Below are 53,476 nucleotides of genomic sequence, written 5' to 3'. Positions count from 1 at the left end.
AGGTCCAGGGGCAGCGAACCACTGCCGATCTGGCTTCGGACCTCGGTGACATCCAGGTGCCAGTCCTGCCCGGCCCACCGGGACAGCGGCCCGATGAGGGTGTCAGCGGTCTGCCGGATGGCGGGTTCCGGGCGGGACAGCAGCCGCAGGGCGGGCACCCGTTGGGCCACGATGTCGGGATTGCCGTACAGGCGCAGCACCGCTTCCAGGGCCGCGAGGGTCTGTTTGTCGCAGCGCAGGGCCCGTTTCAGGGGGTTCTTCCTGATCTTCGCGATCAGGTCCCGACGGCCGGCGATGATGCCCGCCTGGGGACCGCCCAGCAGCTTGTCACCGCTGAAGGTGACCACGTCGACGCCCTGCTCCAGGGTACCCCGCACTGTGGGCTCGGCGGGCAGGCCCAGGGTGGTCATGTCCAGCAGACTGCCGCTGCCCAGGTCCACCGCCAGGGGGATCTGGTGGGTGTGGGCGATGGTGGCCAGGTCGGCTTCCGCTACCTCGGCGGTAAAACCTTCGATGCGGTAATTGCTGGTATGGGCTTTCATCAGCAGGCCCGTCCGGCTGCTGATGCCTTCCTCGAAATCCCGGGGATGGGTCCGGTTGGTGGTGCCTACTTCATGGAGCTTGCAGCCGGCCCGGGCCATGATGTCCGGCAGACGGAAGGCGCCGCCGATCTCGATCAGCTCGCCCCGGGACACAACCACTTCCTTGCGCCGGGCCAGGGTATTGAGTACCAGCAGCACGGCGGCGACGTTGTTGTTGACCACGGTGGCGGCCTCGGCGCCGGTCAGGCGGCAGACCCAGTCTTCCACATGGTCGTCCCGGTCACCGCGCTTGCCTTTCTCCAGATCGAATTCCAGGTTGGAGGCACCGGAGGCCACCGCCACCATGGCCTCGATGGCTTCCTGTGGCAGGGGCGCGCGGCCGAGGTTGGTGTGCAGCACGGTACCGGTGAGGTTGAACACCCGGCGCTGGGAGGGGGATACGGTGGACAGCACCGACTGTTCCACGTCGGCGGCGAAATCGGTGTCGTTAAAGGGCTCCGCCTGCTCGCGCCACTGCGCCAGCAAATTGCGCACGGCTTCCAGCACCAGCGGGCGGCCATGGATAGCACTGAGCCGGGCCATGACTGGCCAGGCAAGGAGTTGGTCTACAGAGGGTGGCCGTAGCCGAACATCCTCCGTCGAAATGGATTCAGAAGAAGTCATTGGTTCCGCCGTTCCTGGCGGAACCAGGAACGTTTACTCCGTGTGAGTCAGTAGCCGGACAATCTCCTCCAGGGCCTCATCCGCCAGCGCCCGCATCTCGTCATCGGTGCGGTCCTGTATCGGGTGACCCACGAACACCATGGCCGGCTCGAAGCCCAGGGTTTTCGACTGGGCCGCCGCGGCCTGGATGAATTCGCTGGAGGCAACGCCTACGCCCGGGATGTTGCGACCTTCCAGGTCTGCGATGTCATGTGTACAACACGACGTGCAGGAACCTCAGTCGGCAAGCCCTTCCACCACCAGGTCTATCTCACCGGCCATCTGTTGCTTCAGCTCGGTGGGCGCGACCCGGGTGAACGTGGGCTTGCGGTAGCGTTTGACGGTCACCTCCATGGCACCGAGACGTTCCTCGATGCGGTCCAGGAACACGTCACCCCGCGGCTTGGAGATATCCAGCAGTCCGACGGTCTTGCCCGCCAGGCTGTCGGGGCGGGCCAGCCTGGCCCTCACCGCGGGTGACAGCTCGCCCGTAGGGTCGAGCATCACGCTTGTGTGTGTCATACCTTCACCTCTCTGGTTACAGGACTGGAACCGACCGGACCGGACGCGGCCCAGCCGGCAATCACGGCAGAAAACAGGCCGGCGGTGCCGCCAGCCCGGACAATCAGCAAGCCGCCGGGGCGGAACTTGGGCACGGTCTTGTCCCGGAACTGCTCCGGGATGCCCTCGGCGATGCCGCCCGCGCCGGCGACCATTTCCTCGCCGGGGAACTGGAGCAGGCTTTCCAGTTCCTGGAGCAAACGGGCCTTGGTCCAGCCCGCCTCAATGAATACCCGGCTGTGTTCCGGCGAGACCACCAGCACCGCGTCGCCGGCCATGGCCATCTTGGGATGATCCACCGCCCTCAGGGCCAGGGCAAAGGACCTGGCCAGGGATTCCGGGTTGCGGGACTTCTGGTCGACGATGCCCTGCACGCCCTCCGCCGCAAACAGGGTGACGGCGGAGTTGCCGGAGGGCACGCCCCGCTCCTCCGCCAGCGGCAGCCATTCGCTGTCCTCCGCTTCGGCAAAACAGAAGGTGTACTTGCCCGGCGTGCCCAGGGTGGCCCGGTCGATCTCGCCGGGACGGCCACCCCCCACATTGCGGACGATCAGTTGCAGGGCGCGGCCAATGGTGGCGTTGGCGCGATTGCCCTGCCCCAGGGCGTTGCCACCGGAGTTCATACCGATGGATTTCGCCACCGGGCCATTAACAATGATCATTGGGCCGGCGAACATGGTGGTGCACAGCAGGCCATGGAGGCCGAACTCGTCGGTGAGCGCCGCTTCCAGGGCCGCCAGCACCACCGGCATGTACTCGGGTTTGCAGCCGGCCATGACGGCGTTAATGGCCACCTTCTCCACGGTGCAGGGCGCCAGGTCCGGTGGTACCAGGCCGATTTCCTCGGCCGGATCCCGGTCGGTGCCCTTGAGCATCCGCAGCACCCGTTCCGGTGTCGGCGGCACCACCGGCAGGCCATCGCTCCAGCCCCGCTCGTAGCAGGCTTCGATCAGGTCGTCGGCATCGGTGTCAATCTCGCGGGCACTCAGGCGGGTATCGCCGAACTGCAGCTCCAGTTTCTCGGCAATGCCCGGTTCCAGGGTTTTGGAGCCGCAGCCGGGGCGCATCAGGGGCAGGTCGTTGCCCAGCCCGGCGATGCCGGTCAGCTTCTGCCAGTCTTCCCGGTGCCAGCCGTAGGTGCGTTCCACTTCCTGGCCGTTCTCGACCCGGATCAGGGTGGGCACGAACTCGGTGTTCAGGCGAAAGGAGTGTTCAAGCGTGGCGTCATGCTGGGCACCTGCGACGCCTTCAGCAAACGTCGGATCATCCTGGGAGTAGACGGTCAGCGGCCCGGCCTCGCGGTCAATGTCCGCCAGCAGGGGTTCGATCAGTTGGCATGTCGGGCAGTCACGCTTGGCGACCACAATCAGGCCATCGGGTAATGGGGGCATAGTCAGGGTTCCGCCCGGTTTCCGGGTCTTGTTGTCCATTCGTATAGGACCACAGCATAGCAAGCGCCCGCCAAAAATCGAGCGCTTGTCCGAAAAATTAACCCAATTGAGATCGGGCCGGGCCTGTGAAACAGTATCTTCCAATGGAAACCGACAGGAAGGCCCATGAAGACCGTCTACTCTCCCCTGCACCATCGCCGTACCGCCACCTCAGAGCTGGACGGCGGCCTGCTGATCGAACCCCACGAGCGTCCGTCCCGCGCCGAGACCATCCTGCGGCGCGTAACGGATCAGGCGTTGGGGGAGATTGTCAAACCTGACGCCTTCGGACTGGAGCCGATTCTCCGCATTCACACCCCGAAGTACGTGTCCTTCCTGGAAACCTGCTGGCAGGAGTGGTCGTCTGCAGGCAAACCCGGCGAGGCCATCCCCCAGTTCTGGCCCGCCCGGGGCATGCGCCAGCGGCCAACGTCCGACATTGATGGCAGGCTGGGCTACTACGCGTTGGGAGCGGACACCTCCATTACCGACGGCACCTGGGAAGCCGCCCGGGCGTCGGTGGACGTCGCCCTCACCGCCCGGAAACTGGTCGCCAACGGCGAACGCGCCGCCTTCGCCCTGTGCCGCCCACCTGGCCACCACGCGGCGGCGGACCTGTTCGGCGGCTACTGCTTCTTCAACAATGCCGGCATCGTCGCCCAGGCGTTCCTGGACCAGGGTGCCAAACGGGTGGCCATCCTGGATGTGGACTTCCACCATGGCAACGGCACCCAGAGCATTTTCTATGATCGCAGCGATGTGCTGACCATCAGCCTCCACGGCGACCCGGATCGGGTGTTCCCCCACTTCCTGGGGTACGAAGATGAAACCGGCGAAGGGGATGGTGAAGGCTATAACCTGAACATCGTCTATCCACCCGGAACGCCGTTCAGCCAATGGCGGGAAGGGCTGGAAACCGCCTGCCGGCGTATTGCCGAGTTCCAGCCGGACGCGCTGGTGGTACCGCTGGGCGTGGATACCTTCGAGGGGGATCCGATTTCGTTCTTCAGGCTGAAATCAGAGGACTACCTGGAAGTGGGGGAACGACTGGGTCAGCTTGGGCTGCCGACCGTAATCACCATGGAGGGTGGATACGACGTGGATGCGATTGGGGTGAACGTGGCGAACGTGCTGGCAGGGTTCGATCGGTCGCCCTGACCAGCCTATCTTCGTAGCCCGTCAGGCGTGGTTATCGAGCTGACTCCGCCCGGGTCCAGGTCGACGTCCGCCCAAACAGCGGCACGCCTACATACCCCCGCAACTCCAGGGTATCGGGCTCTTCCAGGGACACCTTGGCGTTGTAGGTCTTGCCGCTTTCCGGGTCGTAGACCTGGCCGTCTTCCCAGGTTTCGCCATCGCCACTGGCCTTGAGGCCCCAGACGATCTTCAGGCCTTCGATGGGACGGTCACGGAGCTCGGGTTCCGGGTTTTCGGCGTCGACTTTGGGGTTACCCTCGTCATCCAGGGGTTCCTCCAGCCAGACGATGTGGCCGCACAGCTCATCACCACAGGATTCAAGCTGTACCTGGGCGCTGTCGTCTTCGGTATTCCAGAGGCCTTGTGGATCGGCCGCGTAGGCTTCGCGGACAGCAAGGAAGGACAGGACAACCGCCATGGCGGTCAGCACATTCAGTTTGGTCTTCATGGTGCGGATCTCATTGTTTTTGTTATTCCCGTCTTCAGCGGGAGTACGGCAAGAATATCGGGCACGCACGGGAATTTCCAGACCCTTTTCGCACAACCTGAATCCAGGGCAGACAACCCGCCTGCCCTGGCGTTGTTGGTGTTATTGCAGCGTTGCCCGCACCACCGTGTTGGTGTCGGTGCCGAACCAGAACGCCCTTTCCTCGGGGTCGAATACCATATGGCGAACGGTGCCTCCCCCGCTGGGAATAGTGGCCGGCTCGGAGAAGGTCTCCGTCTCCGGGTCAAACCCGATCAGGCGGTTGGGATTGTCGCCGGTTTCCACAAACCAGGGCCTCCCCTGGTCATCCAGTGCCATGGCGTAAGGGCGGGCGTCAGCACCACCGGGAATCGGCCATTCCTGGATGTCGCCGCTGCTGATCTCGTACCGGCCCAGGAAACCCTCCGCGTAGTCCACATACCAGAGCTGACCATCGTCGGTAATATCCAGCCGCCGCGGACGGGCGCCCTCCCTGGGCAGCTCAACCTCGTGGATCTCTCCTTTCGCGTCCACCGTGGCCAGCTTGTTGGTACCGAACAGCGCCACCCACGGCCGGTTCTCCTGGCTGACCACAATGCCGTAGGGTCGGGCCCATTCGGTTTCCACATCGAACATGCGGAAGTCGTGCTGGTCCACGTCCAGCCAGCCGATGCGGTTGCCGCCCTGCTCCGTAAAGAAAATATCGCCGTTGGAGTCGAAGGCCATGGTGTGCACATCCTTGGGTCCATCCCCGTGGGGTTTGAACTTGCGGATGTCGCCGGTTTCCGGGTCGATCAGGCCGATATGTTCCGCCTGGTTGCCGGCATAGAAGGCGCCGCGTTCATCGGCGATGACGTTGTGGGGGCCGGTGCCCGGGTCCAGGCGGTAGCGTTTCAGGTCACCGGTTTCCGGGTTCAGGGTGGCCACGTAGTCACCGGCCTGCCCCACGAACCAGATGGTGTTCTCCTGCGGGCCCACCCAGGGGTCCCGGGGGCGGGTGTTGTCCCAGGGAACCTTCCATTCCTTCAGCGCCGGGGTGGCGGGGGTTTCCGCCTGCGCCGGCAGCACCGACCAGGCCGCTGTCATTATGGCTAGAACACAGAGTGTACGTTTCATCGTCGTTCTCCCTGGAGCAGGTCCTTTGGTTCAATCCACTGTCTTTGGTTCACTCCACTGTCTTTGACTCACTATAGTACGAAAGGTCTGGCTGAAAGATGGCGGGCAAGTTCCCCCCTCCTGAGCGGATCAGGGCATGACCACGGCCACCATCACCGGGATAAACACCAGCGCAAACAGCGTGCTGAGCAATGCCGTGCCGGCCGCCTGCCGTGGCGCGGTGTCCAGCAGGGTGGCAATCACCACGGTATTGGCGGCAATGGGCGTAATGGAGATCAGGAAGATGGCCTGGTGGACGGCGGTATCGTAGATGCCCAGCACGCTGGCATCCAGCCACCACAGCCCCAGGGCCACCAGAGGCCAGACCAGGAACTTGCCGGAAAAGGCCAGCCCGGTGAAGCGGATATTGCCCGCCAGCCCCCGGAAACTGAGGATGCCCATGCCGATGATCATCATGCCCAGGATACTGTAGGCGCCCCGCAGGTTGTCGAACAGGGGCACCAGTACCTGGGGGATCCCGATGCCGGACAGGTTCAGCACCACCGCCAGCAGGAAGGCGTACACCGACGGCAACCGGGCTACCCTTACCAGGGCGTCGCGAATGCCATAACGCCCCCGGGCCGCCAGGTAGAAGCCCACGGAGTTCTCGAACAGGGTGGTGCCCAACATGCAGACGATATACAGCGCCAGCCCCTGCTCGCCGAACAGCAGCAGGGCCACCGGTATACCGAAATAGCCGGTATTGCCGGTGCCCACGGACAGGGGAATGATACTGGCACTGCCGTCGTGCAGCAGCCGCCGGGCCAGCCACAGGAGGGCAAGACCGATGGCCGAGCAGATCAGGAACACGATAAACGGCAGCAGGATGACGGACGGCGACAGGGGCGCCGCCATGACACCGGAGAACACCACGGACGGCGTCACGATATACAGCATGATGCCGGCGATATGGCGACCACTGGCCTCCAGGTAACGACCGGCCAGCCAGCCCAGGGCAACCGTGATATAAAGCGGGAGGAGTTTGTATAGGAGGGCCAGGGCTGCGGTCATGATGTCTCCGGTCTGGGAAGACGCCATTGTACCCCTGCCCGAGGTCGGGAAACACCGTTGCCACGCCGGCACGCCCCGTACCCCGTCGAAAAGTGGACATGATCTATGTCATTTCACGGAAGGCGGGCATAATGGAATAATCCTGTTGCATTCTTGACCAGGCTGATGCGAACCATGAGCGATCCCCACGAGCACGGCGCCCCGAATCCACCGGCATCCTCTCCCTGCCTGCTGGATTCCTGCCAGCCGGAATTTGCCCGGCAGGCCGGCCCCCAACCGTCCCTTGCGCTGCTGAACAGTCTGAGCCGGGTATTTGGTATCCGCCTGCACAGCCGGCAGACGGACTCACCGGAGCGTCGCTACCTGGAGGTTCTGGCCCGGCTGTTCCAGGTTCGCCGGGTGGACCCGGAGACCACCCTGGAACAGCATGACAGCCCCTGGTCCCACGTCTACCTGATCCAGCACGGTGTCATGCGCCTGTACCGCGAGGCGCCGAGCGGCCGAATCGCGGTGCATCATTTCTTCTCGGAAGGTGACCTGGTGTGGCCGGTGTTCGGTCGTACCCGGACCAGGCGCAATACCCTGTGCCTGACGTCGGTCACCCACTGCACCCTGTGGATGGCCAGCTTCCCGGCGTTCCGCTCCGCCGTCACCAGTCGTGGCGACGGCGCCTGGGCCCGCTTTGCCCTGTCGCTGACCGAAGAACTGGCGGAACTGACCAGCATGCGGGAGTTCCGCAAGCAGACCATGCCGGCAAAGGACCGCTACCGGTTGTTGCTGGAGGAATATCCGGAGCTGGTCCGGCGGGTGCCGGACAATCAACTGGCGGCCTGGCTGGGGGTGGTGCCGGCAACATTCTCACGGCTGAAGAACGCCAGGTAGCCCCATTCAAATGACCATCGGGTTAACCGCGAACCGGGTCACGCCACGGTGACTGACGATTTTTTAACCACCCTGAAACCATCAACAATCGCATCGCCGGCTGATATCTAGAGCGCTGTAAATAAACCGCATTATCGAGATCAAGGGATTTGCCGGGGAGGGTACCTGTCGCAACAGAAGGGACAACACGCCGCCGCCCAACCCGTGTTCGCTGCGCGAACTGTGATAACCTCACTCAACATATTTCGCACCCGTGCAGCCCGGTAAGACAACGTCATGACCATTATCGAATCCCGCCCCACAACCATCCATGATCGCATCGAGGAATGGCTTAACAGCGCCACCCATGGCATCGGTGCCATCCTCAGTGTCATCGGAACGGCGGCCCTGATCATCGCTGCCGGCCAGCTTGGCGATGTCTGGAAGGTGGTGAGTTTCAGTATCTTTGGTGCCACCCTGATCCTGCTGTACCTGGCGTCCGCCTTCTACCACGGCAGCCGCAGCCCGAAACTCAGGTCGACCTTCAAGACCCTGGACCACTGTGCCATTTTCCTGCTCATCGCGGGCACCTATACGCCCTTCCTGCTGGTTAACATGCGGGGGACTGTGGGGTGGACCTTCTTTTCCATTATCTGGTCACTGGCCGTTACCGGCGTGGTCCTGAAGATAATCTTCAAACACCGGTTCAGGCTGGTTCGGGTGGGTATCTACCTGGCCATGGGCTGGCTGATCGTGTTCGCTTCCGCCGACCTGATGAACAGTCTCAGTGAGACCGGACTGAGGCTGATCATTGCCGGCGGCCTGGTTTACACCATCGGGGTGATCTTCTACCTGATGGACCGCATCCCCTACATGCATGCGGTGTGGCACCTGTTCGTGATTGGCGGCAGCGCCTGTCATTTCAGCGCCATCTACCTCGGCGTCCTGCCCCATACCACCTGACCCCGGGGTGGTCCCATGCGGACCACCCGCGGGCTGTCGTGCCACGACTATGAGTGGCTACCTCTTATTATCCGATGCGCCTGACTGGCTACCACTACCGGGGTACACGCTGCAACCTACTGTTATTAAAGAACTAAAACGGCAGAAAAACCTCCCGCACCGGCATCCTCATTGCCAACACCAGGTGGCGACAGTCGTCCTTGTCATTTATCAATTTCCGTACTCCAGGGGCTGACTAGAGTCTCCACAGACCCTATCAAAACAGCCACCTGGAGTGCATGAATATGGTGACATCGGACGCACTGGATAAGCGGGGCCAGAACCGGGCCCTGGCCATATCCACCTTCGCCTTCACCCTGTGTTTTGCGGTGTGGACCATCTTTTCCATCATCGGCATCAAGCTCAAGCAGGATTTCGGACTGTCCGATACCCAGCTCGGCCTGCTGATGGCCACCCCCATCCTGACGGGCTCCATCAGCCGGCTATTCCTGGGCATCTGGACCGACCGGTTCGGCGGTCGCAAGGTATTCAGCCTGCTGATGCTGATCACCGCTGCCTGTGTCTACCTGCTCACCTTTGCCAACAGCTATTACCTGCTGCTGGTTGGCGCCCTGGGTGTCGGCCTGGCCGGTGGCGGCTTCATCGTGGGGGTAACCTATACCTCGGCCTGGTTCGAGCCCGGCAAGCAGGGCACGGCCCTGGGCATCTTCGGTGCCGGCAACGTGGGCGCGGCCATTACCAACTTCGGCGCGCCCTTCCTGCTGGTGGCGCTGGGTTGGCAGAACACCGCCCTGGTCTACGCCACTGTCATGGCGGTGATGGGGGTGGCCTTCCTGTTCCTGGCGAAGGAGGACCCGCTGGCGGAAGAACGGGCGGAGCGCCGTAAGCAGTCGTTCCTGGCCCAGCTCAGTCCACTGGCTGACCTACGGGTGTGGCGATTCTCCCTGTACTACTTCTTCGTGTTCGGAGCCTTCGTGGCCCTGGCCCTGTGGCTGCCCCATTACCTGATCCAGGTCTACGGCCTGGATATCAAGACCGCCGGTATCATTGCCGCCCTGTACACCATTCCCGCCTCCCTGTTCCGCATCCTGGGGGGATGGATGTCCGACAGGTACGGCGCCCGCCGGGTGATGTACTGGACCTTTATCGCATCGGCCATCTGCACCTTCCTGCTCAGCTACCCTCCCACCGAGTACGTGGTGCATGGTATTCACGGCGAGATCAGTTTCAGTCTGTCCATGAGCCTGGCTGGTTTCGTGGTGCTGACGTTCGTACTGGGCTTTTTCATGTCCCTGGGCAAGGCCGCGGTGTTCAAGCATATTCCGGTCTACTACCCGAAGAGCGTGGGCGCCGTCGGTGGCGTGGTTGGCATGATCGGCGGCCTGGGCGGCTTTTTCCTGCCCCTCACCTTCGGCATGCTCAATGACGTGATCGGCGTCTACCAGAGCACATTCATGCTGCTTTTCGTGATTGTTGCCGGTGCCCTGGCCTGGATGCACTACGCCATCCGCAGTGCCGAACGCATCGAATGGACCGCCCGGGAAGAGAAGACCGACCTGCCGGAACTGTCCACGCCCAACGCCTTCGTGCTTGAGGACTGGCGCCCGGAAGATCCCGAATTCTGGGAGGCCAGGGGCAGGCATATTGCCAAGCGCAATCTGTGGATTTCCATTCCCAACCTGTTCCTCGCCTTTGCGGTGTGGACCATCTGGAGCATCCTGGTGGTGAAGATGCCCCAGCTGGGCTTCGAATACAGCTCGAACCAGCTGTTCTGGCTGGCGGCACTGCCCGCCCTTTCCGGCGCCACCCTGCGGATCTTCTACAGTTTTATGGTGCCCATCTTCGGGGGGCGGCGCTGGACGGCCATTTCCACGGCCTCGCTGCTGCTGCCCTGCCTGTGGATCGGCTTTGCCATCCAGAATACCGATACGCCCTACCTGATCATGCTGATCCTGGCACTGCTATGCGGTTTCGGTGGCGGTAACTTTGCCTCCAGCATGGCGAATATCAGCTTCTTCTATCCGCAGGCCCGGAAAGGTGGCGCCATGGGCATGAATGCCGGGCTGGGTAACCTGGGGGTATCCGGCATGCAACTGCTGGGGCCGCTGGTGATTGCCATCAGCCTGTTCGGCCCCATTGGCGGCGAACCACTGATCATCCAGCAGGGGGCCAACGCCGGTGAGCCGCTTTGGCTGCAGAACGCCGCCTTCCTGTGGGTACCGCTGATCATCCTGGGCAGTGTGGCCGCCTGGTTCGGCATGAACGACATTGCCGACGCCAAGGCCAGCTTCAGGGAGCAGGCGGTGATTTTCAGACGCAAGGACAACTGGCTGATGTGCTGGCTCTACCTGGGCATGTTCGGCAGCTTTATCGGCTTTGCCGCCGGCTTCCCCCTGCTTTCGGGCATGCAGTTCCCGGACGTGGACCCGGTGAAGTACGCCTTCCTGGGGCCACTGGTGGGCGCCCTGGCCCGCCCCCTCGGCGGCGTCCTCGCCGACAGGCTGGGCGGTGCCACCGTTACCCTGTGGACCTTCGCGGTCATGATTGCTGGCGTGTTCGGCGTGTTGTTCTTCCTGCCCAACGAACTGACCCCGGGCAGCTTCTGGGGCTTCTTCGGCTGCTTCCTGGTACTTTTCGTGGCAACCGGCATTGGCAATGGATCCACCTTCCGCATGGTACCGGTGATCTTCCGCAACCTGCTGGGGCGCGAGATGCCCGGCAAGCCGGAGGAGGCCCAGAAGGCCGCCAATCGGGAGTCCGCGGCGGTGCTCGGCTTCATCTCCGCCTTTGCCGCGTATGGCGGATTCTTCATTCCCAAGGCCTATGGTTCCTCCATCGACCTGACGGGCGGCGTGGCGGCGGCACTCGTCGGTTTCATTGCTTTCTACGTCAGTTGTTTGCTGGTCACCTGGTGGTTCTACGCCAGGAAGAACGCACCCTCTCCCTGTTGATACACACCATCCCCTACAGCCCCCGGAAACGGGGGCTTTTGCGTTATACTGACCCATTGATCAACGGCAGGAGCGCGTCATGGCAAAGTGGCTGGTGAAAAGTGAGCCCGATGAGTGTGGCATCGACGACTTCGCCACAGCTCCGGATCGGGTGATTCCCTGGGACGGTGTCCGGAACTACCAGGCCCGTAATTTCCTCCGCCAGATGAATGAGGGTGACCAGGTGCTCCTCTACCACTCCAGTTGCCGGCATATCGGTGTCGCTGGCGTGGTGACCGTGGTGCGGGCGGCCTACCCGGATCCGACCCAGTTTGATCCATCATCCCCCTACCATGACCCCAAAGCCACCCGGGAGAAGCCCCGCTGGGACGCGGTGGACATGCAGTTTGTCCGCAAGCTGCCACGCATCATTCCGCTGGCCGAACTCAAGGCCATCCCGGCACTGGCAGACATGCCCCTGGTCCGCAAGGGCAACCGGCTGTCGGTGATGCCGGTTACCGACGATGAATGGGCTGCCATCCCCGACCCGGGATAGCATCGGCCCGCCCACTGTCATCACAGCACGATAGTCTGTACCACGCCCCAAACCGGCATTATCATTCCCCCGATTTGTCCTTCCGGAGCTGTAGTCATGTCTGCCGAATCATCCCCCCTATCGGGCTTCCAGCAATTGCGCCGAATTGAATCCAGCAAGATCTTCCAGGGTGTGGTCATCACCATCATCATCCTGTCCGCGCTGACCATCGGGGCAAAGACCTATGACCTGCCACCATTGGTGGAAGGTGCCCTGACCGCCATGGACAACGCCATTACCCTGTTCTTCCTGGTCGAGATCCTGTTCCGCTTTGCCGCCTGCCCCAACAGGAAGCGCTTCCTGCTGGATGGCTGGAACCTGTTCGACACCCTGGTGGTCATCGGTAGCCTGATCCCCCTGGACAATTCCGAAGCGGTACTGCTGGGGCGCCTGCTGCGGGTGTTCCGGGTGCTGCGGCTGGTGTCCGTGGTGCCTGAACTGAGGTTCCTGATCAACTCGCTGCTCAAGGCCATTCCCCGCATGGGTTACATCGCCCTGCTGATGTTCATCATTTTCTATATCTATGCCGCCATGGGATCCATGTTCTTTGCCGGAGTCGATGAAACCCTGTGGGGCGACGTGGCCATCTCCATGCTGACCCTGTTCCGGATCGCCACCTTCGAGGACTGGACCGACGTCATGTACGCCACCATGGAGGCCTACCCCCTGAGCTGGCTGTACTACCTGACGTTTATTTTCCTGACCGCCTTTGTGTTCCTGAACATGATGATCGGCGCGATCCTGGAAGTGATGGGCGAGGAGCAGAACCGGAAAGAGGCCCAGAAGGCCCATGACGAGCGGGATGAGATGGCCAGGAAACTGACCGCGATCCAGGATCAGCTGGAGGATCTATCCAGGCGGATCGGACCGGGCCAGCAGTCCTGAGGAAACCGGCACCCCGCAATGCGGGGTGCCCCGATCAGAATGGCAGCGTCTTGGTCATCGCCAGATGGAAGATGAACGACACCTGCAACAACGCCAGGATAGCGGCCACCACCCGTACCGGCTTACCGAAAGCCGGTTTCAGCGCGAACACCCCCGCCACGATATAACCCACCAGCAGCAGCACTTTCAGGGTCAGCCAGCCGTGCACGAATGGCATCCAGGGAGTGACCACGATCAGCCCGATGGCCGCCACCAACAGGATGGTGTCGTTGGCATGGGGTATCCAGCGCAACGGTGTCTGCCGCCAGCCGGGGCGCCCTACCATATCCAGCAACAGGCGCAGGGCAAACAGGGTGACCGTCAGGTAGGCCGTGGTCATGTGAAGGTGTTTCAGGATGGTATACGCCATTGGGCTACATTCCCTTATCGAATCAAAGTGATAGCCGCATTGTACGGTATCGCGGCGGCAAATACCTCCAAGCGGGTATGGTGATATTGCGCCGCACTCTATAAACTTCATTTAAAATGAATGTTTATTGGAGGTTTGCCATGCAGGCCCAGTCCACTCCCTACTCCGAACAGCATCGAGGCGCCCGCCCAGGCCAGCTCTTCAGCTACCCTTTCCGCATCTTCTTCCTGTCGCTGACGTTGCTGTCACTGGTGTCGATTCCCGCCTGGGTATTGCAGGTCACCGGCACCATCAGTCTGCCCCTGGCAATGCCGGGCATCCTCTGGCACCAGCATGAGATGCTTTTCGGCTTCCTGTCCGCTGCCATCGCCGGCTTCCTGCTGACCGCGGTCTGTGTCTGGACCGGAACGGAACGTACCCATGGCGTTCGCCTGTTCCTGCTGTGGAGTATCTGGGCCGTCGCACGCGTCCTGCTGGCCGTGGGTGAAGACCTGCCCATCTGGCTGGTGCAGGGTGTGAACCTGGCGTTCCTGCCCCTGGTCATGGTGGATGCCGGCTGGCGTATTGCCAAGGCACGCCAGAAACGCCAACTGATGATACTGGTGGTCCTGGGCCTGTTCTGGCTGATGCAACTCGGCTTCGTCATGCGTCTGGACATGGTTTTTGCCCAGGGGGCGCTGATCCTGGCCCTGGCGCTGATCGGCATTATCGGCGGTCGCATCACTCCCGCATTCTCCACAGGCTGGCTGCGGCAGAAGGGGCTGTCCGCTGACCGCATCCGGGTGGTTCCCGCCCTGGACCTGGCATCCGTTATTGCCATGATACTGCTGCTGGGCGCCCTGGTATCCGGCCTGGTCACCGTTACGGCGATACTGGCCATCGTGGCGGCCACGCTGATGCTGATCCGGCTCTACGGCTGGAAAGGCTGGCTGGTGTACCGTGAGCCCCTGCTCTGGATCCTGCACCTGTCCATCCTCTGGGTACCGGTGGCCCTGGTGCTGCTGGCCGGCAGCCTCTTGGCCGGATGGCCAACCTCGGCCTGGACCCACGCCGCCGGCACCGGCGCCATCGCCTGCCTGATCCTTGGCGTGATCTCCCGGGTGTCCCTGGGCCACACCGGTCGTGCCATGGAACTGCCCAGCGGCATGGTGCTGGCCTTCATCGCCATTCACCTGGCGGCACTGGTCCGCGTCGCCACTGCCTTCGGGGTGTTCCCCTGGCATGCCGGCGTCAGTGCCAGCGGCCTGCTCTGGACGTTCGCCTATGCCACTTTCCTGGCGCTGTACACGGGCATCCTCGCCAGCCCCCGGGCCGACGGCAAACCCGGCTAAGCCCCATGATCTGCCGCAATCGCAAAAACCCACGTCCGGGTCACCCCGAAGCCCGTCATAGCAGGCTTCGGGGTGACCCGAACAACCATCAGTCAAAAAACTACAACCATCGGTCAATAGATTTTCCCGCTGTAACGAGTAAAGTGTGGGTTACAGTCAGAAATGGAACTACCCGCACTCATGAACCCAGACCACTTTGATAAAGCCGCACTGATCGAATGCGGGCATGGCCGCCTTTTCGAAGGCGACATGCGCCTGCCCATCGATGAAATGCTGATGGTGGACCGCATCACCCACATCAATGACTCCGATGGCGCCTACGGCAAGGGAAGCCTTGTCGCCGAACTGGACATCGACCCGGACCTCTGGTTCTTCAAGGTCCACTTCGAGGGTGACCCGGTGATGCCGGGCTGTCTGGGCCTGGACGCCATGTGGCAACTGGTGGGATTCTTCCTGGCCTGGTCCGGCGGCCAGGGCAAGGGCCGTGCCCTGGGGGCCGGCGAGGTAAAATTCTTTGGTCAGGTGCTGCCAGAAAACAAGCTGGTTCGGTATCATCTGGATATTAAACGGATGGTCAAACGCAAACTGACCATGGCCATTGCCGATGCCCGCATGGAAGTTGACGGTCGCGAGATCTATACCGCCAAGGACCTGCGGGTTGGCCTGTTCACCTCAACAGACGATTTTTAGGAGCCCGGACCATGCGTCGAGTTGTCATTACCGGAATGGGCATTGTTTCCAGCCTTGGTAACAATACCCAAGAAGTCACCGACTCCCTGCGGGAGGTCAAATCCGGCATCCACTTCAGCCAGGAAGCCGCCGATAACGGCCTGCGCAGTCAGATCTGCGGCAATATCGACATCGACTACAAGTCACTGATCGACCGCAAACTGCTGCGCTTCATGTGCCCGGCTTCCGCCTACGCCTACCTGGCGATGAAAGAGGCCATTGAGCAGTCCGGCCTCAGCGAGGAGCAGATCCGTGACAACAACACCGGCATCATCATGGGCACCGGTGGCGCCTCCACGCTGGAACTGATGGATTCCATCGATACCCACCGTGAGAAGGGCATCCGCCGTGTAGGGCCCTATCGGGTACCCCGCACCATGGGCAGCGCCATCAACGCCTCGCTGTCCACCGCCTTTGGCATCACCGGTGTCAACTACAGCATCACCTCGGCCTGCGCCACCAGCGCCCACTGCATCGGCCACTCTGCCGACCTGATCGCCATGGGCCGCCAGGACATCATGTTCGCCGGCGGCGGTGACGATGTGCACTGGAGCCTGAGCCTGCTGTTCGACGCCATGGGCGCGCTGTCCACCAAGTACAATGACGCTCCGGAAAAGGCCTCCCGGACCTACGATGCCAACCGCGATGGCTTCGTGATCTCCGGCGGCGGCGGTGTGGTCGTTCTGGAAGAGCTGGAACACGCCAAGGCCCGCGGCGCCAACATCATCGCCGAGCTGGTCGGCTTCGGCGCCACGTCCGACGGCGCCGACATGGTGGCCCCGAGCGGCGAAGGCGCGGTGCGCTGCATGCAGCAGGCACTGAAGAACGTGGATGGCGAGATTTCCTACATCAACACCCACGGCACTTCCACCCCGGCCGGTGATATCACCGAGCTGAAGGCGGTGAAGCAGGTGTTCGGCGACAGGATCCCGGCCCTGGGGTCAACCAAGCCGCTGACCGGTCACTCCCTGGGCGCCGCAGGTGTGCACGAGACCATCTACAGCCTGCTGATGCAGAAGAATGGTTTCATCACCCCGTCCGCCAACATCGAGGATCTGGATGAGGGTGCCGAGGGTTACCCCATCGTGCGCGAACTTCAGGAGCGCGAAGCGCCGCTGGTCATGAGCAACAGCTTTGGCTTTGGTGGGACTAACGCTTCATTGGTGTTCAGGAAGTATCAGAACTGAACCCGAACTGGGAAGCTACCCAGCCTGCTGATCCGGTGCCTGGCGCGCCGGGTCGGTAAGGCTTTTCCGGACACGCCCACGAGTACATCCCTGTAGGGCTCGTCGAAAACCGTCCCTGGTTTTCGACGGTCCGGAAAAGCCTTCCCCACCCAGCGCTCCTAGACACTCGCGATATCGTAGCCTAAGGAAGTATTTGCAAAGCCGTGCCCACGTATGTCACGGCACGACCTAGCATTTGATAAGAGGTAAGAGCCGGGCTCGAGAATGAACGCTATCGGAATAGCTGGACGGTAGACGGGTCGGGGGAACATTTCTGGACCGTCGAATGCCAGGGATGGCATTCGTCGAGCCCTACATGGACGTACTTGCGGGGCGTGTCCAGAAATGTTTCACCGACCCGGCTGCCCTGCCCGAAACCATCAAGTCAAAACAAGCAAACGATAGACACACCAAACAAGGTTCAGCAGGCAGCCCGAAACTCCGCAGGCGATTTTCCCATCCACCGCTTGAACGCCCGGCTGAACGCACTGAGCTCAGAAAAGCCCAGCAACTCGGCCACCTCGGACAGCGTGCGGTTGCGGTCATGCAAATACTTCAAGGCCTGCTCGCGACGCACATCCTCCAGCAAACCGGCAAACGTCAGATTCTCCTCCTTGAGCTTCTTGTAGAGCGTGTGGCGGCTCATGTTCAACTCGGCGGCCACGGCTTCCACCTTCACCCTGCCACGTGCAAGATGACGGGCAATCAGCGGACGAACCTGCCGGCTGAAGGTAAGGGTGGGCAAAATCCGCGTCTGGATGAGTTGCCACAAACGCTGCATCTGGGAGGGAGACAGACGGGCCTCGGGCTCTGCCAGCTCTTCCGCCGACAACCCTGCGTAACGGGCCAGCTCACCCCTGGAAAACCCCGATGACTGAAGAAATTGCACCATGGCGACGACCAGCGTCCCCAATGCGTCCGACCTCATGGGCTGGAAACCTCTCTGTGTTCGATTGAGTTCCTGACTCTATTTGAGCGTACACATGTTAGCTCAAATTTTATGACATGAACATTGACGCCGAAAAATCAACGACCAGGAAGGCCCAATAGAGTCCCGTCATGTAGCGGGCACTCCTTCCCAGCAACCAGCTCACCCGCGAATGATCGGTGAATTCCGCTATAACAGCCCCTCGCTATTGCCCTGATTACCGTGCCTGGCGAGCCTAAAAACAGTGATTGGGGTATAATTCAGCCTGTCACGAAATAATACCTGACTAAAATACTCTGATATTGTACAATCGGTCATCAGAAACATCAGGATAGCCTCATCAAGGCACTGGTACGGCCAGTCATCCAACAAATGATCGCAGGGCGCACTCACCGGACGAGCGACCACTGCGACACCCCAGGTATGAATCTGCCTCCCGTGCCTTTATGGCGTCCGGTTGCAGGCAACACCAATGGGCCACGCGCCCGCGATGAGAGAATTACGGAGCGACGATCATGGCGACCACCGATAACGAGGTGAAAGAGCTGATCAAACGGGAATACGAACACGGTTTCGTGACTGAGATCGAAACCGACTCGTTCGAGCCCGGGCTGAACGAAGATGTCATCCGCCGCCTGTCGGAAATCAAGCAGGAGCCGGAGTTCATGCTCAACTGGCGCCTGAAAGCCTACCGTCGCTGGCTGGAGATGGATGACCCCACCTGGGCACACGTGGATTACCCGCGGATCGACTACAACTCGATCTCCTATTACTCCGCGCCCAAGAAAAAAGAGGACATGCCCCAGAGCCTGGATGATGTGGATCCGGAGCTGCTGCGCACCTATGAGAAGTTGGGTATTCCCCTGCATGAGCGGGAGAAACTGGCTGGCGTAGCGGTGGATGCGGTGTTCGATTCCGTGTCCATCGGCACCACCTTCAAGGATCAGCTGGCCGAGGCGGGCGTGATCTTCTGCCCCATCTCCGAGGCGGTGCAGAAGTACCCGGAACTGGTGGAGAAATACCTGGGTTCAGTGGTACCGGCCGGGGACAATTTCTTCGCGGCCCTGAACTCCGCCGTGTTCTCCGACGGTTCCTTTGTCTACATTCCCAAGGGTGTTCGCTGCCCACTGGAGCTGTCCACCTACTTCCGCATCAACGCGGCTAATACCGGTCAGTTCGAGCGCACGCTGATTGTGGCGGATGCCGGCAGTTACGTGAGCTACCTGGAAGGTTGTACCGCGCCAATGCGGGACGAGAACCAGTTGCACGCGGCGGTGGTTGAGCTGGTGGCGCTGGATGATGCCCAGATCAAGTACTCCACGGTACAGAACTGGTACCCGGGTGATGAGCACGGCAAGGGCGGCATCTACAATTTTGTGACCAAGCGGGGCGCCTGCCAGGGCCGGAACTCGAAGATTTCCTGGACCCAGGTGGAGACCGGTTCCGCCGTCACCTGGAAGTATCCGAGCTGCATCCTGAAGGGCGATAACAGCGTCGGCGAGTTCTACTCGGTGGCTTTGACCCACAACTATCAGCAGGCGGATACCGGTACCAAGATGATCCATCTGGGCAAGAACACGTCCAGCACGATCATTTCCAAGGGTATTTCCGCCGGTCGCAGCTCCAATGCCTACCGTGGTCTGGTGAAGTTCCAGCCCGGTGCCGAGGGTGCGCGGAACTTCACTCAGTGTGATTCGCTGCTGATTGGTGATCGTTGCGGGGCGCATACGTTCCCGTACATCGAGAGCAAGAACAAGTCGGCCATTGTGGAGCACGAGGCCACCACCTCGAAGGTGAGTGACGAGCAGATGTTCCTGTGCCGGCAGCGGGGTATCGACCCCGAGCAGGCGGTTTCCATGATTGTGAACGGCTTCTGTAAGGAAGTGTTCAAGGAGCTGCCGATGGAATTCGCGGTCGAAGCCGGGAAGCTGCTTGAGGTTAGTTTGGAAGGGTCTGTTGGCTGACCTGCTTTTTTGAACTTATTGCCTGCTGGCTTTGGTGCAAGGCCAGCAATCGGGAGGGACTTTCCGGGACACGCCGTGGATACGTCCCTGTAGGCTCTTCAAAAACGTCCGTGTTTTTGAAGGTCCCGGAAAGTCCCTCCCGATCACTGTCCCCGAGCTTTGGCATGGTCCGCTCGCAACAATGAGACCGGGACAGACGCGACTGAATTCTGAATGTTTTGACGAGAGAGAATCCGACAAATGCTGAGCATCAAGAACCTGCACGCATCCGTTGAGGGCAAAGAAATCCTCAAGGGCATCAACCTTGAGATCAAGGCCGGCGAGGTCCACGCCATCATGGGGCCGAACGGCTCGGGCAAGAGTACCCTGTCCCAGGTGCTGGCAGGTAACGAGGCATTTGAAGTGACCTCCGGGGAGATCACCCTGAACGGTGAGAACCTGCTGGACCTGGAGACCGAGGAGCGGGCGCGGGAAGGCATCTTCCTGGCGTTCCAGTATCCGGTGGAAATTCCCGGTGTCAGCAACCTGCAGTTCCTGCGCACGGCGGTGAATGCCCTGCGCACCCATCGTGGCGAGGAGGAAATGAACGCTGCGGAGTTCATGAAGCTGGCGAAGGAAGTCTCCAAGCAGGTGGACCTGGATCCGGCGTTCCTCAAGCGGGGCGTGAACGAGGGCTTCTCCGGTGGTGAGAAGAAGCGTAACGAGATCCTGCAGGCGCTGTTGCTGCAGCCGAAGCTGGCGATCCTCGATGAGACCGACTCCGGCCTTGATATCGATGCCCTGAAGGTGGTGTCTGATGGTGTCAACGCCCTGCGCGCCGAGGACCGGGCCATCCTGATGGTGACCCACTACCAGCGCCTGCTGAACCATATTGTTCCGGATCAGGTGCATGTGCTGGCCGGCGGCCAGATTGTCAAATCCGGTGGCCGTGAGCTGGCCCTGGAGCTGGAGGAGCGCGGTTACGGCTGGCTCGGCATCAAAGACGAAGAAGCGGCAGCAGCCAACTGATCAGGAGGTCGTGGAATGAAACCAGCACCAACGCTTTCCAGCGCCTTCCTGCAACCGGCGGGTGAAGCCCTGCCGCAACCGCTGCTGGCGCTGCGCAAACAGCGGGGTACGGCCCTCGTGGATATGCCACTGCCGACCCGCAAGACCGAGAACTGGAAGTACTCCAGCAAGCACCTGAAGCTGTCCGACGAGCTGGCCTCCGGCCTGCCCGCCGGCAGCGCGACCTCCCTTGCGGCGGTCGACGGCTACCGGGTGGTGTTTCGCAATGGCGTGATCGACAGTGCCGCCAGCAACCTGCCCCAGGTGGATGGCCTGGCCGTGCAGCGGTTTGCCGACCTGTCCGACGACGAGGCGGCGTCACTGGCCGAGCGCCTGGACAATACCCTGGACACCAATGCCACGCAGATGGCGCGACTGAACTCGGCCCGTTTCGAGGATGGCCTGCTGGTCTCCCTGAAACCGGACACGGTGCTGCGCGAGCCGCTGTTTGTGGTGCATGAAGTCACCGCCACCGCCAGTGGCTCCGCCTACCCACGAATCTATGTGGACGCGGGTCGCCACAGTCAGATGACGCTGGTGGAGGAATACGTCTCCAGTGGTGATGAATCCGCCATGGTGGATGCCGTGACCGAGTTCATGGTGGCCGACGGTGCGCAGATCACCAGCATCCGCCTGAATGTGGAAGGCCAGAACGTGCAGCACATCGGCGCAACCGGTGTCCGCCAGCAACGGGATTCCCGTTTCGAGAGCCACTGCGTCGGCTTTGGCGGCCCCCTGCGCCGGCATGACCTGCAGCTTCGTTTCGAAGGCGAAGGCGCCAATTGCAAGCTTAATGGCGTGGTGGTCACCCAGGGCAAGCAGCACTATGACAACCACACCTGCATCGATCACATGGTGCCCCACTGCAACAGCGAGGAGACTTACCGCAACATCGCTGCGGACGAGTCCCACGCCGTGTTCAATGGCCGCATCCATATCCATCAGGATGCCCAGCAGTCCAATGCGGACATGAACAACAAGAACCTGTTGCTGTCTACAGGGGCAGAGATAGACACCAAACCGGAACTGGAAATCTACGCCGATGACGTCAAGTGCGCCCACGGCGCCACCATCGGCCAGTTGGACGAAACATCGCTGTTCTACCTGGTGTCCCGGGGCATCAGCCGCCGTGACGCCAACGTCCTGCTGACCATGGCGTTCATCAACGAACTGGTGGCCCAGATTCCGGTGGAACAGGTTCGTGACAGCGCCAACGAGCGCCTGAACCAGTTCTTTGACGATACCTTCAAGGAGGCCTGATCCGGTATGACCGATCTCTCCGTGGCAAACAATGCCAGCAAGACCGGCTTTGATGTGGCCGCCGTTCGCCGGGACTTTCCGATCCTGTCCCAGCAGGTGAACGGCAAGCCGCTGGTGTACCTGGATAATGGCGCCTCGGCCCAGAAACCCCAGGCGGTGCTGGACGCCATGGACCGTTATTACCGTGAGATGCATTCCAATGTGCACCGGGGCGCCCACACCCTGGGCGACCGGGCGACGACGGCCTTCGAAGGCGCCCGTGAAACGGTGCGCAACTTCCTGAACGCGGAAAGCACGCGCCAGATCATCTGGACCCGGGGCACCACCGAAGCCATCAACCTGGTGGCCAACGGCCTGGCTCCGCGCCTGAAGGAAGGTGACGAAATCCTGGTCAGTCACATGGAACACCACGCCAACATCGTGCCCTGGCAGATGGTGGCGGAGCGCACCGGCGCGAAGCTGGTGCCGATCCAGGTGCAACCGAATGGTGAACTGGACCTGGAATCCTTCAACAGCCTGCTGGGCGAGCGCACCCGGGTGCTGGCCATCACCCATGTGTCCAACGTGCTGGGAACGGTCAACCCCATCGCGCCGCTGATCGAGCAGGCCAAGGCCCGTGGCGTGATCACGGTGGTGGATGGCGCCCAGGCGGTGCCCCACTTCAAGCCGGATGTACAGGCCCTGGGCTGTGACTTCTACGCCTTCTCGTCCCACAAGCTGTTCGGGCCCACCGGTATCGGCGTGCTCTACGGCAAGGAACAGCTGCTTGAGGAGATCCCGCCCTACCAGGGCGGCGGCGAGATGATTGAGCGGGTGTCCTTCGAGCGCACCACCTGGAACACCCTGCCCTACAAGTTCGAGGCGGGCACCCCGGCCGTTGCCGAGGCCGTGGGCCTGGGCGCCGCCATCGACTACCTGGACGGCCTCGACCGCCCGGCCATGGAAGCGGCGGAGAATGCCCTGCTGGCCCGGGCCAATGAGCTGGTGGACACCATTCCGGGCATGACCGTTATCGGCACCGCCGCCAACAAAGTACCGGTCCTGTCCTTTAAAATTGAGGGATTGCACCCCAGTGATATAGGAACCCTGCTGGACCAGCAGGGCATCGCCATCCGCACCGGCCACCATTGCGCCATGCCACTGATGGACTTCTACGGGGTTCCCGGGACTGCCCGGGCGTCCTTTGCGTTCTACAATACGTTGGAGGAAGTGGACCAGTTATTCGCCGGTCTGCGGAAAATCCAGCGCCTGTTTGCCTGATGGAGGTGGAACCATGACAGCCGAAACCTTCAACCCGACTGTTGGCGTAACCATGACCCCTAATGCGGTCAGGCACGTGCGCAAGCAGCTGGAGAAGAAACCGGAAGCCCTTGGCATCCGCCTGTGCATCAGGAAGAGCGGCTGCTCCGGCTTCAAGTACGAGACTCAGTGGGTGGAAGAAACCAGTGCCGATGACGAGGTGTACTCCGTGGATGGCGTGGATATCTACGTCAGGAAGGAGCACCTGCCCATGGTGAATGGCACCGAGATCGACTTTGTTACCCAAGGTGTCAATTCCATGTTCGAGTTCCGTAACCCCAACGCCACGGCGGAGTGTGGTTGCGGCGAAAGTTTCACCGTCGCCTGATCGACAGATAACAGCGAGGCCAGTGTACGCATGGCAGAACGGGAAGTGGTCCTGACCAAGCGCGAGGTGGAAGCCCGCCTCGTTCCGTCTGGAACCGAAATCATGATTCCGTCGGATACCTTCGTGACCATTACCCAGTCACTGGGGGGCAGTTTCACGGTGGCCGTTAATGGCAACCTGGCCCGTGTGGAGGGGCACGACGCCGATGCCCTCGGCAAGCAACCCCTGGAGAGCAGTTTCGAGACACCGGCGGACGGCACCATCAACGAAAACCAGGTGTGGGAAGCCCTGCGCAGCTGCTACGACCCGGAAATTCCGGTCAACGTGGTGGATCTGGGCCTGATCTACGATTGCACCATCGAAAACGGCGCCGCTGACGGCAACCAGGTTTATATTCTGATGACCCTTACCGCAGCGGGCTGTGGCATGGGCCCGGTGATTACCGACGATGTGCAGCGCAAGGTTGAGCATGTCCCCAATGTGGACAAGGTTGCCGTGGAACTGACCTTCGATCCCCCCTGGAACAGCGAAATGCTGACCGACGAAGCCAAGCTCGAACTGGGGATGCTATGACCGCCACTGAACAGCAGTTTTACGATAACCCCCTGGGCAGGGACACCACCCTGGATGACGTGGTGGACGCCTTTGAACTCCTGGACGACTGGGAAGATCGCTACGCCTACATCATTGACCTGGGCAAGCAGCTACCGGACTTTCCGGATGAAGAGCGGGTGGAAGACAACTACGTCCATGGCTGCCAGAGTCAGGTCTGGCTGATCCATCATTTCGACGAGGACAGCGGCAGGCTGTACCTGATGATCGATTCCGACGCCATGATCGTCCGCGGCCTGGCGGCCATCATCCTGGTGGCCCTGAATGGCAAGCCCCCCCGGGACCTGTTGACCACGGACGTGGACGAACTGTTCGAGCAACTGGACCTGTTCCGCCACATCTCCCCCACCCGGGGCAACGGCCTGCGGGCCATGGTGGGCAAGATCCGGGACATCGCGGCGAAAGAAGCCGCCTGAGTACAGGCCGTTCACTGAGGTCCGCCAGCCCTGGCGGACCTGACCTTCTAGCCCTTTCCTTCCTTACCTTTCCAGCCGTCTTCCCGCAGCACGGAGCCCACATCCAGCACCGGTGAGGCATCGATGTCATCCGCGTCCATCATGTTGGCCACCCGCTGCAGGGACGCCACGATCATACTCTGTTCCCACTGGTCCAGGTTCTGGAACTTGCGGATAAAATTATCCTGCAAAGGTAATGGCGCCCGGTCCAGGGCCTGGCCGCCCTCTTCCGTCAGATGGGCATGGACCTTGCGCTTGTCCTGGGTACTGCGCACCCGGTAGACCAGATTACGGTGTTCCAGACGATCCAGGATGGTGGTGACCGTCGCCTGACTCAGACTGACATGGTCGGCGATAGTGCCAATAGTCACCTCACCCAGATCGCGGATAGTGCGCATGATCAGCAGTTGGGGCCCGGTCAGCCCGGAATGCTTGCTCAGTCGTTTGGAATGCAGGTCCGTGGCCCGGATGACCCGGCGCAGGGCCACCAGCACCTGTTCATAACTCTTGCTGTCGGACGACGGGGAGCCCGCCGTATCCCGGCGTTCATTCAGATTGGACATGACTCGGCAACACCATTTATTTATACCACTAACTATTAGAGGTCTTTACGCCCTGAAAAGCAAGTAGGACTGACACGTATCCAGCCTCCCTCCCGACCATGCCACCCTCCTGGCCACCTTCCCGGGCGCTTTCCCGGGGTCGGCGGCCTGACCGTACGCCACCCCCGCGGTTATGCTATGGTCAGGATCAAAACACACGTCACAGGAATCACGATGTACCAGAGAGAGATTCTTCCCCGCCGCCTGCTTTCCAGAGTCCTTGCCTTCCTGCTGCTATCACCGGTCTTCGTGATGGCACAGACCACCGGCGATGAGCGGGGCGGCCCCACGGCTGAAGATGTGGAGCAGGAAATTCCGGAACTGGAAGACGCCATGTACACCCCGTTCGTGGAACTCTATCTGCTGGAGGAAACCAAGGCCCTGAGGACCGAGCTGCAGAACACCCGGGCCGAACTGATCGAGAAAGTGGTGGACAAGGAACTGTCCGTGGCGGACAAGACCATGTCCTACGCCACCGATACGGTGACCTATTTCTTCTACCTGATTGCCGGCGCCACCTCCATCCTGGTGGTCATCGGCTGGAACTCGATCCGCGACATGCGTAACCAGCTCACCAGCCTTGCCGAGAAGCGGGTCAATGAACTGGTGGTGGAGTACGAGACCCGGCTCAAGTCCATCGAGGAACAGCTCCAGCAGAAATCCGACATCATCCACAAGAACCAGGCCGAAATTGAACGCACCAACGAGGTGCACTCCCTGTGGCTGAAGGCCAGCCAGGAAACCTCGCAACAGAACAAGATTGCCGCCTACGACCGCATCCTGGACCTGCGCCCCGACGATGTGGAAGCGCTGAGCTTCAAGGCCGATGCGGTGCTGGAAATGCAGGAACCGTTGTGGGCCATCAGCCTGTGCCAGCGGGCCCTGAAACTGGACCCGGAAAACGGCCATGCCCATTACCAGCTCGCCTGCGCCTGCGCCGAAATTGGTCGCTGGGACGATGCGGTGACCGATCTCGCCAAGGCGGTGGAGATCTCCGATGCCTATCGCGACGATGCGTCCGTGGATCCCAGTTTCGCCCGCCTGCAGGAGCACCAGGCGTTCCGGGACCTGATCTATCCGGAGGAGATCGACCCGGAGCAGGACAACACCTGACAGACCTGTCCTGGCCCGAGTCTTGCTGCGGATCCTATGTGAGTCATCAATCACGTGATCGTCCCGGAAAAATCGCCCAAAGCCATCGAAAAACGGTTCTGAATGTCACATAATCCAGAATCATTCCGGTGCAAAGGACGCGAATAGCCGGGAGACTGTGAATGGCCGCCGATAATGATCAACGAACGGGTGCCCGAGGATCAGGCTTCCTTGACACGGACGCTCAGGTGGTATTTGTTTAATTCGTTGTCAATAAAGAAGAAATCTAAACAGGCAGGAGCTTCCCATGATCAAGAATTTCACGAAACTCGCCCTGGCTACCGGCGTGTCCGCCGCACTGGCCCTCCCCGCTTCCGCCCTGGCGGAAATCCAGATTGGCATTGCCGGCCCCATGACCGGCCCGGTTGCCCAGTATGGCGATATGCAGTTCGCCGGCGCCCGCATGGCCATTGAGCAGATCAACGCCAATGGCGGTGTCGATGGCGAAATGCTCGAGGCCGTGGAAATGGACGATGTGTGTGACCCCAAGCAGGCGGTTACCGTGGCCAACAGCATGGTCAATGACGGCGTCAGCTTTGTGGTGGGTCACCTGTGCTCCAGCTCGACCCAGCCGGCCTCCGACATCTACGAGGACGAAGGCATCCTGATGATCACACCGGCCTCCACCAGCCCTGCCATTACCGAGCGTGGCTACGAACTGGTGTTCCGCACCATCGGCCTGGACAGCATGCAGGGTCCCGTGGCGGCCAACCACCTGATCTCCCTGGACCCACAACGGGTCGCCGTGGTTCATGACAAGCAGCAGTACGGTGAAGGTATCGCCACCGCTGTCCGTGACACCCTGGAAGATGCCGGTGTCAACGTGGTGATGTTCGAAGGCATCACCGCCGGTGACAAGGACTTCTCCTCCCTGGTCACCAAGCTCAAGCAGGCGGACGTGGATTACGTCTACTACGGCGGTTACCACCCGGAACTGGGCCTGATCCTGCGTCAGGCGCAACAGGCAGACCTGGATGCCACCTTCATGGGGCCTGAGGGCGTCGGTAACAAGGATATCAACACCATTGCCGGCGACGCCGCCGAAGGCCTGCTGGTAACCCTACCGCCGAGCTTTGACGAAAAAGCGGAGAACCAGGAACTGGTCAAGGCGTTCCAGGACAAGGGCGAGGACCCGTCCGGCCCCTTCGTGCTGACCTCCTACACCGCTGTACAACTGATCGCCGAGGGCATCGAGCAGGCCGGCTCCACCGATCCGTTCGAGGTGGCCGACGCCCTGCGCGAAGGCAGCTTTGAAACCCCCATCGGCACCGTCAGCTACGACGACAAGGGGGATATGGAATCCTTCGAGTTCGTGGTCTACGAATGGCACGCGGACGGCAGCAAGACTCCCGTTAACCAGTAACCCCAAACCGAAGTGACCACGCCCCGGGCCTCTCTGGCCCCGGGGCGGCTTACCTGCGGTCAGGTTGGCGGAGAGTCCCACCCATGCAAGACCTGCTTTACTTCTGTCAGCAGCTGATCAACGGACTGACCATCGGCAGCACCTATGCCCTGATTGCCATCGGCTACACCATGGTTTATGGCATCATCGGCATGATCAACTTCGCCCACGGCGAGATTTACATGATTGGCGCCTACACCGCGCTGATCGCCATTACCGGCCTGGCCACGCTCGGCATTGCGTGGTTGCCGCTGGTACTCCTGATAGCGCTGATCTGCGCTGTCATCGTGTCCAGCTCCATGGGCTGGGCGGTGGAACGGGTGGCCTATCGCCCGGTACGTGGACGGCACCGGCTGATCCCCCTGATTTCCGCCATCGGCATGTCCATCTTCCTGCAGAACTACGTGCATCTGGCCCAGGGCTCCCGGAACATCGGGTTTCCCGCGCTGATCGAAGGTGGCTTCCAGTTCGGCGGCAATGAGGATGGCTTCCAGATGTCCCTCTCGTGGATACAGATCACCATCTTCGTCACCACCTTTATCTGCATGACCGCCCTGTCCCTGTTTATCTCCCGCTCCCGGATCGGCCGGGCCTGCCGTGCGGTCTCCCAGGACCTGGGCATGGCCAACCTGCTGGGCATCGATACCAACCGGATCATTTCCGCCACCTTCGTCATCGGCGCCGCCCTGGCCGCTGTCGCCGGCCTGCTGCTGGGCATGTACTACGGCTCGGTGGACCCGCTGTTTGGTTTCATTGCCGGTCTAAAGGCCTTTACTGCGGCGGTTCTCGGTGGCATCGGCAGCATTCCCGGCGCCATGCTGGGCGGCCTGATCCTGGGCATAGCCGAGGCCATGACCTCCGGCTACCTCAGCGGCGAATACAAGGATGTGATTTCCTTCGGGCTGCTGATACTGATTCTGCTGTTCAAGCCCACGGGGCTACTGGGCAAACCGGAAGTGGAGAAAATTTGATGGTGGCCCACAACTTCCGACACGCTTTCTTTTGTGCCGTAATCACGCTGATCATTGCGTGGCCCATTCTGGGTTTTAAACTGGTGGCCGAGGGAACGCAGATCACCGTTACCGGCGCCAGCGCCTTTACCTGGATTGCCGTGGCCATCGCAGCGACGGTCGTGTTCCTGTTCCAGCTCTTCCGGGACCCCATCATGGGGCGTTTCAGCCGGGTTGCGGCGCTGAACCCCATGGCCAACCGGGAACCCATGCCCCAGGAGAAACGGGTCCGCCTGGAAAACATCGGCCTTGGCATCCTGATCGCCATCGCGCTGATCTGGCCGTTCTTTGTCTCCCGGGGCTCGGTGGACCTGGCCACCCTGGTACTGATCTACATCATGCTGGCCCTGGGCCTGAACGTGGTGGTGGGCCTGGCGGGTCTGCTGGACCTGGGTTATGTCGCCTTCTACGCGGTCGGCGCCTATACCTTTGCCCTGCTCTCCAACTACTGGGGCTTCTCATTCTGGATGGCATTGCCTATCGGCGCGCTGCTGGCGGCTCTGTTTGGCATGGTACTGGGCTTCCCGGTGCTGCGGTTACGGGGCGACTACCTCGCCATTGTCACCCTGGGTTTTGGCGAGATCATCCGCATCCTGCTGAACAACTGGACCAATGTGACCGGCGGTCCCAACGGTATCGGCGGTATTCCCGACCCGACCCTGTTTGGCATGGAGTTTGGTCGCCGGGTCAAGGAGGAGGGCAATACCTCCTTCCACGAGACCTTCGGAATCGCCTACGCCGGTGAACACAAGGTGATCTTCCTGTACCTGATTGCGCTGGTACTGGCCATCCTCACTGCCTTTGTCATCCGTCGGCTGATGCGCATGCCCGTGGGCCGGTCCTGGGAGGCGCTGAGGGAAGACGAGATCGCCGCCCGCTCCCTGGGACTCAGCCGTACCGCGGTCAAGCTCTCGGCGTTCACCATCGGCGCCTTCTTCGCGGGCTTTGCCGGTACCGTCTTCGCCTCCAAGCAGGGTTTTATCAGCCCCGAATCGTTCGTGTTCCTGGAATCGGCCATCATCCTGGCCATCGTGGTCCTGGGTGGCATGGGCTCGCAGATGGGCGTGATCTTGGCGGCCATCGCGGTGACCATCCTGCCGGAACTGGCCCGGGAGTTCTCCGAGTACCGGATGCTGATCTTCGGGGCGGCCATGGTGCTGATGATGGTCTGGCGCCCCCAGGGCCTGCTGCCCATGCGACGCCGTCAAATCAAACTCCAGGCAGGAGCCTAGTCGATGCTTGAAGTACAGAACCTGTCGATGCGGTTTGGCGGCCTGCTGGCGGTGGACCAGGTGTCCCTGGATGTCCAGGAACGGGAAATCGTCTCCATTATCGGCCCCAACGGCGCCGGCAAGACCACAGTATTCAACTGCATGAGCGGCTTTTACCGGCCCACCGGGGGCAAGATACTGCTCGATGGCCGGGAGATCCAGGGCAAACCCGATTACCGGATTTCCCGGCTCGGGCTGGTACGGACCTTCCAGCATGTGCGCCTGTTCAGCCGCATGACGGTGGTGGAAAACCTGATGGTGGCGCAGCACCGCCACCTGAACACCAACCTGCTGGCCGGTCTGATTGCCACCCCCAATTACCGTACCCGGGAGCAGAAGGCCCTCGACCGAGCCGCCTACTGGCTGGAAAGGGTTGGCCTGACGGCCCAGGCCAACCTTGAGGCTGGCAACCTGGCCTACGGCCAGCAACGGCGGCTGGAGATCGCCCGCTGCATGGTGACCGAGCCACGCCTGCTGATGCTGGACGAACCGGCCGCCGGCCTCAACCCGGCGGAAACAAAACAGCTGGACCAGTTGATCATCAGCCTGAAGGAAGACTACAACGTATCCGTGGTGCTGATTGAACACGACATGAGCCTGGTCATGGGTATCTCCGACCGGATCAATGTCATCAGTCAGGGCCGCCCCCTGGCCAGCGGCACGCCGGACGAGATCCGCCACAACGACGATGTCATCAAAGCCTATCTGGGAGAAGCCTGACCCATGCTGTTACTGGAAGATGTTCATACCCACTACGGCAAGATCGAGGCGCTCCATGGCGTATCCGTCGAGGTGAAAAAGGGGGAGATCGTCTCGCTGATCGGCGCCAATGGGGCCGGCAAGACCACCCTGCTGATGACAGTCTGCGGCACGCCCCAGGCCACCTCGGGCCGGGTGCTGCTGGAAGGTCGGGACGTTACCCGGCTGCCCACGTCGGAGATCATGCGCTCCGGTATTTCCATTGTCCCGGAGGGTCGCCGGGTATTCCCCGGCCTGACCGTGGCGGAGAACCTCCACATGGGCGGATTCTTCAACACCCGTGCCGAGAACGAGGACAGCATCGAGCATGTCTACGACCTGTTCCCGCGACTGAAGGAACGGGAACACCAGCGGGCCGGTACCATGTCCGGGGGCGAGCAGCAGATGCTGGCCATTGGCCGGGCCCTGATGAGCAAGCCGCGCCTGATGATACTGGATGAGCCCTCCCTGGGCCTGGCACCACTGGTGATCAAGCAGATCTTCGAGATTATCGCCCGGCTGCGGGATGAAGGTATTACCGTGTTCCTGGTGGAGCAGAACGCCAACCAGGCGCTGCAGCTCGCGGACCGCGGCTACGTCCTGGAAACAGGCCGCATCCGGCTTCAGGACACCGGCGACAACCTGCTCGCCAACCCGGACGTGCAGGCCGCCTACCTCGGGGGCTGAGCAGGGATGTGATTTTAGTCGGGATATCAATGAACAAGCTTGGCCTTTGGCGACGCTTGGCTATACTGGAAGGCAACGGTCAGGTTCCCGGACTTCGGTCAGGTTCCACCGTCAATGGGGCGCGCCCTCTGTCGCCCCCTGCGGAAACGAGCGACGCAAAACGATAATCAAGGAGCTGAACATGAAAAAGCTGATTGCAGGTGCCATCCTCCTCGGCGCATCCAGCATGGCCTTCGCACAGCCGGGCTGTGGTGTGGGTGCCATGGTCTTCAAGGGACAGTCCGGTATTGCACCTCACGTGCTGGCAGCCACCACCAATGGCATTTTCGGTAACCAGACCTTCGGTATGACCACAGGCACCCTGGGCTGTAATACCAACGAGTCCATCCAGTCCATGGCGATGTACATGAACAGCAACGTGGACAAGGTGGCCCGCGACATGTCCCGCGGTTCCGGTGAAAACCTGGAAACCCTGGCCGTGCTGCTGAACGTCGATGAGGCGGACCGTGGCGAGTTCTACCGCCTGCTGCAGGATAACTTCGCAACCATCTTCCCGAGTTCCGACACCACCTCCGACCAGGCCGTGGACGCCATCGTGGCGCTGCTGGAGCAGAACGACCGCCTGAGCAAGTACGTGGCCTGATACGCCCGTACCGGCAGACAGCCCGCCCCCGTGGCGGGCTGTCATTATCCTGACCGACGGCTCGTGCCGTACCCCTTCAGCCACAAGACCTGACACTGCATGCCAATCCGGACCGTTCCAGGCCTCTCTCTGGGGCTGCTGTTAAGTGCCTCGATCAACGTCCTTGCCAACACCCCGACACCGGACAGCCTCGCCGATCTGGCAACAACCGATGCCTGGCTTACCCTGGGACACTACCATCCCGACACCCTGGGCTCCGGCCACACCAGCCAGGCGGACGACGACAGTTTTTTCTTTGCGGACAACGGCAAGACCGACCCGGAAGCCGAACTGCGGGCCACCATCGACGCCATTACCGCACCGGTCACCGGTGATGACAACAACCATGCCCGATGCCGGTTCCCGGCCCGGGACACCTGGATACGCTCACACCTGGAGCTGCCAGCACCGGAGGTCGACTGCGAGGAGTTCAACAACTGGAAGGCAAAGCTGAACACCCGGGCGGTCACCCTGGTTTTCGCCGCCTCCTACCTGAATAGCCCGTCCTCCATGTTCGGCCATACCTTCCTCCGGCTCGATCCGCCGAAAGAGGATGGCGAGACCAACCTGCTGCTGGCCAATACCATTTCCTACGCCGCCGACGCCGCGGAACACGACAGTGAAATCCTGTTCGCCTACCGGGGCATTTTCGGTGGCTACCCCGGCATCACCACGGTGCAGCCCTACTACGAGATGGTCCGGGTGTATTCCGACATCGAGAACCGGGACCTGTGGGAGTATCGGCTCAACCTCACCCCCGATGAAGTGGACCAGATGCTGGCCCACACCTGGGAGGTGCGGAACCGCAATTTCGACTACTACTTTTTCGACGAGAACTGCGCCTACCGGCTACTGGCCCTGATTGATGTGGCCCGCCCCGGCACCCGGCTACTGGACGAGGTGAGCACCCACGCCATTCCATCGGACACGATCCGCTGGGTGGTGGACCGGGACCTGGTGGCGGAGATCACCTACCGGCCATCCGCGGCCACCCGGGTCAACCATGCCCTGGGCAAGCTGGACGGCGACGAGAAGCAGCTGGCCGCTGCCATCGCCAATGGCTATGTCCAGGTCGATGACGCCGAAGTCCAGTCACGCCCCCCCGCCTCCAGGGCGAAGGTCCTCGACGCCACCTACGACTATGTCCGTCACCAGGTCCAGGAAGAAGGCTGGCCCCGGGATTTCGCCGCGCCCCTGTCCCATAACCTGCTGATGGCCCGTAGCGAACTGACAGAGCAGCCGCCCCTGGGCTCTCCCCGGGAACCGGAGGTCCGCGACGACCAGGGCCATGACACCATGAGACTGGGACTGGCCGGCGGCTATACCGGTGACCGCCACTACGCCGAACTGTCACTGCGTCCGGCCTACCATGACCTGCTGGATCCGCCGGCCGGTTATCGTCCCGGTGCGCAGCTGCAATTCCTGCGACTGGACAGCCGGCTCTACAGCGACAATCAGGAGTTCCAGGTTGAAAAGCTGGTGGGCGTGGAGATCCGCTCACTGACGCCCAGGAATGCCTTCTTCAGCCCGCTGTCATGGCAGGTGGGCTTCGGCGGCCGCCGTTCGGAACGTCCGGAGGGAAACCGGATATTCACGCCCTACCTGGAAGGCGGCGCCGGTGGCACCTGGCGCCTGGGCAGCAGTCAGTGGGAGGCCCTGGCAATCCTGACCGGCGACCTGGAGATCAGCAAGCATATCCGCCGCGGCTACGACATGGCCCCCGGGCTGGACCTGTCGCTGCTGCACCAGGGTGACCGTATCAGCCTGATGACCGGCCTCCGTAGCAAGGCCTGGATCGTCAGCGACCAGCACCGGGAGGACGACCTCTACCTTGAGGGAGCCTACCACCTGGGGCGGGATTACAGCATCAGGGCATCGCTGTCCCGTAAACACCATTACCACCGGTACCAGACCCTATGGAAGCTCGGATTCCACGCCTACTTCTGATCGCCCCCCTGGCCTGCCTTGGACTGCTTCTGGGCGGGTGCACCAGCCTGTTCTTTTTCCCGGACCAACAGGTATACATCACACCGGACCGGCTGGAGCTCGCCTATGAGGATGTCTGGATCGACACCCCGGATGGTGAAACCCTGCATGCCTGGTGGTTACCCGCCGAGGGTAAGCCACGGGGTCACGTCTATTTTCTTCACGGCAATGCCCAGAACATCAGCAGCCATATCCTTAACGTCGCCTGGCTGCCTGAGGCAGGCTACAACGTCCTGCTACTGGACTACCGGGGGTATGGCCAGTCGACCGGCGTACCGGACCTGGAGGGCGCCCTGCACGACGTGGAGACCGGTCTGCGCTGGCTGGGCCACCAGAAGGAGACCGAGGAACTGCCCCTATTTCTTTTGGGCCAGAGTCTGGGGGGCGCCCTCGCCATCACCCTGGCCAGCGAATGGGTCCCCCGGGGTGAACAGCCACCACTGACGGCGGTTATGGTGGATAGTACCTTTTCCGGCTTCCGGGCCATCGCACGGGAAAAGCTGGATGGCTTCTGGCTGACCTGGCCGTTCCAGATCCCCCTGAGCTGGACCGTGACCGACGGCTATGAAGGCGTGGACCTGATCGAACGGATAAGCCCAGTGCCCGTGCTGGTGATCCACAGCGTCCGGGACGGCATCATTCCCTTCCACCATGGCACGGAGCTCTATGACGCGGCGGAGAAGCCCAAGGACTTCCTGAGCACCGACATGCCCCACGCCGGTGCGTTCATGCTTCCGGAATACCAGGAGGCGGTTCTCCGTTTCATGGAAGAGGCCGCTGACCGCCAGGGGAAACGTTGATCAGGTAACCCGCCTTCAGACACGCCACGTTTGACTTCGGAACGCGCTCCAGTCCGTGAATTCCCATCCATAAAAAAAAGCCGGAGGCCTTTCGGCCCCCGGCTTTTCCGGACCTGACAACGAACACTTACTCGTCGTCGTCCATCTCTTCGGCTTCCAGATCCACAGGACGGCCCACCAGCTCTACAAATGCCATGGGGGCATTGTCGCCAGCGCGGAAACCGCACTTGAGGATCCGCAGGTAGCCACCCGGACGCTCGCTGTAACGCGGGCCCAGTTCGTCGAACAGCTTGGCCACGACTTCGTCGTTACGAAGACGGGAAAAGGCCAGACGACGGTTGGCAACCGAATCTTGCTTGGAAAGCGTGATCAACGGCTCCGCTACCCGGCGAAGTTCCTTCGCTTTCGGGAGCGTCGTCTTGATCAGCTCGTGTTCAACCAGTGACGCAGTCATGTTACGGAACATGGCCTTGCGATGCGCACTGGTCCTGTTGAACTTACGACCACTCTTACGATGACGCATTGCTCTGATTCCTTACCTTAAACTACCAATACGGCGATCAACCGCCCAGAACCCGGTCATCACCACGAAGGCTTGCCGGTGGCCAGTTGTCAAGACGCATACCCAGGGACAGGCCACGGGAGGCCAGTACGTCCTTGATTTCGGTAAGCGACTTTTTACCCAGGTTAGGCGTCTTCAGCAGTTCAACTTCTGTCCGCTGGATAAGATCGCCGATGTAGTAAATGTTCTCTGCTTTGAGGCAGTTGGCTGAACGAACCGTCAGCTCCAGATCATCCACCGGACGCAGCAGGATCGGATCGATTTCTTCCTCTTCCTCTACATTCTCCGGCTCTTTCTCATGATCGAAGTCGACAAACACGGCCAGCTGCTGCTGGAGAATGGTGGCGGCCCGGCGAATGGCTTCTTCCGGGTCGATGGTACCATTGGTCTCCAGATCAATAACCAGCTTGTCCAGGTCGGTACGCTGCTCGACACGGGCACTTTCGACCGCGTAGGCAACACGACGTACCGGGCTGAACGTGGCGTCCAGCTGCAGGCGTCCAATGGCACGGGTCTCATCCTCGTCAAGACCGCGCTGGTCAGCGGGCTCGTAACCGCGACCGCGGGCCACCTTCAGACGCATGTTCACTTCACCCTTCTCGCTCAGGTGACAGATCACATGATCCGGGTTGGTGACCTCCACATCGTGGTCCAGCGCGATATCGCCGGCAGTCACAACGCCTGCGCCCTTCTTGCTGAGGGATACCTCAGCTTCGTCACGCCCGCCCATCTTCAAGGCAACGCCCTTGAGGTTCAGAAGAATCTCAATGACGTCCTCCTGGACACCCTCAATGGCACTGTACTCGTGCAGCACACCGTCGATCTGCGCTTCGGTGATCGCACAGCCCGGCATTGAGGACAAAAGGATACGACGCAGGGCACTGCCCAGGGTATGACCGAAGCCACGTTCGAGCGGCTCCAGGGTCACCTTGGCGCGAGTGGTGCTCAGTTCCTTCACGTCAATGGTACGAGGTGTCAATAACTCATGTACTGAACGCTGCATAGACGCCCCTATCTGCTCTCGTTGCTAATGGACTTTACTTGGAGTAAAGCTCGACGATGAGGTTCTCGTTGATGTCCGACGACAGTTCGGTACGCTCAGGTACCGACTTGAAGGTGCCGGTCATCTTGTTGGCGTCAACCTCGACCCACTCCACCGGGGCACGACTTGCAGACAGTTCCAGGGCGCCTTTAACGCGCAGCTGGTTTTTTGCCTTCTCACGGATGCTCACCACGTCTCCAGCCTTGACCTGGTAGGACGGGATGTTCACCGGCTTGTCGTTCACCAGAACCGCCTTGTGGGATACCAGCTGACGTGCTTCGGCGCGGGTAGAGCCAAAGCCCATGCGGTAAACCACGTTGTCGAGACGGGCTTCCAGCAGTTGCAGCAGGTTCTCGCCGGTAGCGCCCTTCAGACGGGCCGCTTCCTTGTAGTAATTGCGGAACTGCTTCTCCAGTACGCCGTAGATACGACGGACTTTCTGTTTTTCGCGGAGCTGTACGCCATATTCGGACAGACGGCCACGACGGGCGCCGTGCATGCCCGGCGGCTGTTCGATGTTGCACTTGGAATCCAGTGCGCGAACACCACTTTTCAGGAAAAGATCTGTCCCCTCACGGCGAGACAGCTTACATTTCGGACCTATGTAACGTGCCATATCTCACTGTCTCCTTTAAACGCGGCGCTTCTTGGGCGGACGACAGCCGTTATGGGGAATCGGCGTCACATCAGTAATGTTCGTAATCTTGTAGCCGCACGCATTGAGCGCACGAACTGCAGATTCACGTCCGGGCCCGGGACCCTTAACCTCTACGTCCAGGTTTTTAAGGCCGTATTCAGCAGCCGCATTACCGGCTCTTTCAGCTGCTACCTGCGCAGCAAAAGGTGTGCTCTTGCGTGAACCACGGAAACCGGAACCACCGGAGGTGGCCCAGGACAGGACGTTGCCCTGGCGGTCGGAAATGGTCACGATAGTGTTGTTGAAGGACGCGTGGATGTGCGCGACGCCATCAACAACCGTCTTTTTCACCTTTTTACGGGTACGTGTACCTGGCTTTGCCATGTTTGCCTACCTGTTTACTTTCGAATCGGTTTGCGAGGACCTTTACGGGTGCGCGCGTTGGTCTTGGTGCGCTGGCCACGAACCGGAAGGCCGTGACGATGACGCAGACCACGGTGGCAACCGAGATCCTTCAAACGCTTGATGTTCATCTGAACTTCGCGACGCAGATCACCTTCGACGGCCAGCTTGCCCACTTCGGTACGAAGCGACTCCACTTGATCGTCGGTCAGGTCCTTGATCTTGGCGTCCTGCTGGACACCGGCTGCATCACAAAGCTTCTGGGCTGCTGTCTTGCCAACACCAAAGATATAGGTCAGCGAGATAACAGCATGTTTGTTGTCGGGTATATTGACACCGGCTATACGTGCCATTCAGATTACTCCGCGTTCAAAGCTTTGCTGTGTGAATTTTCCGCCACAAAAAGGGCGCGAAATAATAGCGCTTGACCCCGTACGGAGTCAAGCGCTATCAGTCAAGCCCTGTGCGTGACCAGGTTCGATTCCGGGAAGAATCAACCCTGGCGCTGCTTGTGACGAGGCTCCGTGCAGATGACCCGAACCGAGCCATTGCGACGAATTACTTTGCAGTTACGGCAAATTTTCTTTACCGAAGCGCGTACTTTCATTGTCGACTCCAGATTTCAAGGGGGGCTGACGGATCAGCCCCGGCCATAGCCCTTGAGGTTGGACTTCTTCATCAGCGATTCGTACTGATGGGACATCAGGTGGGACTGCACCTGGGCCATGAAATCCATTACCACGACTACCACAATCAGCAGCGACGTACCGCCCAGATAGAACGGAACATTACCTGCCACCATCAGCAACTGCGGGAACAGGGATACTGCTGCAATATACATCGCACCGAAGAGGGTCAGGCGCGTCAGCACGCCATCGATATACTTGGCGGTCTGCTCACCCGGACGGATACCCGGTATAAAGGCACCGGACCGCTTCAGGTTGTCAGCCACTTCCCTCGGGTTGTACATCAGCGCCGTGTAGAAGAAGCAGAAGAACACCACTGCCGCCGCAAACAGGATAATGTACAACGGCTGGCTTGGCGCCAGGGCCTGGGACAGCGAGCTCAGCCACTCCATGCCTTCACCCTGACCGAACCACTGCCCCAGGGATGCCGGGAACAGCAGGATGGACGAAGCGAAGATGGGCGGAATCACGCCGGCCATGTTCACCTTCAGCGGCAGATGGCTGGACTGCTGGGCAAACACCCGACGCCCCTGCTGCCGCTTGGCATAGTTGATGGTCAGGCGACGCTGACCCCGCTCCATGAACACCACGAAGCCAACCACCGCGACCGCGAGCACACCGATGGCGAGCACCACCAGCAGACTCATCTCGCCGCTGCGGGCCTGTTCCAGGGTCTGCCCGATGGCACCGGGCAGTCCGGCGACGATACCGGCGAAGATCAGCAGCGAAATGCCGTTGCCAATACCACGCTCGGTGATCTGCTCACCCAGCCACATCATGAATACCGCACCCGCCACAAAGGAGGTCACGGCCACGAAGTGGAAGCTGAAGCTGTCGTTGAAGGTGACACCCTGGGACGCCAGTCCCATGGAGATACCCATACCCTGCACCAGGGCCAGCAGTACGGTGCCGTAGCGTGTGTACTGGCTGATCTTGCGGCGTCCGGATTCACCCTCTTTCTTGAGCTGCTCAAGCTTCGGGCTCACCGCAGTCATCAGTTGCATGATGATGGACGCCGAGATGTAAGGCATGATGCCGAGGGCGAGAATACTCATCCGCTCAAGCGCACCACCGGAAAACATATTGAACAGACTCAGGATGGTGCCCTGATTCTGGTCAAACAGTGCTGCCAGGCGATCCGGATTGATTCCCGGGACGGGAATATGCGCGCCGATCCGGTAGATCAGCAGCGCAAGGACCACAAACCAGAGCCGCGAACGCAGCTCCGCCAGTCCTTTTCCCGCGCCCGCAGGCATTGATGATGTCTTGGCCATGCAGTCCTCGACTCGCCTTATTCTTCGATTTTGCCACCCGCGGCAGTGATTGCCTCACGAGCGCCCTTGGTCACCTTCAGACCCTTGACGGTCACCGGACGGGACAGTTCCCCGGACAGGATGACACGGGCCGCGCGGATTTCCTCACGGATCACGTCGGCTTTCTTCAGGGCTTCCAGATCAGCGACATCGCCGTCGACCTTGGCCAGCTCGTTGAGCCGGATCTCGGCCACGTAACGCTGCTGGCGGGAAGTGAAACCAAATTTCGGCAGACGACGGGCCAGCGGCTGCTGGCCGCCCTCGAAACCGGGCGCGACGGAGCCACCGGAGCGGGCCTTCAGACCCTTGTGACCACGGCCGGCGGTCTTGCCCAGGCCGCTACCGATACCGCGACCAACGCGCTTGGCGGCCGGGCGTGAACCCGGTTCCGGACTAAGTTCGTTCAGACGCATCTTAGTTCTCCTCCACCCGTACCAGGTAGTTCACCCGGTTGATCATGCCGCGAATGGACGGAGTGTCCTCAACTTCAACGGTATGACCGATTTTACGAAGACCCAGACCCTTGACACACAGTTTGTGCTTGGGCTGACAGCTGATCGGGCTGCGGGTCAGTGTAACCTTGATTGTCTTGTTCGCCATGACTTCAACCCAGAATATCTTCCACGGTCTTGCCGCGCTTGGCTGCAACGTCTTCAGGCGCTTGCATGGCCTGGAGACCCTTGATGGTGGAACGTACCACGTTCACCGGGTTGGTGGACCCGTAACACTTGGACAGTACGTTCTGGACACCTGCCACTTCCAGTACCGCACGCATCGCGCCACCGGCGATGATACCGGTACCTTCGGAGGCCGGCTGCATGTAGACCTTGGAGCCGCCATGCTGTGCCTTCACCGGATACTGCAGGGTGTTGCCGTCAAGGGCAACGTCCACCATGTTCTTGCGCGCAGCTTCCATGGCCTTCTGGATGGCAACCGGAACTTCCCGGGCCTTACCACGACCGAAGCCGACACGACCTTTGCCATCACCCACCACGGTCAGTGCGGTAAAGGCAAAGATACGACCGCCCTTAACCACCTTGGCTACGCGGTTAACCTGAACCAGCTTTTCCTGGAGCTCAGGCGCCTTCTGTTCGTTAACGCTCATCTTCTCCACCTCTTAGAATTGCAAGCCAGCTTCACGGGCGGCGTCGGCCAGGGCCTGGACGCGGCCATGGTAACGGTAGCCGGACCGGTCAAAAGCGACCTTTTCGACACCAGCAGCCTTGGCACGCTCAGCAATCAGCTGGCCCACCTTCTTGGCTGCGTCCACATTACCCGTAGCACCCTGACGCAGGTCTTTATCCAGCGTCGAGGCAGAAGCGATAACCTTGCTGCCATCTGCGGTGGTGACCTGGGCATACATGTGCCGCGGTGTACGATGTACACAGAGGCGGTCAGTGCCCAGCTTACGGATCTTCATGCGCACCTTACGTGCGCGACGCAATCTTTCAGTATTCGCGCTCATAGTCCCGCCTTATTTCTTCTTGGCTTCTTTGCGTCTGACCTGCTCGTCCGAGTAACGAACACCCTTGCCCTTATAAGGCTCGGGCGGACGGAACGCGCGGACTTCAGCAGCGACCTGGCCAACCTGTTGCTTGTCGATCCCGCGGATAACAACCTCCGTGTTGGACGGAGTTTCAGCGGTGATCCCCTCGGGCAGTTCGTACTCAACCGGGTGGGAGAAACCCAGTGTCAGGTTGAGCTTCTTGCCCTGCGCCTGCGCCCGGTAACCAACGCCAGTCAGGTTGAGCCTGCGCTCGAACCCGGTGGAGACGCCGGTAACCATGTTGTTAACCAGCGCACGGGTCGTACCAGCAAGAGCGCGGGACTGTTTGGCACCATCACGGGGAGCAAAGCGCAGTACGTTCTCTTCCTGCGTTACTTCCACCGCCTGGTGAATGGTGAAATCAAGCGCTCCCTTGGAGCCCTTTACGTTAATTTCCTGTCCGTTCAGCTTAACCTCAACACCGGAAGGCAGCACGACAGGATTATTGGCAACCCTGGACATGTCTTTCTCCTAAAATACGGTGCAGATGACTTCGCCACCAACGCCGGCAGCACGCGCAGCGCGGTCGGTCATAACGCCCTTGGACGTAGACACGATAGCGACCCCAAGACCACCTGCCACTTTCGGCAGGGAACCAACACCGTTGTACTGGCGCAGGCTGGGACGGCTGGCACGCTGGATTTCCTCGATAACCGGCTTGCCGCCGAAGTATCTGAGGGTGATGGTCAGTTCCGGCTTGGCATCAGCTGAGACGGAAAAATCCTCGACATAGCCTTCGTCCTTCAGGACCTGGGCTACTGAGACCTTCATTTTGGAAGACGGCATGGCCACGTCGGCCTTCTGTGCCATCTGTGCATTACGGATACGGGTAAACATATCCGCAAGCGTGTCTTGCATACTCATTGGTATGAGGCTCCTGATCTTTTTAGTTGTGCAGCGGCTTGCCGCACCGCTTACCAACGATCGCCGCAGAAATCCGCGGCGACACTTACCAGCTTGACTTGGTCAGGCCCGGAACATCGCCACGCATGCCGTGCTCACGGAGTTTGATCCGTGACAGCTCGAACTTGCGCAGGACGCCATGGGGACGACCGGTAACCTGGCAACGATTGCGAAGACGTGAGGGGCTGGCATCACGAGGAAGCTTCTGCAGCTTCATCTGTGCGTCCCAACGCTCTTCATCGCTGGTATTCGGGTTCTTGATAATCGCCTTGAGCTCGGCGCGCTTGGCGGCGTACTTCTGTACCGTCTTTTCGCGCTTGAGCTCACGGTTCTTCATGGAAACCTTTGCCATGTCACTCGTTCCTTATTTCTTGAACGGAAAGCCAAAGGCTTTCAGCAGTTCGCGGCCTTCATCATCGGTTCCAGCAGTGGTGGTGATGGTGATATCCAGACCCCGGATCTTATCGGCCTTGTCGTAGTCGATTTCCGGAAAAATGATCTGCTCACGCACACCCATGCTGTAGTTTCCACGACCATCGAAGGACTTCGGGTTCAGACCGCGGAAGTCACGAACGCGGGGAATCGCGATGTGAACCAGGCGATCGAAAAAGTCCCACATGCGCTCACCGCGCAGGGTCACTTTACAACCGATGGGCCAACCTTCACGGATCTTGAAGCCGGCAACGGATTTACGTGCCTTGGTCACAACAGGCTTCTGGCCCGCCAGACGCTCCAGATCAGCTACGGCGTTCTCGATCAGCTTCTTGTCGCCAACCGCTTCGCCCACACCCATGTTCAGGGTGATCTTTTCGATACGCGGAACCTGCATCGGGTTCTTGTAGCTGAACTCCTTCTGCAGAGCCGGTACCACTTCCTTACCGTATTGCTCTTTCATGTTAAGCATCGTAACCACCACCCTTACTGGTTATCGACAGCTTCATTCGTGGACTTGAAGATCCGCACTTTGGCGCCGTCTTCCTTGATCTGGAAGCCTACGCGATCGGCCTTGCCGGTCTGCGGATTAAAAATAGCCACGTTGGAAGCCTGAATAGGCGCTTCTTTCTCGACGATGCCACCCGGGGTACCCAGCATCGGGTTGGGCTTGGTGTGCTTCTTCATCATGTTGATGCCGGAAACCACCACACGACCGTCGTCCTGAACCTTCAGGACCTTGCCGCGCTTGCCTTTGTCTTTACCCGTGGTCACGATGACTTCGTCATCTCGTTTGATCTTTTTCATAACCGGCCTCTAGTCCTTACAGTACTTCGGGTGCCAGTGAGATAATTTTCATAAACTTCTCGTTACGCAGTTCGCGGGTTACCGGCCCGAAGATACGGGTACCGATCGGCGCGTCCTGGTTGTTAAGAAGTACTGCCGCGTTACCGTCAAAACGGATCAGCGATCCGTCAGGACGACGTACGCCCTTGCGGGTCCGTACAACAACAGCGTTGAGGACCTGGCCCTTCTTCACCTTACCGCGGGGGATGGCTTCCTTGACGGTTACCTTGATGATATCCCCCACCCTGGCATAACGCCGGTGTGAACCGCCCAGGACCTTGATGCACTGCACTTGACGCGCGCCACTGTTGTCCGCGACTTCAAGCATTGTTTGAGTCTGAATCATGGTTATTCTCCAGCAGAAACCACTTTTGCAGTTTCGACAAGACTCCCCGTCCGGGCGAGTTACACCTTGGAAGCGCGTTCGGTGACTTCAACCAGAGCCCAGCTTTTGGTCTTGGAGACCGGGCGGGTTTCCTGGATGGTTACCAGATCACCGATATTGCACTCGTTCTGTTCGTCATGAGCCTGGATCTTGGTGGAGCGCTTTACGTACTTGCCGTAAAGCGGGTGCTTCACCTGACGCTCCACCAGAACAACAATGGATTTCTCCGCCTTGTTGCTCACGACCTTGCCGCTAAGGGTTCTGGCAGTTTTGGTAGCTTCAGTCATGTTACTGTCCTGCCTTATCGTTCAATACTGTTTTCACGCGAGCAATGTCGCGCTTCACCTTGCCGAGAAGGTGACTCTGATTCAGCTGACCTGTCGCCTTGCGCATACGCAGGTTGAACTGCTCCTTCAGGAGGTCGATCAGCTCTTTGTTCAGCTCGTCGACTGACTTCTCACGCAGCTCTGTTGCTTTCATCACATCACCGTCCTCGTTACAAAGGTGGTCTGAACGGGCAGCTTGGCGGCAGCGAGAGTAAACGCGTCACGCGCCACTTCTTCGGGTACCCCTTCCATTTCGTACAACATACGACCTGGCTGGATTTCCGCTACCCAATACTCGACAGAACCCTTACCTTTACCCATACGTACTTCAAGCGGCTTGCTGGAAATCGGCTTGTCCGGGAACACCCGGATCCAGATTTTCCCACCCCGCTTGATCCGACGCGTCATGGTACGACGGGCCGCCTCAATCTGGCGTGCCGTTATACGTCCACGAGTGGTCGCCTTCAATCCGTATTCACCGAAGCTCACCTTGTTGGCGCGGTGAGCAAGACCGGTGTTACGGCCTTTCATTACCTTACGGAATTTGGTGCGTTTTGGCTGCAGCATACGAGTGCCCCTTTACTTGGAACCTTTCTTGCGAGAGGCATTCTTGTTGGCCTGGACCTCTTCCATGCCACCAAGAATCTCACCCTTGAAGATCCATACCTTTACGCCGATGATGCCGTAGGTGGTCTTCGCTTCGTAGGTGGCGTAATCAATGTCTGCACGCAGGGTGTGCAGCGGAACGCGACCTTCACGGTACCACTCGGAACGGGCAATTTCGGCTCCCCCGAGACGACCGCCAACCTGGATCTTGATACCCTTGGCGCCCTGGCGCATGGCGTTCTGTACCGCACGCTTCATGGCGCGACGGAACATCACACGACGCTCGAGCTGACCGGCAACGTTCTGCGCTACCAGCTTGGCATCCAGATCCGGCTTGCGGACTTCCTCGATGTTGATGTGCACGGGCACGCCCATCAGCTCGCCAACTTCGCGACGCAGACGGTCAACATCTTCACCCTTCTTGCCGATAACAATACCGGGACGGGCGGTATGGATCGTGATACGGGCATTCTGAGCAGGGCGCTCGATCACGATCTTGCTGACTGACGCCTTTTCAAGACGCTTTTCCAGGAATGTGCGAACCTGAATGTCATTCAGCAGCTTGTTCGCATAGTCCTTCTTCTCGGCATACCAGACGGAGTTGTGCTCTTTGACAACCCCCAGCCGGATACCGGTCGGATTTACTTTATGACCCATCTGAGCATCTCCTACTTGTCGGCGACCTTGACGGTGATATGACAGGTGCGCTTCAAAATCCGGTCAGCGCGCCCCTTGGCTCGAGCTTTAATCCGCTTGAGCGTCGGACCTTCATCCACCATGACGGTGGAAACCCGCAGATCATCTACGTCCAGACCTTCGTTGTGCTCAGCGTTGGCAATGGCGGACTCAAGAGCTTTCTTGATGATCACCGATGCCTTCTTCGGGCTGAAAGTCAGAATGTTCAGGGCGTCCTCAACCGCCTTGCCACGTACCTGGTCAGCGACAAGACGTGCTTTCTGAGCAGAGAGGCGAGCGCCCTTGTACTTGGCTGCTACTTCCATTTCGTTTCCCCTCACAATCAGCGTTTAGCTTTCTTGTCGGCTGCATGACCACGGTAAGTCCGCGTTGCCGCGAACTCGCCCAGCTTGTGACCAACCATATCTTCGGTCACGTACACGGGCACGTGTTGCTTGCCGTTGTGGACAGCGATGGTCAGACCAACGAACTCCGGAAAGATCGTGGAACGACGGGACCAGGTCTTGATCGGCCGCTTGTCGTTCGCTTCCAGAGCTGTTTCGACCTTCTTCATCAGATGCAGGTCTATAAAAGGACCTTTCTTCAAAGAACGTGGCACAGCAATTACCTCTATGTAGTCGTTTACTTGGCCGAACGACGACGTACTATCATCTTGTCAGTACGCTTGTTCTTACGAGTCTTATGCCCTTTGGTCGGAACACCCCACGGAGTAACCGGGTGACGCCCGCCAGAGGTACGCCCTTCACCACCACCATGCGGGTGGTCAACTGGGTTCATAGCAACACCACGTACTGTTGGCCGTTTGCCGCGCCAACGTGATGCACCCGCTTTACCAAGCTGCTTGAGGCTGTGCTCGCTGTTGGATACTTCACCCAGCGTTGCACGGCATTCCACAAGCACCTTACGCATTTCACCTGAGCGCAGGCGGATGGTGGCGTAAGCCCCCTCCCTTGCTACCAGCTGTACGGATGCGCCCGCGGAGCGAGCCAGCTGAGCACCTTTGCCAGGCTTGAGTTCGACGCAGTGGATCACGGAACCGACCGGAATGTTCCGGAGCGGCAGCGTGGAGCCCACCTTGATCGGCGCGTCGATACCGGAGCGCACAGGGTCACCGATCTGCATACCCTTGGGAGCGATTATGTAGCGACGCTCGCCATCGGCATACTTCAGCAGTGCGATGTGCGCGGAGCGGTTCGGATCGTATTCCAGGCGCTCGATGACCGCCGGAATACCGTCCTTGTTCCGCTTGAAATCAATGACACGGTAGTGCTTCTTGTGACCACCACCAACGTGACGGGTGGTGATCCGTCCGAAATGGTTACGACCACCGGACTTGCTCAGTGTCTCAACCAACGGCTCGTAGGGGCGCCCCTTGTGCAGGTCCGGGTTGTAAAGCTTTACAACGTGACGGCGTCCGGCAGATGTTGGTTTGGTTTTGACGATCGGCATATTACGACCCCTTTACCTTATTCCACATCCAGAAAATCGATGTCCTGACCTTCCGCCAGCTTTACATAAGCCTTGCGAATGTCATCGCGCTTGCCGAACCCGCGGATAGTGCGCTTGAGCTTACCCTTACGGTTCAGAACCTGAACACCTTCGACGGTGACGTTGAACAGTTGTTCAACGGCTTTCTTGATCTCCGGCTTGGTCGCATCAGGCGCTACTCGAAAGACCACCTGGTTATGCTCTGCCACCAGAGACGCTTTCTCTGATACGTGCGGTCCCAGCAGGACCTTGTAGATACGTTCCTGATTCATCCCAGCATCTCCTCGATCTTCTTAAGAGCCGGAACGGTAACCACAACCTTCTCAAAGGCAACCAGGCTTACCGGATCAAGGCCTGCAACGTCGCGCACGTCAACGTGCGGGATGTTACGGGACGCCAGATGAAGGTTCTGCTCTACATTCTCGGCGAGGATCAGGGCATTGCTGACACCCAGATCCTTCAGCTTCTCGTTGAACGCCTTGGTCTTGGGGCTGTCGACGTTGATGTCGTCAACCAGGACCAGACGCTCCTGACGAACCAGCTCGGAAAAGATGGACTGCAGCGCGGCCCGGTACATTTTCCGGTTCACTTTCTGCTCGTAGCTCTGAGGCTTGGCAGCGAAGGTTACGCCACCGGAGCGCCAGATCGGGCTACGGATGGTACCTGCACGAGCACGGCCGGTCCCCTTCTGGCGCCAGGGCTTCTTGCCACCACCACTGACTTCAGAACGGGTTTTCTGAGCGCGGGTACCCTGGCGACCACCAGCCATATAGGCGGTGACGACCTGGTGAACCAGCGACTCGTTGAATTCTTTGGCGAACGCGGCGTCGGAAACAGAGATTCCCTGGCCGCTACCTGTAATTGTCAATTCCATCGCACCGCTCCTCAGGCTTTAACTGCAGGCTTGATGATCACGTCGCCACCGGTAGCACCGGGAACAGCGCCACGGACCAGCAGCAGATTGCGCTCGGCGTCTACACGGACCACTTCCAGGTTCTGGGTAGTGACCTGCTTGTTGCCCATCTGACCGGCCATCTTCTTGCCCTTGAATACCTTGCCCGGGGTCTGGTTCTGACCGATGGAACCCGGAGCACGGTGGGACAGGGAGTTACCGTGAGTGGCATCCTGCATGGAGAAGTTCCAGCGCTTCACGCCACCCTGGAAGCCCTTACCCTTGGACTGGGAAGTAGCGTCAATCATCTGGCCATCTTCGAAGACGGAGACGTTGATCTCGCCACCGGCCTGGAGGTCGTCGCCTTCGCCATCGGCAAGACGGAATTCCCACAGACCACGACCGGCCTCAACACCCGCTTTCGCGTAATGACCAGCCTGAGCCTTGGATACCCGGGAGGGACGACGGTTGCCGACAGTCACCTGGACTGCACGATAGCCATCGCTTTCGAGGGTTTTCAGTTGGGTAATGCGGTTGGACTCAACCTCGATTACCGTTACGGGCACTGCCTGCCCGTCTTCCGTAAAAATACGGGTCATCCCGGCCTTACGGCCGACTACACCAATTGCCATGTTTCACCTCTATAGTGTACGGGGCTTGCACCCTCTATGGCCTTAGGACAGTTACACTGACCAATACCGGGCGGTATTAGCCGAGGCTGATCTGAACGTCTACACCCGCTGCCAGATCCAGCTTCATCAGAGCATCTACTGTCTTTTCCGTCGGCTCGACAATATCGAGCAAACGCTTATGAGTACGGATTTCGTACTGATCGCGCGCGTCCTTGTTGACGTGCGGGGAAATCAGAACGGTGTACTTTTCCTTCCGCGTCGGCAGAGGGATAGGTCCACGCACCTGGGCGCCGGTCCGCTTTGCGGTATCGACGATCTCCTGCGTGGACTGGTCGATCAGGCGGTAATCAAACGCCTTCAACCGGATTCGAATCTTTTGGCTTTGCATGATGCACCAAACTCCACTCGTAGCAGCTACTGTTAGCCGACCTTCAAAAAAAGGAGCCGCATTGTATGCAGAATACCCAGCAGTGTCAAGCAGCTATGTGGCCACCCGACATTGCCGGACATACGTACTTGCGGAACAGAAAAAGGGGCTGCAAAGCAGCCCCTTTTCCGGATCATCGGAGCGACTTACTCGACGATCTTGGAGACCACGCCGGCACCAACGGTACGGCCGCCTTCGCGAATCGCGAAGCGCAGGCCATCTTCCATGGCGATCGGAGCGATCAGGGTCACAGACATCTTCACGTTGTCACCCGGCATTACCATCTCAACGCCTTCCGGCAGCTCACAGGAGCCAGTCACGTCAGTGGTCCGGAAGTAGAACTGCGGACGGTAGCCCTTGAAGAACGGCGTGTGACGACCACCCTCGTCCTTGCTCAGTACGTACACTTCGCACTCGAACTTGGTGTGCGGCGTGATGGAACCCGGCACCGCCAGTACCTGACCACGCTCAACGTCGTCACGCTTGGTACCACGCAGCAGCGCACCAATGTTCTCACCGGCACGGCCTTCGTCCAGCAGCTTGCGGAACATCTCAACACCGGTAACGGTGGTCTTGACGGTATCCTTGATACCCACAATTTCCACTTCGTCGCCAGTCTTGACAATACCACGCTCAACACGACCGGTCACAACGGTACCACGGCCGGAGATGGAGAAGACGTCCTCGATCGGCATCAGGAACGGCTGATCGATGGCACGCTCCGGCTCCGGCAGGTAGTCGTCCAGGGCTTCTACCAGCTTCTTGACAGCGGTAGTACCCATCTCGTTGTCATCCTTGCCTTCCAGCGCCATCAGCGCGGAACCGGTGATGATCGGGGTGTCGTCACCCGGGAAGTCGTACTGGCTCAGCAGGTCACGAACTTCCATCTCGACCAGCTCCAGCAGTTCCTCGTCATCCACCATGTCCGCCTTGTTCAGGAAGACCACGATGTAAGGAACGCCAACCTGGCGGGACAGCAGAATGTGCTCACGGGTCTGCGGCATGGGGCCGTCAGCCGCGGAACAGACCAGGATCGCACCGTCCATCTGCGCCGCACCCGTGATCATGTTCTTCACATAGTCAGCGTGCCCCGGGCAGTCTACGTGCGCGTAGTGACGGGTCGGGGAATCGTACTCAACGTGAGACGTCGCGATGGTGATACCACGCGCCTTCTCTTCCGGAGCGTTATCGATCTGGTCGAATGCGCTGGCAGAACCTGTACCCCACACTTCGTGACATACGCGAGTCAGTGCCGCCGTCAGCGTGGTCTTGCCATGGTCCACGTGACCAATGGTGCCCACGTTCAGGTGCGGTTTATTACGTTCAAATTTCTCTTTAGACATTCGACCAATCTCCCTAATCAACAGGACAGTAACGTTGACCGGATAAAATGGAGCTCATGGGCGGATTTGAACCGCCGACCTCACCCTTACCAAGGGTGTGCTCTACCAACTGAGCTACATGAGCATTCAACCAAATTGGAGCGGGCAGCGGGAATCGAACCCGCGTCATCAGCTTGGAAGGCTGAGGTAATAGCCACTATACGATGCCCGCATCAATAAGTGGTGGAGGGGGCAGGATTCGAACCTGCGAAGCTTACGCGTCAGATTTACAGTCTGATCCCTTTGGCCACTCGGGAACCCCTCCAGAGATGACTCCGGAATCCGGAGACACTCCAAAAACTTAAGTGGAGCTGGCGGACGGAATCGAACCCCCGACCTGCTGATTACAAGTCAGCTGCTCTACCAACTGAGCTACGCCAGCTCACGCTCGCCTCATCAGCGAGGGCGGTATACTACGGATTTTTTTCAGCGGTTGCAACACCTTCACAATCACTGATTTCAATCAGTTGTAGCCCGCTTTCACCTTCCACGGAGGCGCCCCCGAAATCGTCCAGTGACGATGGCGCTACCCCCTCAAAAACGAGGGCGTAGCTTATACGATTTCGGGGGAACTTTACCAGTATCGCGTTGATATTTTGTGCCTGACGCTGGCGGAGTACGCCCTCCGCGGATTGAAGGGACCGGAAAAGCCCCAGGGAAATGGCGTTCTCCCGTTCGCCGGATGGCACCACATAGGCCTCGATACCCTGATTGACCAGCTCCCGGTAACGCCGCAATGCCTCATCGCGGGTTTCCAGCGGCGGTATGATGACCCAGTGGAACGGCTCCAGAGACTCGACCTGCTCCTCTAAGCCGACGAACTCGACGTTGTGCGCCCCAACGGAAAGCTGTTCCCGGTAGGCCTGGGCGGCGGACTCATCCTCGAACCCACCGATAGCAAAGCATTGACGGGATGCCGCCCCTGGCGGACTGGCCGATCCAGCCTCATTTCCGGGAACGGACTCCTCAACCGGCGGGGATTCTTCCTCGGCAACCGCTTCGTTGCCAGGCTGCATACCTCCCGACTCCGTAAGACCCTGTTGACCAATAAGCTCTATTTCAGAAACGCGTGGCAGTCGCCCCTCTTCCACGGAACGCACATTGTCCGGATCATTCGCAGAGAACCAGAAAAAAAGCCCCAGGTTGGCAACAACCAACAGCAACACCAGCCAACGCACTATTCCGCCTCCACCAGGGCCAGGCCATCAAACACCAGGCCCGGACACAGACGAGACACCGGGACGCTATCCGGAACGGCGTTATCCAGCGCTTTCTTTATAAGGGGACCATCCCCACCTGTAACAAGCACCGGTATCGCCGCCTGCCGCCCCAGCTCCGAGGCCAACGCCTGGATCAGCCAGCTAACCCCATGGAATACACATTCGGCAGTGGAGCGGCCCGGCGTGGTATCGAGCGCGGCCTGGCTGTCATCAAAAAGCACCCGGGCCGTGCTTTGCCTGAGGGAAGCGACCATCATGTCGCGACCGGGCAGGATGTAACCACCCGTGTGCCTGCCCTTGTCGTCAATCCAATCGACGGTAATAGCGCTGCCAGCATCCACCACCACACAGGCTCCGCCAATCAGGTCCCAGGCACCGACCAGGGCGTGCCAGCGGTCAGCACCCATGGTTGACGCATCCTCGTAGGCGCAGGTCAGGGAGCCAAACGCTTCACGGGTCCAGAAAAACCGCACCGGTTGACGGGTGTGGATGGCGATGGTGCTCTCCAGTTCGTGGCGCGCCGCTTCGGAGCGCACCGTCGAGACGGCCACGGATGAGAGCTTCCGCCAGTGGGCAGGCGAGATATCGTCAAACAGCTGCTCCGATTCAAGCAGCCCCGCACCGGATCGGAGCACCTGTCCCTTATCCCGGAGCTGCCACTTGATCCTGGTATTGCCGGCATCGATCAGCAGTTTCATCAAACCACCCGCAGACTGATTTCTCCGGCGCTGATTCGCTGCACTCCCTGCCCGGTCTCCAGCAGGTAATGACCGGCATCATCAACGCCACAGCCAACACCGGACAGGTCACCACTGGTGGCCCTGAGCGTCCTGCCCCGGAAAGTATCGTATTGGTTCCACAGCTCTTCAAAGGGGGCAAACCCTTCCTTTTCGAAGGTCTCGAGTCGCGCAACAAGACGGTTGAGCACACCGGCAGCCAGGCGATTACGGATCCAGGACTGATCCGGTAGTGCCAGGGACAGGCTGGTCCAGGGCTGATCCACTGATTCGGCATCTGTCATATGCACATTCAGCCCAATACCCACGATCACACGGACCGCTCCCTCCAGCTCACCCTGAAGCTCAATCAGGATACCCGCAAGTTTCTGACCATCCACCAGCAGGTCGTTCGGCCACTTCAGTCCAGGCCTGACCTGCTCTGGCAGGCCCAGTGATTCGATCACCGCCAGACCGGCCACCAGACTCAACCCATCAAGTCCGGTAAATCCCCGTGAGATAGACACACCCACACTCATATACAGGTTCTTTCCCACCGGACTCCGCCATGGACGCCCCCGCCGGCCTCGCCCCTGCTCCTGACAATCGGCGATGGAGACCAGCAAACCGGTCTCGCCCTGCTGCCAGCGGCGGGTAATGTCGCTGTTGGTGGAATCGATCCGGTCATGGACAGCGAGGGAGACGCTTTCCCTGACCGGGACGGACAATCCTTCCCGAATGCTGTCTTCCGACAGCATGTCCATGGGAGCGGACAGCCGATAACCACGGCCACGGATGGTTTCCACCTGAATACCCTCTTCCTGGAGCTTACGCACCTGCTTCCAGATCGCCGTACGGCTAATACCCAGGGACTCGGCAAGGGACTCTCCGGAGTGGGTCTCGCCATCAGCGAGTAGCCTCAATAGTGGTTTCGTGTTCATAGGCCCGCCTAGTGGTCGGTGATCATTTGGGGTCAAGCTGGTGGATTAAACTATATGGGGAGGGAAAAGACAAAGTTGCACTACCCATATTGCCGGTTAGCACAGGTCTGCTCCCTCTCGGGCCGGGGAGAGGGGGAGCGCCCGCAGGGCGCCCTGGGCTTTTGGGAGGCCTCAGGCCCT

At 60.2% G+C, this 53,476-nt stretch carries 66 protein-coding genes and 4 tRNA genes (1 of these 70 cut by a window edge); 25 read left to right on the top strand and 45 right to left on the bottom strand.

The features are described 5' to 3' along the window. The 3 genes in view from selA to RO069_RS10800 are tightly spaced (at most 33 nt apart) and all read right to left on the bottom strand, a layout consistent with a single transcriptional unit that may run on beyond the window. A protein-coding gene (selA, locus tag RO069_RS10810) for an L-seryl-tRNA(Sec) selenium transferase (protein WP_328187435.1) crosses the window boundary here: on the bottom strand, window positions 1-1,205 show its 5' portion. The gene continues 211 nt to the left of window position 1, outside the view; 1,205 of the gene's 1,416 nt are visible here — the first part of the coding sequence; it begins with the start codon at window positions 1,203-1,205; the stop codon falls past the left edge of the window. Window positions 1,206-1,238: 33 nt separating this feature from the next. Continuing rightward, window positions 1,239-1,766 carry a UGSC family (seleno)protein gene (locus RO069_RS10805; protein ID WP_328187433.1) on the bottom strand — a complete coding sequence of 176 codons (528 nt, stop codon included), beginning with the start codon at window positions 1,764-1,766 and terminating at the stop codon, window positions 1,239-1,241. Then, a complete protein-coding gene (locus RO069_RS10800) occupies window positions 1,763-3,196 on the bottom strand; it encodes a thioredoxin family protein (protein ID WP_328187431.1) in 1,434 nt (477 codons plus the stop codon). Before RO069_RS10800 ends, RO069_RS10805 begins: the two co-directional genes overlap by 4 nt. Window positions 3,197-3,361: 165 nt before the next feature. Between RO069_RS10800 and RO069_RS10795 the strand changes: the two genes are divergently transcribed. Next, the gene (locus tag RO069_RS10795; RefSeq protein WP_328187430.1) at window positions 3,362-4,393 is read left to right on the top strand and encodes a histone deacetylase family protein; all 1,032 of its coding nucleotides are present in this window, start codon (window positions 3,362-3,364) and stop codon (window positions 4,391-4,393) included. 31 nt (window positions 4,394-4,424) lie between these two features. Here RO069_RS10795 and RO069_RS10790 read toward each other — a convergent pair whose 3' ends face one another. From RO069_RS10790 to RO069_RS10780, 3 genes are all read right to left on the bottom strand, one after another. Continuing rightward, complete coding sequence (locus RO069_RS10790; protein WP_328187428.1) at window positions 4,425-4,880, bottom strand: DUF2147 domain-containing protein; 456 nt, start codon at window positions 4,878-4,880, stop codon at window positions 4,425-4,427. Window positions 4,881-5,021: 141 nt separating this feature from the next. After that, entirely contained in the window at window positions 5,022-6,014 is a 993-nt protein-coding gene (locus RO069_RS10785) for a Vgb family protein (protein WP_328187426.1), read from the bottom strand. 129 nt (window positions 6,015-6,143) lie between these two features. Then, entirely contained in the window at window positions 6,144-7,064 is a 921-nt protein-coding gene (locus RO069_RS10780; protein WP_328187424.1) for an AEC family transporter, read from the bottom strand. Between the two features lie 174 nt (window positions 7,065-7,238). Between RO069_RS10780 and RO069_RS10775 the strand changes: the two genes are divergently transcribed. The 5 genes from RO069_RS10775 (at window position 7,239) to RO069_RS10755 (ending at window position 13,298) form a co-directional block, all read left to right on the top strand. Then, on the top strand, window positions 7,239-7,946 hold the full coding sequence (locus RO069_RS10775) for a Crp/Fnr family transcriptional regulator (RefSeq protein WP_328187422.1): 708 nt from the start codon (window positions 7,239-7,241) through the stop codon (window positions 7,944-7,946). 276 nt (window positions 7,947-8,222) lie between these two features. Next, window positions 8,223-8,888: a PAQR family membrane homeostasis protein TrhA gene (gene trhA, locus RO069_RS10770; RefSeq protein ID WP_328187420.1), complete on the top strand. Its 666-nt coding sequence runs from the start codon at window positions 8,223-8,225 to the stop codon at window positions 8,886-8,888. 278 nt (window positions 8,889-9,166) lie between these two features. Further along, window positions 9,167-11,839, top strand: a complete 2,673-nt coding sequence (locus tag RO069_RS10765; protein ID WP_328187418.1) for a nitrate/nitrite transporter — start codon at window positions 9,167-9,169, stop codon at window positions 11,837-11,839. 79 nt (window positions 11,840-11,918) lie between these two features. Then, window positions 11,919-12,374, top strand: a complete 456-nt coding sequence (locus RO069_RS10760) for an EVE domain-containing protein (protein ID WP_328187416.1) — start codon at window positions 11,919-11,921, stop codon at window positions 12,372-12,374. Between the two features lie 96 nt (window positions 12,375-12,470). Then, window positions 12,471-13,298, top strand: a complete 828-nt coding sequence (locus RO069_RS10755; RefSeq protein WP_328187415.1) for an ion transporter — start codon at window positions 12,471-12,473, stop codon at window positions 13,296-13,298. A 34-nt stretch (window positions 13,299-13,332) separates the two neighbouring features. On the opposite strand, the gene RO069_RS10750 is transcribed toward RO069_RS10755, so the two are convergent. After that, window positions 13,333-13,707: a SirB2 family protein gene (locus tag RO069_RS10750; protein ID WP_328187413.1), complete on the bottom strand. Its 375-nt coding sequence runs from the start codon at window positions 13,705-13,707 to the stop codon at window positions 13,333-13,335. 140 nt (window positions 13,708-13,847) lie between these two features. Here RO069_RS10750 and RO069_RS10745 point away from each other — a divergent pair, with 140 nt between their 5' ends. The 3 genes from RO069_RS10745 to fabB all read left to right on the top strand — a co-directional run bounded on the left by RO069_RS10745 (window position 13,848) and on the right by fabB (window position 16,954). Then, complete coding sequence (locus tag RO069_RS10745) at window positions 13,848-15,038, top strand: NnrS family protein (protein ID WP_328187411.1); 1,191 nt, start codon at window positions 13,848-13,850, stop codon at window positions 15,036-15,038. A gap of 180 nt (window positions 15,039-15,218) precedes the next feature. Then, window positions 15,219-15,728: a bifunctional 3-hydroxydecanoyl-ACP dehydratase/trans-2-decenoyl-ACP isomerase gene (gene fabA / locus RO069_RS10740; protein WP_328187409.1), complete on the top strand. Its 510-nt coding sequence runs from the start codon at window positions 15,219-15,221 to the stop codon at window positions 15,726-15,728. Between the two features lie 11 nt (window positions 15,729-15,739). Continuing rightward, on the top strand, window positions 15,740-16,954 hold the full coding sequence (gene fabB, locus RO069_RS10735) for a beta-ketoacyl-ACP synthase I (protein WP_328187407.1): 1,215 nt from the start codon (window positions 15,740-15,742) through the stop codon (window positions 16,952-16,954). A 460-nt stretch (window positions 16,955-17,414) separates the two neighbouring features. Here the strand turns inward: fabB and RO069_RS10730 are convergent, their stop codons facing one another. Continuing rightward, window positions 17,415-17,921 carry a helix-turn-helix transcriptional regulator gene (locus RO069_RS10730; protein WP_328187406.1) on the bottom strand — a complete coding sequence of 169 codons (507 nt, stop codon included), beginning with the start codon at window positions 17,919-17,921 and terminating at the stop codon, window positions 17,415-17,417. Window positions 17,922-18,436: 515 nt separating this feature from the next. On the opposite strand from RO069_RS10730, the gene sufB reads away from it, so the two are divergent. The 7 genes from sufB (at window position 18,437) to RO069_RS10695 (ending at window position 24,847) form a co-directional block, all read left to right on the top strand. Continuing rightward, complete coding sequence (gene sufB, locus RO069_RS10725) at window positions 18,437-19,885, top strand: Fe-S cluster assembly protein SufB (RefSeq protein WP_328187404.1); 1,449 nt, start codon at window positions 18,437-18,439, stop codon at window positions 19,883-19,885. A 240-nt stretch (window positions 19,886-20,125) separates the two neighbouring features. Further along, on the top strand, window positions 20,126-20,893 hold the full coding sequence (gene sufC, locus RO069_RS10720; RefSeq protein WP_328187403.1) for a Fe-S cluster assembly ATPase SufC: 768 nt from the start codon (window positions 20,126-20,128) through the stop codon (window positions 20,891-20,893). A 15-nt stretch (window positions 20,894-20,908) separates the two neighbouring features. After that, a complete protein-coding gene (gene sufD / locus RO069_RS10715; protein WP_328187401.1) occupies window positions 20,909-22,192 on the top strand; it encodes a Fe-S cluster assembly protein SufD in 1,284 nt (427 codons plus the stop codon). A gap of 6 nt (window positions 22,193-22,198) precedes the next feature. Further along, window positions 22,199-23,452, top strand: a complete 1,254-nt coding sequence (locus tag RO069_RS10710) for an aminotransferase class V-fold PLP-dependent enzyme (protein ID WP_328187399.1) — start codon at window positions 22,199-22,201, stop codon at window positions 23,450-23,452. A 13-nt stretch (window positions 23,453-23,465) separates the two neighbouring features. Continuing rightward, on the top strand, window positions 23,466-23,819 hold the full coding sequence (locus RO069_RS10705) for a HesB/IscA family protein (RefSeq protein WP_328187397.1): 354 nt from the start codon (window positions 23,466-23,468) through the stop codon (window positions 23,817-23,819). Between the two features lie 30 nt (window positions 23,820-23,849). Continuing rightward, window positions 23,850-24,392 carry a putative Fe-S cluster assembly protein SufT gene (gene sufT / locus RO069_RS10700; RefSeq protein WP_328187395.1) on the top strand — a complete coding sequence of 181 codons (543 nt, stop codon included), beginning with the start codon at window positions 23,850-23,852 and terminating at the stop codon, window positions 24,390-24,392. Next, window positions 24,389-24,847: a SufE family protein gene (locus tag RO069_RS10695; protein WP_328187394.1), complete on the top strand. Its 459-nt coding sequence runs from the start codon at window positions 24,389-24,391 to the stop codon at window positions 24,845-24,847. The genes sufT and RO069_RS10695 overlap by 4 nt, the downstream gene beginning before the upstream one ends. 47 nt (window positions 24,848-24,894) lie before the next feature. Here the strand turns inward: RO069_RS10695 and RO069_RS10690 are convergent, their stop codons facing one another. Then, entirely contained in the window at window positions 24,895-25,449 is a 555-nt protein-coding gene (locus RO069_RS10690) for a MarR family winged helix-turn-helix transcriptional regulator (protein ID WP_328187393.1), read from the bottom strand. A 291-nt stretch (window positions 25,450-25,740) separates the two neighbouring features. Here RO069_RS10690 and RO069_RS10685 point away from each other — a divergent pair, with 291 nt between their 5' ends. From RO069_RS10685 to RO069_RS10645, 9 genes are all read left to right on the top strand, one after another. Then, window positions 25,741-26,601 (top strand): tetratricopeptide repeat protein, encoded by an 861-nt coding sequence (locus RO069_RS10685; protein ID WP_328187437.1) that lies wholly within the window; start codon window positions 25,741-25,743, stop codon window positions 26,599-26,601. A gap of 286 nt (window positions 26,602-26,887) precedes the next feature. Then, window positions 26,888-28,003: a branched-chain amino acid ABC transporter substrate-binding protein gene (locus RO069_RS10680; protein WP_328187392.1), complete on the top strand. Its 1,116-nt coding sequence runs from the start codon at window positions 26,888-26,890 to the stop codon at window positions 28,001-28,003. Between the two features lie 83 nt (window positions 28,004-28,086). After that, on the top strand, window positions 28,087-29,013 hold the full coding sequence (gene livH / locus RO069_RS10675; RefSeq protein ID WP_328187391.1) for a high-affinity branched-chain amino acid ABC transporter permease LivH: 927 nt from the start codon (window positions 28,087-28,089) through the stop codon (window positions 29,011-29,013). After that, window positions 29,013-30,284 (top strand): high-affinity branched-chain amino acid ABC transporter permease LivM, encoded by a 1,272-nt coding sequence (locus RO069_RS10670; RefSeq protein WP_328187389.1) that lies wholly within the window; start codon window positions 29,013-29,015, stop codon window positions 30,282-30,284. Before livH ends, RO069_RS10670 begins: the two co-directional genes overlap by 1 nt. A gap of 3 nt (window positions 30,285-30,287) precedes the next feature. After that, window positions 30,288-31,043 (top strand): high-affinity branched-chain amino acid ABC transporter ATP-binding protein LivG, encoded by a 756-nt coding sequence (gene livG, locus RO069_RS10665; RefSeq protein ID WP_328187388.1) that lies wholly within the window; start codon window positions 30,288-30,290, stop codon window positions 31,041-31,043. Between the two features lie 3 nt (window positions 31,044-31,046). After that, window positions 31,047-31,748, top strand: coding sequence for an ABC transporter ATP-binding protein (locus RO069_RS10660; RefSeq protein ID WP_328187387.1), 702 nt, complete (start codon window positions 31,047-31,049; stop codon window positions 31,746-31,748). Window positions 31,749-31,929: 181 nt separating this feature from the next. Then, window positions 31,930-32,391, top strand: coding sequence for a DUF3015 domain-containing protein (locus RO069_RS10655; RefSeq protein WP_328187385.1), 462 nt, complete (start codon window positions 31,930-31,932; stop codon window positions 32,389-32,391). A gap of 99 nt (window positions 32,392-32,490) precedes the next feature. Next, window positions 32,491-34,377, top strand: a complete 1,887-nt coding sequence (locus RO069_RS10650) for an Lnb N-terminal periplasmic domain-containing protein (RefSeq protein ID WP_328187384.1) — start codon at window positions 32,491-32,493, stop codon at window positions 34,375-34,377. Continuing rightward, the gene (locus RO069_RS10645) at window positions 34,347-35,216 is read left to right on the top strand and encodes an alpha/beta hydrolase (RefSeq protein WP_328187382.1); all 870 of its coding nucleotides are present in this window, start codon (window positions 34,347-34,349) and stop codon (window positions 35,214-35,216) included. Before RO069_RS10650 ends, RO069_RS10645 begins: the two co-directional genes overlap by 31 nt. A gap of 127 nt (window positions 35,217-35,343) precedes the next feature. On the opposite strand, the gene rplQ is transcribed toward RO069_RS10645, so the two are convergent. The 36 genes from rplQ to RO069_RS10465 all read right to left on the bottom strand — a co-directional run bounded on the left by rplQ (window position 35,344) and on the right by RO069_RS10465 (window position 53,296). After that, the gene (rplQ, locus tag RO069_RS10640) at window positions 35,344-35,739 is read right to left on the bottom strand and encodes a 50S ribosomal protein L17 (protein WP_328187380.1); all 396 of its coding nucleotides are present in this window, start codon (window positions 35,737-35,739) and stop codon (window positions 35,344-35,346) included. 37 nt (window positions 35,740-35,776) lie between these two features. Continuing rightward, window positions 35,777-36,781 (bottom strand): DNA-directed RNA polymerase subunit alpha, encoded by a 1,005-nt coding sequence (locus RO069_RS10635; protein WP_328187379.1) that lies wholly within the window; start codon window positions 36,779-36,781, stop codon window positions 35,777-35,779. A 34-nt stretch (window positions 36,782-36,815) separates the two neighbouring features. Continuing rightward, window positions 36,816-37,436, bottom strand: a complete 621-nt coding sequence (rpsD, locus tag RO069_RS10630) for a 30S ribosomal protein S4 (RefSeq protein WP_328187378.1) — start codon at window positions 37,434-37,436, stop codon at window positions 36,816-36,818. 15 nt (window positions 37,437-37,451) lie between these two features. Further along, window positions 37,452-37,841 carry a 30S ribosomal protein S11 gene (gene rpsK / locus RO069_RS10625; RefSeq protein WP_007153992.1) on the bottom strand — a complete coding sequence of 130 codons (390 nt, stop codon included), beginning with the start codon at window positions 37,839-37,841 and terminating at the stop codon, window positions 37,452-37,454. 14 nt (window positions 37,842-37,855) lie between these two features. Then, window positions 37,856-38,212 (bottom strand): 30S ribosomal protein S13, encoded by a 357-nt coding sequence (rpsM, locus tag RO069_RS10620; RefSeq protein ID WP_328187376.1) that lies wholly within the window; start codon window positions 38,210-38,212, stop codon window positions 37,856-37,858. A 140-nt stretch (window positions 38,213-38,352) separates the two neighbouring features. Continuing rightward, window positions 38,353-38,466: a 50S ribosomal protein L36 gene (gene rpmJ, locus RO069_RS10615; protein WP_004580765.1), complete on the bottom strand. Its 114-nt coding sequence runs from the start codon at window positions 38,464-38,466 to the stop codon at window positions 38,353-38,355. Window positions 38,467-38,499: 33 nt separating this feature from the next. After that, window positions 38,500-39,819 (bottom strand): preprotein translocase subunit SecY, encoded by a 1,320-nt coding sequence (gene secY / locus RO069_RS10610; protein ID WP_328187374.1) that lies wholly within the window; start codon window positions 39,817-39,819, stop codon window positions 38,500-38,502. Window positions 39,820-39,836: 17 nt separating this feature from the next. Further along, window positions 39,837-40,271 (bottom strand): 50S ribosomal protein L15, encoded by a 435-nt coding sequence (gene rplO / locus RO069_RS10605; protein ID WP_328187372.1) that lies wholly within the window; start codon window positions 40,269-40,271, stop codon window positions 39,837-39,839. Between the two features lies 1 nt (window position 40,272). Then, window positions 40,273-40,458 (bottom strand): 50S ribosomal protein L30, encoded by a 186-nt coding sequence (rpmD, locus tag RO069_RS10600; RefSeq protein ID WP_092016150.1) that lies wholly within the window; start codon window positions 40,456-40,458, stop codon window positions 40,273-40,275. Window positions 40,459-40,462: 4 nt separating this feature from the next. Then, the gene (gene rpsE, locus RO069_RS10595) at window positions 40,463-40,963 is read right to left on the bottom strand and encodes a 30S ribosomal protein S5 (RefSeq protein ID WP_328187370.1); all 501 of its coding nucleotides are present in this window, start codon (window positions 40,961-40,963) and stop codon (window positions 40,463-40,465) included. 12 nt (window positions 40,964-40,975) lie between these two features. Then, window positions 40,976-41,323: a 50S ribosomal protein L18 gene (gene rplR / locus RO069_RS10590; RefSeq protein WP_328187369.1), complete on the bottom strand. Its 348-nt coding sequence runs from the start codon at window positions 41,321-41,323 to the stop codon at window positions 40,976-40,978. A 9-nt stretch (window positions 41,324-41,332) separates the two neighbouring features. After that, complete coding sequence (rplF, locus tag RO069_RS10585; protein ID WP_328187367.1) at window positions 41,333-41,866, bottom strand: 50S ribosomal protein L6; 534 nt, start codon at window positions 41,864-41,866, stop codon at window positions 41,333-41,335. A gap of 9 nt (window positions 41,867-41,875) precedes the next feature. Beyond that, a complete protein-coding gene (gene rpsH / locus RO069_RS10580; protein ID WP_328187365.1) occupies window positions 41,876-42,268 on the bottom strand; it encodes a 30S ribosomal protein S8 in 393 nt (130 codons plus the stop codon). Between the two features lie 85 nt (window positions 42,269-42,353). Continuing rightward, window positions 42,354-42,659, bottom strand: coding sequence for a 30S ribosomal protein S14 (rpsN, locus tag RO069_RS10575; RefSeq protein WP_328187363.1), 306 nt, complete (start codon window positions 42,657-42,659; stop codon window positions 42,354-42,356). A gap of 12 nt (window positions 42,660-42,671) precedes the next feature. Next, window positions 42,672-43,211 (bottom strand): 50S ribosomal protein L5, encoded by a 540-nt coding sequence (gene rplE, locus RO069_RS10570; RefSeq protein WP_328187362.1) that lies wholly within the window; start codon window positions 43,209-43,211, stop codon window positions 42,672-42,674. 14 nt (window positions 43,212-43,225) lie between these two features. Further along, window positions 43,226-43,546, bottom strand: a complete 321-nt coding sequence (rplX, locus tag RO069_RS10565; protein ID WP_092016129.1) for a 50S ribosomal protein L24 — start codon at window positions 43,544-43,546, stop codon at window positions 43,226-43,228. Between the two features lie 16 nt (window positions 43,547-43,562). Further along, window positions 43,563-43,931 carry a 50S ribosomal protein L14 gene (gene rplN / locus RO069_RS10560; RefSeq protein WP_091854882.1) on the bottom strand — a complete coding sequence of 123 codons (369 nt, stop codon included), beginning with the start codon at window positions 43,929-43,931 and terminating at the stop codon, window positions 43,563-43,565. 59 nt (window positions 43,932-43,990) lie between these two features. Beyond that, window positions 43,991-44,257 carry a 30S ribosomal protein S17 gene (rpsQ, locus tag RO069_RS10555; RefSeq protein WP_328187361.1) on the bottom strand — a complete coding sequence of 89 codons (267 nt, stop codon included), beginning with the start codon at window positions 44,255-44,257 and terminating at the stop codon, window positions 43,991-43,993. 1 nt (window position 44,258) lies between these two features. Then, the gene (rpmC, locus tag RO069_RS10550) at window positions 44,259-44,450 is read right to left on the bottom strand and encodes a 50S ribosomal protein L29 (protein ID WP_328187360.1); all 192 of its coding nucleotides are present in this window, start codon (window positions 44,448-44,450) and stop codon (window positions 44,259-44,261) included. Next, window positions 44,450-44,863, bottom strand: a complete 414-nt coding sequence (gene rplP, locus RO069_RS10545; RefSeq protein ID WP_328187359.1) for a 50S ribosomal protein L16 — start codon at window positions 44,861-44,863, stop codon at window positions 44,450-44,452. Before rplP ends, rpmC begins: the two co-directional genes overlap by 1 nt. A 12-nt stretch (window positions 44,864-44,875) precedes the next feature. After that, window positions 44,876-45,559, bottom strand: coding sequence for a 30S ribosomal protein S3 (gene rpsC / locus RO069_RS10540; protein WP_328187357.1), 684 nt, complete (start codon window positions 45,557-45,559; stop codon window positions 44,876-44,878). A gap of 11 nt (window positions 45,560-45,570) precedes the next feature. Beyond that, entirely contained in the window at window positions 45,571-45,903 is a 333-nt protein-coding gene (gene rplV, locus RO069_RS10535; RefSeq protein WP_189577139.1) for a 50S ribosomal protein L22, read from the bottom strand. A gap of 17 nt (window positions 45,904-45,920) precedes the next feature. After that, window positions 45,921-46,196: a 30S ribosomal protein S19 gene (gene rpsS, locus RO069_RS10530; RefSeq protein ID WP_328187355.1), complete on the bottom strand. Its 276-nt coding sequence runs from the start codon at window positions 46,194-46,196 to the stop codon at window positions 45,921-45,923. A gap of 23 nt (window positions 46,197-46,219) precedes the next feature. Further along, complete coding sequence (gene rplB / locus RO069_RS10525) at window positions 46,220-47,047, bottom strand: 50S ribosomal protein L2 (protein WP_328187353.1); 828 nt, start codon at window positions 47,045-47,047, stop codon at window positions 46,220-46,222. A 17-nt stretch (window positions 47,048-47,064) separates the two neighbouring features. Beyond that, window positions 47,065-47,358: a 50S ribosomal protein L23 gene (gene rplW, locus RO069_RS10520; protein WP_328187351.1), complete on the bottom strand. Its 294-nt coding sequence runs from the start codon at window positions 47,356-47,358 to the stop codon at window positions 47,065-47,067. Beyond that, window positions 47,355-47,960, bottom strand: a complete 606-nt coding sequence (gene rplD, locus RO069_RS10515) for a 50S ribosomal protein L4 (RefSeq protein ID WP_328187350.1) — start codon at window positions 47,958-47,960, stop codon at window positions 47,355-47,357. The genes rplW and rplD overlap by 4 nt, the downstream gene beginning before the upstream one ends. Before the next feature lie 11 nt (window positions 47,961-47,971). Continuing rightward, on the bottom strand, window positions 47,972-48,610 hold the full coding sequence (gene rplC / locus RO069_RS10510; protein WP_328187348.1) for a 50S ribosomal protein L3: 639 nt from the start codon (window positions 48,608-48,610) through the stop codon (window positions 47,972-47,974). Between the two features lie 76 nt (window positions 48,611-48,686). After that, the gene (rpsJ, locus tag RO069_RS10505; protein ID WP_004580743.1) at window positions 48,687-48,998 is read right to left on the bottom strand and encodes a 30S ribosomal protein S10; all 312 of its coding nucleotides are present in this window, start codon (window positions 48,996-48,998) and stop codon (window positions 48,687-48,689) included. 185 nt (window positions 48,999-49,183) lie between these two features. After that, window positions 49,184-50,380, bottom strand: coding sequence for an elongation factor Tu (tuf, locus tag RO069_RS10500; RefSeq protein WP_328187347.1), 1,197 nt, complete (start codon window positions 50,378-50,380; stop codon window positions 49,184-49,186). A 48-nt stretch (window positions 50,381-50,428) separates the two neighbouring features. After that, a tRNA-Thr gene (locus RO069_RS10495) sits at window positions 50,429-50,504 on the bottom strand. A gap of 12 nt (window positions 50,505-50,516) precedes the next feature. Next, window positions 50,517-50,591 (bottom strand) — tRNA-Gly (locus RO069_RS10490). 9 nt (window positions 50,592-50,600) lie between these two features. After that, window positions 50,601-50,684: transfer RNA gene (locus RO069_RS10485), tRNA-Tyr, on the bottom strand. Window positions 50,685-50,725: 41 nt separating this feature from the next. Further along, window positions 50,726-50,801, bottom strand: a tRNA-Thr gene (locus RO069_RS10480). Between the two features lie 31 nt (window positions 50,802-50,832). Next, complete coding sequence (locus RO069_RS10475) at window positions 50,833-51,435, bottom strand: SPOR domain-containing protein (RefSeq protein WP_328187346.1); 603 nt, start codon at window positions 51,433-51,435, stop codon at window positions 50,833-50,835. Window positions 51,436-51,596: 161 nt separating this feature from the next. Continuing rightward, window positions 51,597-52,337 (bottom strand): type III pantothenate kinase, encoded by a 741-nt coding sequence (locus RO069_RS10470; RefSeq protein ID WP_328187345.1) that lies wholly within the window; start codon window positions 52,335-52,337, stop codon window positions 51,597-51,599. Then, window positions 52,337-53,296, bottom strand: coding sequence for a biotin--[acetyl-CoA-carboxylase] ligase (locus RO069_RS10465; RefSeq protein WP_328187343.1), 960 nt, complete (start codon window positions 53,294-53,296; stop codon window positions 52,337-52,339). Before RO069_RS10465 ends, RO069_RS10470 begins: the two co-directional genes overlap by 1 nt. Between the last annotated feature and the right edge of the window lie 180 nt (window positions 53,297-53,476).

The sequence above is a fragment of the Marinobacter sp. OP 3.4 genome (assembly GCF_036224885.1).
In the GTDB taxonomy this organism is placed as follows: domain Bacteria; phylum Pseudomonadota; class Gammaproteobacteria; order Pseudomonadales; family Oleiphilaceae; genus Marinobacter.
This window is presented reverse-complemented; position numbering and strand designations above follow the sequence as displayed.

What these genes read in the sequence shown, in the direction of transcription:
- rpsD (WP_328187378.1), bottom strand. Translation starts at nt 37,436, where the DNA reads ATGGCACGTTACATAGGTCCGAAATGTAAGCTGTCTCGCCGTGAGGGG.
- RO069_RS10795 (WP_328187430.1), top strand. Translation starts at nt 3,362, where the DNA reads ATGAAGACCGTCTACTCTCCCCTGCACCATCGCCGTACCGCCACCTCA.
- rpsH (WP_328187365.1), bottom strand. Translation starts at nt 42,268, where the DNA reads ATGAGTATGCAAGACACGCTTGCGGATATGTTTACCCGTATCCGTAAT.
- RO069_RS10745 (WP_328187411.1), top strand. Translation starts at nt 13,848, where the DNA reads ATGCAGGCCCAGTCCACTCCCTACTCCGAACAGCATCGAGGCGCCCGC.
- rplX (WP_092016129.1), bottom strand. Translation starts at nt 43,546, where the DNA reads ATGAAAAAGATCAAACGAGATGACGAAGTCATCGTGACCACGGGTAAA.
- rplB (WP_328187353.1), bottom strand. Translation starts at nt 47,047, where the DNA reads ATGCCGATCGTCAAAACCAAACCAACATCTGCCGGACGCCGTCACGTT.
- rplV (WP_189577139.1), bottom strand. Translation starts at nt 45,903, where the DNA reads ATGGAAGTAGCAGCCAAGTACAAGGGCGCTCGCCTCTCTGCTCAGAAA.
- rpsJ (WP_004580743.1), bottom strand. Translation starts at nt 48,998, where the DNA reads ATGCAAAGCCAAAAGATTCGAATCCGGTTGAAGGCGTTTGATTACCGC.
- rplP (WP_328187359.1), bottom strand. Translation starts at nt 44,863, where the DNA reads ATGCTGCAGCCAAAACGCACCAAATTCCGTAAGGTAATGAAAGGCCGT.
- RO069_RS10680 (WP_328187392.1), top strand. Translation starts at nt 26,888, where the DNA reads ATGATCAAGAATTTCACGAAACTCGCCCTGGCTACCGGCGTGTCCGCC.
- sufT (WP_328187395.1), top strand. Translation starts at nt 23,850, where the DNA reads ATGGCAGAACGGGAAGTGGTCCTGACCAAGCGCGAGGTGGAAGCCCGC.
- RO069_RS10670 (WP_328187389.1), top strand. Translation starts at nt 29,013, where the DNA reads ATGGTGGCCCACAACTTCCGACACGCTTTCTTTTGTGCCGTAATCACG.
- rpsE (WP_328187370.1), bottom strand. Translation starts at nt 40,963, where the DNA reads ATGAGCGTTAACGAACAGAAGGCGCCTGAGCTCCAGGAAAAGCTGGTT.
- fabB (WP_328187407.1), top strand. Translation starts at nt 15,740, where the DNA reads ATGCGTCGAGTTGTCATTACCGGAATGGGCATTGTTTCCAGCCTTGGT.
- RO069_RS10800 (WP_328187431.1), bottom strand. Translation starts at nt 3,196, where the DNA reads ATGCCCCCATTACCCGATGGCCTGATTGTGGTCGCCAAGCGTGACTGC.
- livH (WP_328187391.1), top strand. Translation starts at nt 28,087, where the DNA reads ATGCAAGACCTGCTTTACTTCTGTCAGCAGCTGATCAACGGACTGACC.
- rpsQ (WP_328187361.1), bottom strand. Translation starts at nt 44,257, where the DNA reads ATGACTGAAGCTACCAAAACTGCCAGAACCCTTAGCGGCAAGGTCGTG.
- rplC (WP_328187348.1), bottom strand. Translation starts at nt 48,610, where the DNA reads ATGGCAATTGGTGTAGTCGGCCGTAAGGCCGGGATGACCCGTATTTTT.
- sufC (WP_328187403.1), top strand. Translation starts at nt 20,126, where the DNA reads ATGCTGAGCATCAAGAACCTGCACGCATCCGTTGAGGGCAAAGAAATC.
- rpmC (WP_328187360.1), bottom strand. Translation starts at nt 44,450, where the DNA reads ATGAAAGCAACAGAGCTGCGTGAGAAGTCAGTCGACGAGCTGAACAAA.
- RO069_RS10755 (WP_328187415.1), top strand. Translation starts at nt 12,471, where the DNA reads ATGTCTGCCGAATCATCCCCCCTATCGGGCTTCCAGCAATTGCGCCGA.
- rplE (WP_328187362.1), bottom strand. Translation starts at nt 43,211, where the DNA reads ATGCTTAACATGAAAGAGCAATACGGTAAGGAAGTGGTACCGGCTCTG.
- RO069_RS10785 (WP_328187426.1), bottom strand. Translation starts at nt 6,014, where the DNA reads ATGAAACGTACACTCTGTGTTCTAGCCATAATGACAGCGGCCTGGTCG.
- RO069_RS10705 (WP_328187397.1), top strand. Translation starts at nt 23,466, where the DNA reads ATGACAGCCGAAACCTTCAACCCGACTGTTGGCGTAACCATGACCCCT.
- RO069_RS10790 (WP_328187428.1), bottom strand. Translation starts at nt 4,880, where the DNA reads ATGAAGACCAAACTGAATGTGCTGACCGCCATGGCGGTTGTCCTGTCC.
- rplW (WP_328187351.1), bottom strand. Translation starts at nt 47,358, where the DNA reads ATGAATCAGGAACGTATCTACAAGGTCCTGCTGGGACCGCACGTATCA.
- RO069_RS10645 (WP_328187382.1), top strand. Translation starts at nt 34,347, where the DNA reads ATGGAAGCTCGGATTCCACGCCTACTTCTGATCGCCCCCCTGGCCTGC.
- rpsC (WP_328187357.1), bottom strand. Translation starts at nt 45,559, where the DNA reads ATGGGTCATAAAGTAAATCCGACCGGTATCCGGCTGGGGGTTGTCAAA.
- RO069_RS10760 (WP_328187416.1), top strand. Translation starts at nt 11,919, where the DNA reads ATGGCAAAGTGGCTGGTGAAAAGTGAGCCCGATGAGTGTGGCATCGAC.
- RO069_RS10775 (WP_328187422.1), top strand. Translation starts at nt 7,239, where the DNA reads ATGAGCGATCCCCACGAGCACGGCGCCCCGAATCCACCGGCATCCTCT.
- RO069_RS10475 (WP_328187346.1), bottom strand. Translation starts at nt 51,435, where the DNA reads ATGCAGCCTGGCAACGAAGCGGTTGCCGAGGAAGAATCCCCGCCGGTT.
- rpsN (WP_328187363.1), bottom strand. Translation starts at nt 42,659, where the DNA reads ATGGCAAAGGTTTCCATGAAGAACCGTGAGCTCAAGCGCGAAAAGACG.
- tuf (WP_328187347.1), bottom strand. Translation starts at nt 50,380, where the DNA reads ATGTCTAAAGAGAAATTTGAACGTAATAAACCGCACCTGAACGTGGGC.
- rplN (WP_091854882.1), bottom strand. Translation starts at nt 43,931, where the DNA reads ATGATTCAGACTCAAACAATGCTTGAAGTCGCGGACAACAGTGGCGCG.
- RO069_RS10765 (WP_328187418.1), top strand. Translation starts at nt 9,167, where the DNA reads ATGAATATGGTGACATCGGACGCACTGGATAAGCGGGGCCAGAACCGG.
- rpsM (WP_328187376.1), bottom strand. Translation starts at nt 38,212, where the DNA reads ATGGCACGTATAGCCGGTGTCAATATACCCGACAACAAACATGCTGTT.
- livG (WP_328187388.1), top strand. Translation starts at nt 30,288, where the DNA reads ATGCTTGAAGTACAGAACCTGTCGATGCGGTTTGGCGGCCTGCTGGCG.
- rplR (WP_328187369.1), bottom strand. Translation starts at nt 41,323, where the DNA reads ATGAGCGCGAATACTGAAAGATTGCGTCGCGCACGTAAGGTGCGCATG.
- sufB (WP_328187404.1), top strand. Translation starts at nt 18,437, where the DNA reads ATGGCGACCACCGATAACGAGGTGAAAGAGCTGATCAAACGGGAATAC.
- rplO (WP_328187372.1), bottom strand. Translation starts at nt 40,271, where the DNA reads ATGCGTCTGAACGAACTTAGTCCGGAACCGGGTTCACGCCCGGCCGCC.
- rpmJ (WP_004580765.1), bottom strand. Translation starts at nt 38,466, where the DNA reads ATGAAAGTACGCGCTTCGGTAAAGAAAATTTGCCGTAACTGCAAAGTA.
- fabA (WP_328187409.1), top strand. Translation starts at nt 15,219, where the DNA reads ATGAACCCAGACCACTTTGATAAAGCCGCACTGATCGAATGCGGGCAT.
- RO069_RS10695 (WP_328187394.1), top strand. Translation starts at nt 24,389, where the DNA reads ATGACCGCCACTGAACAGCAGTTTTACGATAACCCCCTGGGCAGGGAC.
- RO069_RS10465 (WP_328187343.1), bottom strand. Translation starts at nt 53,296, where the DNA reads ATGAACACGAAACCACTATTGAGGCTACTCGCTGATGGCGAGACCCAC.
- RO069_RS10690 (WP_328187393.1), bottom strand. Translation starts at nt 25,449, where the DNA reads ATGTCCAATCTGAATGAACGCCGGGATACGGCGGGCTCCCCGTCGTCC.
- rplF (WP_328187367.1), bottom strand. Translation starts at nt 41,866, where the DNA reads ATGTCCAGGGTTGCCAATAATCCTGTCGTGCTGCCTTCCGGTGTTGAG.
- RO069_RS10730 (WP_328187406.1), bottom strand. Translation starts at nt 17,921, where the DNA reads ATGAGGTCGGACGCATTGGGGACGCTGGTCGTCGCCATGGTGCAATTT.
- RO069_RS10750 (WP_328187413.1), bottom strand. Translation starts at nt 13,707, where the DNA reads ATGGCGTATACCATCCTGAAACACCTTCACATGACCACGGCCTACCTG.
- RO069_RS10655 (WP_328187385.1), top strand. Translation starts at nt 31,930, where the DNA reads ATGAAAAAGCTGATTGCAGGTGCCATCCTCCTCGGCGCATCCAGCATG.
- RO069_RS10635 (WP_328187379.1), bottom strand. Translation starts at nt 36,781, where the DNA reads ATGCAGCGTTCAGTACATGAGTTATTGACACCTCGTACCATTGACGTG.
- RO069_RS10780 (WP_328187424.1), bottom strand. Translation starts at nt 7,064, where the DNA reads ATGACCGCAGCCCTGGCCCTCCTATACAAACTCCTCCCGCTTTATATC.
- rpmD (WP_092016150.1), bottom strand. Translation starts at nt 40,458, where the DNA reads ATGGCGAACAAGACAATCAAGGTTACACTGACCCGCAGCCCGATCAGC.
- trhA (WP_328187420.1), top strand. Translation starts at nt 8,223, where the DNA reads ATGACCATTATCGAATCCCGCCCCACAACCATCCATGATCGCATCGAG.
- RO069_RS10710 (WP_328187399.1), top strand. Translation starts at nt 22,199, where the DNA reads ATGACCGATCTCTCCGTGGCAAACAATGCCAGCAAGACCGGCTTTGAT.
- RO069_RS10685 (WP_328187437.1), top strand. Translation starts at nt 25,741, where the DNA reads ATGGCACAGACCACCGGCGATGAGCGGGGCGGCCCCACGGCTGAAGAT.
- secY (WP_328187374.1), bottom strand. Translation starts at nt 39,819, where the DNA reads ATGGCCAAGACATCATCAATGCCTGCGGGCGCGGGAAAAGGACTGGCG.
- RO069_RS10650 (WP_328187384.1), top strand. Translation starts at nt 32,491, where the DNA reads ATGCCAATCCGGACCGTTCCAGGCCTCTCTCTGGGGCTGCTGTTAAGT.
- sufD (WP_328187401.1), top strand. Translation starts at nt 20,909, where the DNA reads ATGAAACCAGCACCAACGCTTTCCAGCGCCTTCCTGCAACCGGCGGGT.
- rplD (WP_328187350.1), bottom strand. Translation starts at nt 47,960, where the DNA reads ATGGAATTGACAATTACAGGTAGCGGCCAGGGAATCTCTGTTTCCGAC.
- rplQ (WP_328187380.1), bottom strand. Translation starts at nt 35,739, where the DNA reads ATGCGTCATCGTAAGAGTGGTCGTAAGTTCAACAGGACCAGTGCGCAT.
- RO069_RS10470 (WP_328187345.1), bottom strand. Translation starts at nt 52,337, where the DNA reads ATGAAACTGCTGATCGATGCCGGCAATACCAGGATCAAGTGGCAGCTC.
- rpsK (WP_007153992.1), bottom strand. Translation starts at nt 37,841, where the DNA reads ATGGCAAAGCCAGGTACACGTACCCGTAAAAAGGTGAAAAAGACGGTT.
- RO069_RS10660 (WP_328187387.1), top strand. Translation starts at nt 31,047, where the DNA reads ATGCTGTTACTGGAAGATGTTCATACCCACTACGGCAAGATCGAGGCG.